Origin of the sequence: Rosettibacter firmus, from assembly GCF_036860695.1 — a bacterium.
Lineage (GTDB): Bacteria > Bacteroidota > Ignavibacteria > Ignavibacteriales > Melioribacteraceae > Rosettibacter > Rosettibacter firmus.
In genome coordinates this window covers 1-57,671 of the sequence record NZ_JAYKGJ010000001.1, presented here as the reverse complement: position 1 = coordinate 57,671, position 57,671 = coordinate 1, and the positions used below count along the sequence as shown (strand labels likewise).

Genomic DNA, 57,671 nt, shown 5'->3' with positions numbered 1-57,671 from the left:
TCAATTAGCTTTCAAAAAAGAAGTAGAAAAAAATATTCAGTTGGGAAAAAGACCTGAGTGGTTGAAAGTTCGTTTACCGAGCGGGAAAAATTATAAAGATGTTTATGAATTGATGCGTAAATCAAAATTGAATACAGTTTGTGAAGAAGCAAAATGTCCAAATATAGCTGAATGCTGGAATAGAAGAACAGCAACTTTTATGATATTAGGTGATACATGTACAAGAAGTTGTGGATTTTGCAATGTTAAATTAGGAATTCCAAATAAAGTGGATTTAGATGAACCTCGAAGAGTAGCAGAATCTGTTGAAGTATTAAAATTAAATCATGTTGTTATTACTTCAGTTAATCGAGATGAATTATATGATGGTGGAGCTTCAATTTTTTCTGAAACAGTTAGATTAATTCGCCAAAAAATGCCTGAGACAACAATTGAATTATTAATTCCTGATTTTAAAGGTGAAGAGCATGCATTTAACATAATTATGCAAAACAAACCTGACATTCTTAATCATAATCTTGAAACTGTAAAAAGATTATATCATGTAGTAAGACCTCAAGCAAAATACGAAAGAAGTTTGAACGTAATTAAATGGTTTAAAGAAAAAGGACTTAAAACTAAAAGTGGAATTATGGTTGGAATTGGAGAAACAAAAGAAGAAGTAATAGAACTTTTACATGATTTGTATAATCATGGATGTGATATAGTTACGATTGGACAATATTTACAACCTACTAAAAATCACCTGCCTGTACATCGTTATGTTACATTAGAAGAATTTCAATTTTATAAGGAATATGGTTTAAAATTAGGATTTAAAGCTATAGAATCTTCACCTCTTGTAAGAAGTTCATATCATGCAGATAAACATGCTTCGTTATAAACAAACCAGTATATTTGATTCTCAATCAAAAAAAATTATTTCTCACTTATGAAAAATAAAATCAGATAATTATTTACTAAACATTAAGTTTAAAATTCATCCCTTTGTTTTTGAATAATAATTATTATTTTTGTTATGAATAATTAAACTAAAGTTCATTTTATTCTGGCACGTAGTTTTTATTCTGTTTAGCTCTTTTATGGTAAATTAAAATGAATCTAATTTTTGTTGAAATATTACTAATAAATTTTTATTAGAAGAAGAAAGGTTATAGTCAAACTATAACCTTTTTTTATTTTAAATAATTTTGAGGTGTTTATGGCAAAAGTTAAAGGCGATATCATAATTGATATCGAAAAATGTAAAGGCTGTGAGTTATGCGTTGTTGCATGTCCTCAAAATACTCTTGGGCTATCAAAAAAACTTAATTTAAAAGGTTATCATTATGTAGTTAAAGTAGAGGATAATTGTACTGGTTGTGTAAACTGTGCACTGGTTTGTCCAGAAGGTATAATTACAGTTTATCGCAAAACTGATAAAAAGAAAGAACAAATAGCAACAATTTCAAATGTATCAAGTGATATAACAGTTATGGTGCGGTCATGAAAAAAGAAATAACTTTAATGAAAGGGAATGAAGCTCTTGCCGAAGCAGTTATAAGAGCTGGTTGTGATGGATATTTTGGTTATCCAATAACTCCACAATCAGAAATATTGGAATATTTAGCAAGAGAAGCTTATGCAAGAACAGGTATGGTTGTTTTACAAGCAGAAAGTGAAGTTGCTGCAATTAATATGGTTTATGGTGCTGCATGCACAGGTAAAAAAGTTATGACTTCATCATCTTCTCCAGGAATAAGTTTAATGCAGGAAGGAATATCTTATATTGCATGTGCAGAACTTCCATGTTTAATTGTTAATGTTGTTAGAGGTGGACCTGGATTGGGAACCATTCAACCTTCACAGGGAGATTATTTTCAAGCTGTTAAAGGAGGTGGACATGGTGATTATAAATTAATTGTACTGGCACCATCTACAGTTCAGGAAATGGCAGATTTTGTCCCTCTAAGTTTTGATCTTGCATTTAAATATCGAAATCCAGTTATGATTCTTACAGATGGTGCATTGGGACAAATGATGGAAAAAGTAGAATTATTCGAACCTATACCTCGTAAAACTGAAATTGAACCATGGGCAACAGTTGGAAAACCTTTAGATAGAGAACATAATATTATTACGTCTCTTCATATTGAACCAGATAAAATGGAAGAAATTAATTTACATTTACAGGAAAAATATAAACAAATTGAAAAAAATGAAGTTCGATATGAAATTCTAAATTGTGAAGATGCAGAAATTGTACTTGTTGCATTTGGACTTGTTGCAAGAATTTGTTCAAAGGCTGCAGAATTAGCACGTCAAAAGGGAATTAAAGTGGGAGTATTTAGACCAATAACTTTATTCCCATTTCCATATCAACAATTGAATAATATAGCTGATAAAGTAAAAAATTTCTTAGTTGTAGAAATGAATGCTGGTCAGATGCTGGAAGATGTTCGTCTTGCAGTAAATGGAAAAATTCCAGTTGAATTTTATGGTAGAATGGGTGGAATTGTCCCTTCACCAGAAGAAATTCTTCAAAAATTAGAAGATATTTTAGTAGGAGAAAAATTATGAGTAATCAAATTTTAACTGCCGAAGAAAAACAAAGTGAGCATAAAGAAGAAGAAAATATTTGTTTGAAAGAATACCTTGTTTATGAGAGACCTAAAACTTTAATTGATATTCCAATGCACTATTGTCCAGGTTGTGGACATGGTGTAGCTCATAAGTTAATTGCAGAAGTTATTGACGAATTAGGTATTCAGGATAAAACAATTGGTGTGGCTCCAGTAGGATGTGCTGTTTTTGCTTATAACTATCTTGATATTGACATGGTTGAAGCAGCTCATGGAAGAGCTACAGCAGTTGCAACTGGAATTAAAAGAATGCTCCCAGATAAATATGTATTTACTTATCAAGGTGATGGTGATTTAGCAGCAATTGGAACAGGTGAAACAATTCACACTTGTAATAGAGGCGAAAATATTTTAGTTATTTTTATTAACAATGGTATTTATGGAATGACTGGTGGTCAAATGGCTCCTACTACTTTGATTGGCATGAAATCTACTACAACTCCTTTTGGTAGAGATGTATCTGTGATGGGAAATCCTCTTAAAATAACTGAATTAGTTGCACAATTACCGGGAGTCTATTATTGTACACGAGTTGCTGTAAATACTCCAAATAATGTTCGTCGTGCTAAAAAAGCTATACTGAATGGCTTTAAATATCTTGAGCATAAAAAAGGTTTGTGCTTCATCGAAATTGTTTCTAATTGCCCTTCGAACTGGAAAATGACACCTGTAGAATCCAATAAATGGCTTGAAGAAAATATGCTTCCTTTCTATCCATTAGGAGATTTAAAAGTCCCTAATCTTTCTAAAACAGAATAAGAGGAAATTATGACTGAAGAAATTATTATTGCTGGATTTGGTGGACAGGGAGTTTTATCGCTTGGTCAGATATTATGTTATGGTGGTGTAATCGAAGGTAAAGAAGTAAGCTGGATGCCTTCATATGGTCCAGAAATGCGCGGAGGAACTGCAAATTGTATAACAATAATTAGCGATTCAAAAATTAGTTCACCAATTATAAGTAAATGTGATACATTAATTGCACTTAACCAACCTTCACTCGATAAATTTCAATCCGCAGTTAAACCTAATGGTTTAATTATTTATGAATCCAGTACAATATTAAATCCACCAACTCGAGTAGATGTAGAAATATTACCTATTGAAGCAGCTAACGAAGCAGCCAAACTTAAAAATACTCGAGTTATGAATATGATTATTCTTGGAGCTTATCTTAAAAAGAAGCCAGTCATATCAATTGAAACTGCATTTGAAGCACTTAAAAAAGTTTTACCAGAAAGATATCATCATCTATTACCACTAAACAAAGAAGCTCTAATGAAAGGTTGTGAATTAGCAGAGAAACTTCATGTAAACTCTTAAACTTATGAATTTTTTTATGTTTATTTCTGAAGGATTATCTCTATACGCACTTGACTTTTTATTAAATGATTTGATATGGGTTTTATTAAATTCAATAATAATTATAACATAAATGTTATTTACTATATTGGAAATCATTAACATCTTTGATAACTTTGTATATTAATTTATGATAAATAAGGGAAAAAAATGGCATCTAATGAAGGTGTAATTGTTCAAGTAATTGGACCCGTCGTTGATATCGACTTTCAAGACGGTTACTTACCAAATATTTATAATGCTATCAAAATTCCAAGAGTTAATTTAGAAGGAAAAGAAGAAGAATTAGTAGTTGAAGTTCAACAACACTTAGGAGAAAATCGTGTTAGAACTGTGGCTATGGATACAACCGATGGTTTAGTTCGTGGTATGAAAGCTTATGACACAGGTGGACCAATTACTGTTCCTGTAGGTCCCGAAACTTTAGGAAGATTAATAAATGTAATTGGGGAAGGTATTGATGGACTTGGTGAAATAAAAGCAAAGAAAAGATATGCAATTCATCGTCATGCTCCCAAATTCAATAATCTTTCTACAAAACAAGAAATGTTTGAAACCGGCATAAAAGTTATAGATTTATTAGAACCATATACAAAAGGTGGGAAAACAGGTTTATTCGGTGGAGCAGGCGTTGGTAAAACAGTTATTATTCAAGAATTGATTCATAATATTGCTAAACAACATGGAGGTTATTCAGTTTTTGCTGGTGTAGGTGAAAGAACCAGAGAAGGAAATGATCTCTGGCTTGAAATGAAAGAATCCGGAGTTTTATCTAAAACAGCATTAGTGTTTGGGCAAATGAATGAACCTCCTGGTGCTCGTTTGAGAGTGGGTTTAACTGGATTGACTATTGCTGAATATTTCAGAGATGAAGAGGGAAGAGATGTGTTATTATTTATAGATAATATCTTCCGTTTTACTCAGGCTGGTTCAGAAGTTTCTGCTTTATTAGGAAGAATGCCATCAGCTGTAGGATATCAACCAAACCTTGCAACTGAAATGGGTGAATTGCAGGAAAGAATTACTTCAACAGATAAAGGTTCTATTACATCAGTTCAGGCTATTTATGTTCCTGCTGATGATTTAACAGACCCTGCCCCAGCAACTGCATTCTCACATCTTGATGCTACAACAGTTTTAAGTCGTCAGATTTCGGAATTGGGAATTTATCCTGCTGTTGATCCACTTGATTCAACTTCAAGAATTTTACAACCTGATATTGTTGGATGGGAACATTATAATGTTGCTAAACAGGTTAAAGAAATATTACAGGCTTATAAAGATTTACAGGATATTATTAATATTTTAGGTATGGATGAACTTTCAGAAGAAGATAAAATTATTGTTAGAAGAGCCAGAAGAATTCAGAGATTTTTAAGTCAACCATTCCATGTTGCTGAACAATTTACTGGAATTCCTGGTAAATATGTTAAACTTGAAGATACAATTAGAAGCTTTAAAGAAATTCTTGAAGGTAAACATGATGATTTGCCAGAACAGGCATTTATGTATGTAGGAACAATTGAAGAAGCAGTAGAAAAAGCTAAAAGATTACAGAAATGAAAAAAGAACTTAATTTAGAAATAATTACACCTTCTAAAATTGCATATAGTGGTAAAGTTAAATCAGTAACTGTTCCAGGTACACTTGGAAATTTTCAGATATTATTTAATCATGCACCATTGCTCAGTACATTTGAAATAGGAAGAATTAAAGTAGTGGATATTAATGATAATATTACTGAGTTTACAACAGGAGGCGGTAGTGTTGAGGTGCTTAAAAACAAAATATTGATATTAGCAGACAGTATTGAGAGAAGAGAAGAAATAGATGTAGAAAGAGCAAGAAGGTCACTATCCCGTGCAAAAGAAAGATTATCTTCAAAAGATAGAGATAAGATTGATATTAGAAGGGCAGAGTTATCAATGCAAAGAGCAGTAAATAGATTAAAATTTGTTGGAGCAGAATTTTAATTTCATCAATCTATTTTGAACTGTGCGGTTGCAGCTTGTAACTCGTGTGCCATTTCTAATAAATTAGAAGCTACTTTACCTAATTCTTCAGCTTCAGTTTTAGCATTAATTGTTTTATTGGCAATTTCATTTATCATATTTGCATTTAATTGACTTATAGCTGAAATATTGTTTATCATCTCAACTGTGTGTTTTACACTGTGACTGCACTCTTCTGTAGCACTCATATTTTGTTGAATGACTGATGAAATTTTATCTGACGATTCGAGCAAACTCTTCATTATTTCAGAAATTGTATTATTTGCTTTTACCATACTTTCTATTTGTTTATTCATATTAAAGTAAGAATCAAGAAGTTTTTTAATTGATATTCCAGATTCGTTTGCTAAACTTGTTCCATAATCAACATTATTAACAATAGTTTTTATTGAATTACTAGCATTGGAAATATTTTGTTGTACTTTAGAAATAATGTTTGAAGTTTGTTTAGTAGCATCAGCAGATTTTTCTGCTAAAATTCTAACTTCGTCGGCAACTACTGCAAAACCACGACCGTGTTCTCCTGCACGTGCTGCTTCTATCGCTGCATTTAATGCCAGCAGGTTAGTTTGATCTGCTATTGATTCTATGGTTTGAATTATTTCTTCTATTTGTCTTGATTGTTTTAACATCTCTTCTATAGTTGTTGCAAAATCCTGAATAGTCTTTTCGATTACTTTCATCTGTTCAACAGTTTTCATTACAGAATTTTCACCTTGTTTTGCAACATTAATCGATTCTTCAGATGATTTTACAATTGAAGAAACAATTGAATTAGCTAAATCAATTGCTTTTGCTATTTCATTTACTGATACTGATACATGTTCTGAAGCTAACTTTTGTTCATGTGAATCCTGAGCAATATTATTAATTGTTACTGAAATTTGTTCTATGTTAGAATTGGCAGTATTCACAGATGTTGCTTCTTCATTTAAACTATTAACCATGTTTTGAATAGATTCAACATTATTATTTGTAATGTCAATTGTATTTTTTGCAACTTTTGAAAGGTTATTGCTAAATTCGGTTAACTTAATAGTTCTTTCTGATAGAGTTTTTAATAATCCGCGAAGACTTATTGGTTCACTATTGAAAGTTGCAACAGGAATACCTGTTTCAACAGCTTTATTTATGTATGAGACTAAATTTTTATCATAAATCCCGGTACATATAGCATCGTATTTTTGATTAATGCAATCTTCTATTGCTGTACCATAAATTTCTGCACTAACATTAAATTTATCTTTTGTATGAGAACCTGGTGGTATAATCCAATCTACTTGAGCATTGTATCTTCTTAAAATGTTTGATGCAGTTTCTACGCCTTTTTTAAAGGAAACCCAGAAATCTGAACCTTCTCTTCCAAGAACTGCAATCTTAATTAATCTATTTGATTTCTTTTCTGGTTTTGGTCTTTTTAAAATTTTCTCTTCATTTTCAATAGTTCCTTTATCAGGATGCCAGTATTTATGGAAATTTTCTTTTGTAATTAGTTGAAGTTCTGTTAACAATCGAGGATTAGGTGGCTCCCAGTTAGCTACTATATGATTAAATAAATGAATAACTGGATTATAACCCTGTGCAAATTCATCCTGTGATAAAGTAGCATAAATTTCTCCGCTTGAAATTAGCTGCATTGTTCTATTACTCATATCGTGACAAACAATTTTTAATTTATCCTTCAATTTCAGTTCTTTTATTGTTTTTGAAAAACCACCACCATCGTGTGTAATATAAATACCTGATAAATCTGGATACTTATTTAACAACCATTTAGTTTTTTCTAAATATAATTCTGGATTATTGTAACCTTCTACAATATCTACTACTGAAATTTGTGGAGCATTTTCTTTTAAATAATTTTGAAAACCTTTTCTTCTCAATTCCTGTCCAATAACTCCCAATCTTTCAATTATGATTGCTACTTTTCCTTTTCCTTTCAATGCTTCTGCCATTGCTTCGCCGCATTTTTTTCCTTCCAGATAGGAATCTGCACCAACATAGAAAAGCCTTTTGCAGGGTACATCTGTTGCCGTATTAAATTCCTTGCTGGCTTCATAAAGATTAGAAGCTATTGAATTTAGATCATCTATTATTTCTTTTACTTCACCAATTGCAAAAGTCTTAAGTGATGAATTTGAATTCACATGAATTTCGGCTGTTAAATTTCCATGGGATAATTCAGTAAGAGCAGTGGATAAATATGCTGCATCATTTTCTGCTATTTTTTTTATGAAAGATTTAACTTTATTTAGTGGTCTTTCAATTCCTATATAATATTGTAATGAAAAAATTAAGGATATTATTAAACTAATAATTATACTCCAGCCAAAGATTGAATTATTAAAAATATTATTTCCTGAGGCATAATTATTGTTCTTTAATATGAAATAGGTAACAAATGTAATAGAAATAGACAGTAATATTAATATTGGGGAAATGAATACTAATTTTTTAAGTATTTTATTTTTCATTTAAGTAGCTCGTCATAATTTAATAAGATTTTTTAGATTTCTACATATTAATTATCGTATTAAAAATTATTTAGTTTAATCATTTTGAGGTAAGTTATTATCAAGAATGAATTATAAAGCAGCCACATTCAATTTAAAAAAACATGAATGTAATTTTTAGGGAGAATGAAACTTAATTTCTTATTTTATCGTAGATAATTTGAGCACCTTTTAATATTTGTTTAATTTTGTAAGTATTGAATATAATTTTAAGGTAAATATGGATAATAAAAATAATATTAACGACAAGCCTGTAGATAAAAAGCCCAAAAATTTCATTTATGAAATCATTGATGAAGACATAAAAAATAATAGATGGGGTGGTAGAGTTCATACAAGATTTCCTCCTGAACCAAATGGTTATCTTCATATTGGCCATGCAAAAGCGATTTGTCTTAATTATGGAATTGCTAAATATTATGGTGGTAAGTTTAATCTTAGATTTGATGATACCAATCCAGAAAAAGAAGATACTGAATATGTTAATTCAATTATTGAAGATGTAAAATGGCTTGGGGCAGATTTTGAAGATAGATTATTTTTTGCATCAGATTATTTTGAACAAATGTATCAATGGGCAATTGAATTAATTAAAAAAGGGAAAGCATATGTTTGCGATTTAAGTGCAGAAGAAATAAGAGCTACAAGAGGAACATTAACTGAACCAGGCATTGAAAGCCCATATCGTAATCGAAGTATAGAAGAAAATTTAGATTTATTTGAAAGAATGAGAAAGGGAGAATTTCCGGATGGTTCTAAAACATTAAGAGCCAAAATTGATATGTCATCTCCAAACCTGAATATGAGAGATCCAGTAATGTATCGAATTATTCACCAGAGACATCATCGACAGGGTGATAAATGGTGTATTTATCCAACTTATGATTGGGCTCATGGTCTCGAAGATTCAATTGAAGGAATAACTCATTCTATTTGCACACTCGAGTTCGAAAATCATAGACCACTTTATGATTGGTTTTTAGACGAACTTGGAATTTATCATCCTCAGCAAATTGAATTTGCTCGATTAAACCTAAGTTATACTGTAATGAGTAAAAGAAAATTACTCGAACTCGTTCAAAAAGGGATAGTAGATGGCTGGGATGATCCAAGAATGCCAACTATATCTGGACTTCGAAGAAGAGGATATACTCCTGAAGCAATCTGGAAATTTACTGAAATGATTGGAGTTGCCAAGAGAGATGCATTAACCGATGTAAGTTTGCTTGAATATGCTATAAGAGAAGATTTAAATAAAACAGCACAAAGAGCTATGGCAGTTTTAAATCCTCTTAAGGTAGTTATTACAAATTATAATGGAGAAGAACTTTTAGATGCTATAAATAATCCAGAAAATCCTGATGCTGGTACAAGAAAAATTCCTTTCTCAAACGAAATATATATTGAATCAACTGACTTTATGGAAAATCCACCTAAAGGTTATCATCGTTTAATGCCTGGTGGTGAAGTTAGATTAAGATATGCATATATAATTAAGTGTGAAGAAGTAATTAAAAATGAAAAAGGTGAAATTGTGGAATTACGATGCACTTATGATCCTGAAACAAAAAGTGGAACAGGAACAAGTAACAAAAAGGTGAAAGGTGTAATTCACTGGGTTTCTGCAAAACATTGCTTCGATGCCGAAGTTCGTCTTTACGATCGTTTATTTAATGTTGAAAATCCTGGTGAACTGGATAATTGGCTGGATTATATTAATCCAAATTCTCTTGAAATAATTCCAAATGCAAAGCTTGAACCATTTTTACAGAATGCAAAACCATTGGATAAATTTCAATTCGAGAGATTAGGCTATTTTTGTGTCGATCCAAAATATTCTAAAGATGGAAAATTAGTATTTAATAGAACAGTAACGTTGAAGGATACATGGGCAAAAATTGCTGCAAAGTCTTCAAGTTAACTATATAATTTGAAAATTTTATCTCAAGAATGACAATCAGTAACTATTTTGCACTTTATGAATTCTTTAATGTGTAAAATATTTTATTATTAATTTAAATTTAAGCCAGACTTTGAATTGCATTTTTAATTCTAATGATTACTTCTTCTTTTCCAAGAATATAAAGCAAATCGAATATACCTGGTCCAGCACTTGTTCCAGATAGAGCAAGTCTTAATGGATGTATTAACTTACCTTTGTTAATCTGCAATTTTTCAGCAACAGAATTTAATGCATTTTCATAATCTTCTTTTGTGGGATTATTAAGCTTTTCAAATGTTTCAATTAGTAATTTAAGATGTTCTGTTGTTTCTGGCTTCCAGTTCTTCTGGATTGCTTTTTCTTCGTAACTGGTTGGTCTTTCGAAGAAATAATAACTTTTTGTAATTATTTCATGAACAAAATCAATTCGTTCTTGCATTGCAGATATAACAAGTTTTAAGTACTCATCCGAAAAGTTATTTGATGCATACTTTGATTTTTTCAGTTCATCTTTTAATAATGGTAATAATTCATCAACAGTTTTCTTTCTAATATGCTCTCCATTTAACCAGATTAATTTATTTAAGTCAAAAACTGCTCCCGATTTATTTACACCTTCGAGTGAGAACTTTTCTATTAATTCATTCAAATAATAAAATTCTCTATCGTCGCCAGCATTCCAGCCAAGAAGAGCAACAAAGTTTATTAAAGCTTCTTTTAGATAACCTTTAGCTCTGTATTCTTCAACTGCAACATCTCCCTGACGTTTGCTTAATTTTGATCTATCTGGATTAAGCAAAAGGGGAAGATGAGCAAATTGTGGTTTTTCCCATCCAAAATAATCATATAGCAAAACATGTTTTGGAGTTGATGATAACCATTCTTCACCTCGAATTACATGAGAAATTTTCATAAGATGATCGTCAACAACATTTGCAAGATGATAAGTGGGATATCCATCACTTTTAATAAGTATCTGATCATCAATAATGTTTGTGTCAAATTCAACATCTCCTCTAATTATATCATAAAATCTTACGGTTTGATTTGCTGGAACATTTAATCGAATTACATATGGTTCACCATTTTCAATTTTATTTTGAACTTCTTGTGGTGAAAGTTTTAAGCAATGTTTATCGTATTTTATTTGTGGAACTTTTAGTCTTGATTGTTCTTCTCTTAATGCTGCTAATCTTTCTGGTGAACAAAAGCAATAATAAGCATGACCTTTTTTTATAAGTTCTTCAGCATGTTGTTTATAAATATCTAATCTTTGAGATTGCATGTATGGTCCATAATCTCCACCAATATCTGGTCCTTCATCATAATCGAGTCCACACCATTTTAAAGAAGCTATCAAATTTTCTACTGCTCCTTCTACATAACGACTTCTATCTGTATCTTCTATTCTTAAAATAAATTTTCCATTATTTTTTCTTGCAAATAAATAATTATAAAGTGCTGTTCTAAGTCCACCTACATGTAAGTAGCCAGTTGGACTTGGTGCAAATCTAACTCGAATGTTTTCCAAAATAACTCCTTAATTTTTACTACGAAATATAAAAAAGTATATTATCCAATTCTTGATTAGCTATTTAATATTTGAGAAGTTTATCAAAAGTAATCGATTTGTGTTTTATTCTTCTTCAATTAACCAGTAATCTGCTTTATCGTCAGTTATACCTTCTATGAATCTTGATGGTTTAGAGTAAGTTGTTCCATTATATCTATCGAAAATATTCATTGGATAACAGACATATAAATTTTGTTTAGCTCTTGTTGCAGCCACATACATTAATCTTCTTTCTTCTTCCAGAGTTTCTAATTTTTCAAAAGATTGGCTTGAAGGAAAAAATCCATCGATAGCATGAATAATGAAAACTGTGTGCCATTCTAAACCTTTAGCCGAGTGAATAGTTGATAAGGTTACGAATTCTTTTTCTTTATCTGTAGCTTCAACATCGATAACAGTATCCTGTGGTGGTTCTAATGCCATATCTGCTAAGAAACTATCAAGACTACGATAGTTTTCTGCGATGTTTATGAAAATGTCGAGATCTTTTTTCCTTTTATTCCAATCATCATATTTATCGATGAATAAAGGTTCATAATATTTTAATGCTAATTCTGCTTTATCTGCTGGTAATTGATTTTTTGTATGAATTTCGTGAAGTAAGGAAAAAAGATTATAAATTTTATCGCTATACTTTTTACTTATTGTACTCTCTGGTTCTTTTTTAATTGATAACTTTTCTTTTGCAATTTCATCCATAATTTGTTGTGCTTTCTTTGGTCCTATCCCTTCATGAAGTAGTAACACACGATACCAGCTAACAAAGTCTAATGGATTGGCAGCAATTCTAAGGAATGAAAGTAAATCTTTTACATGTGCTGCTTCTATGAATTTCATTCCACCAAATTTAACATAGGGAATATTTGCTTTGTTGAGTTCAATTTCTAAATCAAAAGAATGAAATGATGATCTAAAAAGTACAGCTATTTCTTTTAATGGTATTCCTTCTTCACGTAATTCTAAGATTTTTTCAACAATAAATCTTGATTGCATATTTTCATTAGCAGCACTTACAATCCCAGGAAGTTCTCCACCGACTTTTCTACTGTAAAGATGTTTAGGATATTTTTCTATAGCGTTTTCAATAATGTAATTAGCAAAGTTTAGAATTTCTTGTGTACTTCTATAATTTTCTTCCAGCTTAATAATTTTTACATTTTTAAATAACTTTGGAAATTCCATAATGTTCTTAAAATCTGCACCTCTAAAAGCATATATTGATTGAGAATCATCACCTACTACCATTATGTTTTGATTAATTTGTCCTAATCCCTGAATTATTTGTGCCTGCAATTTATTTGTATCCTGATACTCATCTACCATTACAAATTTTATTGTATTTAAAAATGATTTTGCTGCTGGACTTAAATCAAATAAAAAGTTACGCAAATAAACTAATAGGTCATCATAATCCAATAGATGATTTTGCCTTTTGTATGATTCATAAATTTTTTTTATTTCTAAAAATTTATCTGTGTATTCAATAAAGTGTGGATATTCTTCCTGAATTATTTCTTCTATAGGACGTGTGGTATTAACACTCAGACTCAGAACTTTGAAAATTGTTTGTTTATTGGGAAATCTTTTTTTGTGCTGAGATAAGTTTAATTGTCCACGAATCAGATTTATAACATCTTCACTATCGGTCTGATCAAGAATAGTAAAACCACTATCTAATCCAACTGCTTTTGCATATTTACGAAGTGTAAGATTTGCAAATGAATGAAAAGTGCCTCCATTTATTTTTGAGCATCTATTATCAAGAAGTATAGCTGCTCTATCCATCATTTCTTTTGCTGCTTTACGAGTAAATGTTAAAAGGAGAATAGATGATGGATCATATCCCATTTCTGTTAATCTGGCTACACGATAAACAAGCGTTCTTGTTTTACCACTACCAGCACCAGCAATTACAAGATAATTCCCTTCAGTTGAGCATACAGCTTCATATTGAGATGCATTTAATGCTTCTCTGTAATTTATTTTAAATCTTGATTCGTCAAATTCTGGTTTGTGCTGAATTTGATCTACTTTTTTAATAACGAATTTTTTTGTCATTATTTACGGAGTGAAATTGGTTTATTCAAAATTTCTGAGACAATAAATAATTCTTTTAGTGTTGTTGGATTTTTTAATTTGATTTTGATTTCATTTAATCTATTGTTGATGAATCTTTCTTGTTCATAAGCTTTAATATTTTGTATCTCAACTCTTTTTACTGGAGCAATTTCATAAGATGGAGTTTTGTCATAATCAATTACAGGGATATTTTTTTCAATAGTTCTTTTTTCTAATGCTTCTTTTTGTTTTATCTTTTCTTCGAATTCTTTTTCTGGATTCCAGCTTGTAGTACTTTCAAGAGAAATATATTCTTCATTTTTATTTTGAGAATATTGATCTTCTGGTTCGGGAAGTTTTAAACCAAATAAATCTTCAATTGATATAGACGTATCATATTTTGAAGATGATCTTTTTGTATTAGAAGTTGATGGAAAATCTTGATATTCTTTTTCATCTGGAATATTAGTTCTTCTTTTTTGCTGCTTTTTACCTGCAATAATCATATTAAGAATAGAATAGATGACAAAAAATGTTATTATTAATTCAATTATATTATCCATCATTGATTATCTTTTTTCTTTTCTTCTGGTTTTGCAATAGCACTTCTCATTTCTGTATCTGCCTGAATATTTTTAAGATGATAGTAATCCATCACACCAAGATTACCATTACGAAATGCTTCGGCAATTGCTTTAGGGATTTCAGCTTCTGCTTCAACTACCTTAGCACGCATTCGAGCTACTTCGGCATTCATTTCCTGTTCTAATGCTACAGCTGCAGCTCTTCTTTCTTCAGCTTTTGCACGAGCAACCTTTAAATCTGCTTCTGCCTGATCAGCCTGTAAAATTGCACCAATATTAGTTCCTACATCAACATCTGCAATATCAATTGAAAGAATTTCAAATGCTGTTCCTGCATCAAGTCCTTTTGAAAGTACAACTTTAGAAATGCTATCTGGATTTTCAAGTACATCCTTATGAGAATTACTTGAGCCTATAGTTGATACAATTCCTTCTCCAACTCTTGCAAGTATAGTTGCTTCACCAGCACCTCCAACTAATCTTTCGAGATTAGTTCTAACTGTAATTCTTGCGATTGCTTTTAACTGAATTCCATCTTTAGCAACAGCAGAGACCATTGGGGTTTCTATTACTTTTGGATTGACAGACATTTTTACAGCTTCTAAAACATCTCTACCAGCAAGGTCAATTGCAGCTGCTTTTTCAAATCCTAAATCTAAATTTGCTTTGTTTGCCGAGATTAATGCATTTACAACATTTGTTACATTTCCACCAGCTAAGTAATGAGCTTCAAGAAGAGAAATATTTAAATCAATACCAGCTTTAGTTGCAGAAATTAAGTTACGAACTATTACTTGTGGCGAAACTTTTCGCAATCGCATTCCAATTAAATCTCTGAATATCCTTACTTTTACACCAGAAAAATATGCTGTGATAAATAATCCAATTGGCACAAAATATAAAAACAGAAATAAAAAAATTATTCCAGCAATTATTATTAAAATTGAAATGCCAGTAAGTGCTTCCATTTTAACTCCATTTTATAAACTTGTTACCAAAATATTAATTAATTATGACATTTACTAAAAATTGTAGGTTAATTTTTTTAGTTATATAATTTAGTTAGTATAACCTTTTGAATTGTAAAATAGATCTGGAAAGAAAAAATTGTTACAATATAGATTTTAAATAAAATCCTTTGACTTACTGAATGAAACAAAGTTATAATTTCCTGAACGAAAAATATACTAAATCTTCATTACCTTGATATGTGAGTTTTCTCTGTTTATATTTAAGAAACTAATTATATAGATTTTCTGTTTAATTGAAAGAATTTGAAAAAGGATGAAAAATGGAAGGCAATTTCTCAGAAAGAGTACAAGAAGTTATTAGATTGAGCAGAGAAGAAGCTCTTCGCTTAGGTCACGATTATATTGGAACAGAACATCTTCTCTTGGGTATTATCCGAGAAGGTCAGGGAATAGCAGTCAAGATTCTAAGAAATCTTGATGTAGACCTTGTTAAATTAAAAAAGGCAATTGAAGATACAGTAAGAACTTCGGGTGGAACTTTAACAATAGGAAATATTCCATTAACAAAACAGGCAGAAAAAGTACTTAAAATTACTCAAATTGAATCAAAGATTTATAAATCCGATGTTATTGGAACAGAACATATATTATTATCAATTCTAAGAGATGAAGATAATATTGCCACACAAATACTTCATCAATTCAATGTAACTTATGATAATGTTAGAGCTGAATTGAATAACATATTACAGAGTAGAGAATCCAGCAAATTTAGTTCATCACCTCAACCATTTACAGCAAAAAAAGTGGAAAAAACCAAGACTCCTGTGCTTGATAATTTTGGCAGGGATTTAACAAAATTAGCTCTTGAAGGAAAGTTAGATCCAGTAATTGGTCGAGAAAAAGAAATTGAAAGAGTAGCTCAGGTTTTAAGTAGAAGGAAGAAAAATAATCCTGTTTTGATTGGAGAACCAGGTGTTGGTAAAACAGCAATTGCAGAAGGTTTAGCACTAAAAATAGTTCAAAGAAAAGTACCAAGAATTCTTCAAGATAAAAGAGTTGTTACATTAGATTTAGCAGGTTTAGTAGCAGGTACAAAATATCGTGGTCAATTCGAAGAGAGAATGAAAGCATTAATGAATGAACTGGAAAAAGCAGATGATGTTATTTTATTCATAGATGAATTACACACAATTGTTGGAGCTGGCGGTGCATCTGGTTCTTTAGATGCATCTAATATGTTCAAACCTGCATTAGCTCGTGGTGATATTCAATGCATTGGAGCTACAACACTTGATGAATATCGTAAATATATCGAAACTGATGGTGCTTTAGATAGAAGATTTCAAAAAGTAATGATTGATCCTCCAAGTCCAGAAGAAACAATTAAAATACTTGAGAATATAAAATTTAAGTACGAAGAACATCATCATGTTCGCTATACAAAAGAAGCAATAGAAGCTGCAGTTCGATTAAGCGAAAGATATATAACTGATAGATACTTACCAGATAAAGCTATCGATGTTATTGATGAAGCTGGAGCTCGTGTGCATATGGGTAATTTTACTGTATCAGAAGAAATACTGAAACTTGAAGAAGAAATTGAGAAAATAAAACAACTAAAATTGCAGGTAGTAAAGCAACAGGATTATGAAGAAGCTGCTCGTTTACGTGATAGAGAACGACAATTACAATCTGATCTCGAAATAGCTAAACGTGAATGGGAAGCTAAAACTCAAGACTTGGTTTATGATGTAACCGAAGATGATATTGCTACAGTTGTATCGATGATGACTGGTATTCCTGTTACTCGTGTAGTTCAGGCTGAATCTGAAAAATTAATGAAGATGGAAGAAGCTTTAAAACAAAGAATAGTTGGTCAGGATGAAGCAGTAAGTAAACTTTGCAAAGCTATTCGTCGTGCTCGTGCTGGACTCAAAAGAGCAAATAAACCAATTGGTACATTCATATTTTTGGGACCAACAGGTGTTGGTAAAACTGAACTGGCAAAAGAATTAGCAAGATATTTATTCGATAGCGAAGATGCATTGATACGTATTGATATGAGTGAATATATGGAAAAATTTGCTGTCTCTCGTCTTGTTGGTGCTCCTCCAGGTTATGTTGGTTATGATGAAGGTGGTCAATTAACAGAAAGAGTTCGTCGTAAACCTTATTCTGTCGTTTTGTTTGATGAGATTGAAAAAGCTCATCCAGATGTATTTAATATCTTACTGCAAGTTCTTGATGATGGAATTTTAACAGATAGCCTTGGTAGACGTGTCGATTTCAAAAATACTATTATAATTATGACATCCAATGTTGGTACAAAAGATATTAAAACTACAGGTGGTTTTGGTTTTGGCACAGCTTCAGAAACGGATCAATATACAAGTCTGAAAAATACAGTTGAAGATGCAATGCGTCGACTTTTCAATCCTGAGTTCTTAAATAGAATTGATGAAGCAATTGTATTCCGTAATCTTGATAAAGAAGATATTAAGAAGATTATTAATATTGAAATGAAAGACCTTATTAAGAATCTTAGTGAAAATAAAATGAGTATTGAATTACATAAATCTGCTATTGAATTCTTGACCGAGAAAGGTTTCGATCCAAAGTTTGGGGCAAGACCTCTTAAACGTGCAATTCAAAAATATGTTGAAGATCCACTTGCTGAAGAATTATTGCTCGGTCATTTTAAAGAAGGAGATAAAATTATAGTTAAACACAAAAAGAACTCTGATGAGTTATATTTTGTACCTGAAAAAGCTGCTGAACCAGAAGAACAGGATAGCTAATAAAAGAAAATATTATGAAATTATTAAATAAAGATGAATTATCAGAAAAATTAAATGAGCTGAAAGATTGGCAATTAGTTGATAATAAGCTTGTGAAAGAATTGAAATTAAAAAATTTCTCTGATGCTATTGCATTTATAGTAAAAGTAGGTATCGAAGCAGAAAAATTAGATCATCATCCTGATATAAATCTTTATGGCTGGAACAATGTTAAAATCTTTTTATCAACTCACGATGCAGGTGGAATTACTGAAAAAGATATTAATCTTGCTCATAAAATAAATCAACTATAAAATGATAGAAAACCAGATTCTTGAAATTTTTCTAAAAACAAATGCCCTTTTAAATGGGCATTTTTTGTTAACTTCAGGTAGACATAGTAATCAATATTTTCAATGTGCACTTGTTCTTCAATATCCTGAATATAATGAATTTATATGTTCACTTATTGCAAATCACTTTCGAAGTTTTAATATCGATGTTGTAATTTCACCAGCTATTGGTGGTATTGTTGTGGGACAGGAAGTTGCAAGACAACTCAATAAAAAATCTATATTTGCTGAAAGAGAAGACAAGTCTTTATCTTTAAGAAGAGGGTTTCAAATTGAAGAAGGGAAGAGATATTTAATTTGTGAGGATGTAGTTACTACAGGTGGTTCAGTTTTTGAAGTTATGGAAATAGTAAGAAATAATGGTGGTATTGTTGCTGGGGTTGGATATATTGTAGATAGAAGTAATAATAAAGTTAATTTTGGTGTACCACAATTTAGTACTTTACAACTTGATGTTGTTTCATATCTTCCTGAAGAATGTCCTCTTTGTAAAGAAAATAAAATTCCACTTATTAAACCAGGTTCAAGAAAAATCAATCCCTAAAAATTTGTTGGTACATTATGAAAAAAATATTTCTCTTTATTTTATTCTATACATCAATAATATTTAGTCAAATTAATTATGATGAATTTTTTACAGAAGAAGCAATAAGATTTGATTTTTTCCATACTGGAAATAAAGATACAGAAATAATCTCTTTCGATAAAATTATAAAAGAACAATTGTGGGCTGGTTCAAAAAAAAATTTGATTGATACTTTTTATTATGGAAATTATATGCTTGAGGTTTATGATGAAGAAACAAATAAATTAATTTATTCAAGAGGCTTTTCTACACTTTTTCAGGAATGGCAAACAACAGAAGAAGCAAAAAATACTTGGAGAACATTTCCTGGTTCTGTAATAATACCATTCCCAAAGAAAAATGTTAGACTGGAAATTCATCGAAGAAATAAAAGAAATATTTTCGAGAAAAAATTTGAATATACCATAAATCCTGCCAGTTATTTTATTATTCAAGAAAAGAAAAAACCTTATAATAGCTTTAAAGTGTATTACTCAGGAGAACCAGCAAAAAAATTAGATATTGTTTTTATTCCAGAAGGTTATACATTAAATGAAATGGAAAAATTTAAGAATGATTGTAAAAGATTTGTAGATTACTTATTTGAATACTCTCCATTTTCTGAAAATAAAAATAAAATAAATATATGGGGTGTAGAAGCTCCTTCACCTCAAAGTGGGGTTGATATTCCAGGAAAAGGTATTTGGGTTCAAACAATTTTGAATTCCAGTTTTTATACATTTGATAGTGAAAGATATTTAATGACAACCGATTTATTTGCTGTAAGAGATATTGCTGCGAATGCACCATATGAACAAATTTTTATTTTAGTAAATACATCTAAATATGGTGGCGGTGGAATTTATAATTTTTATAACATTACTGCATCAGATAATGAGCATTCTAAACAAATTTTCATACATGAATTTGGACATGGTCTTGCAGGTTTAGGTGATGAATATGGAAATGATAACACATATCAAGAATTCTATCCTCTTGATGTTGAACCATGGGAACCAAATTTAACTACACTTGTGAATTTTAATTCTAAGTGGAAAAATCTAATTCAACCTGACACACCAATACCTACACCTCCAGAAGAAAAATACAAAAATAAAATTGGTGTCTTTGAAGGTGGGGGCTATGTTTCAAAAGGTGTTTATAGACCTTCCTTAAATAGTATTATGAATTCTTTTTCGTCTAATGAATTTAATGAAGTATGTAAAAGAGTTTTGCAAAATATTATAAACTTTTATTCTGAATGATATGGATCAAAAAAGATTATTCAAAACATTGGATACAATAGCATCAGGAAGTTTTAATGATGATACTGAATTATTGAAATATGTTATTGAACAAATTGTAAGCAAAGAACAATTTAATGTATCTGGTGGAAGAATATGGAAATTAGAACCTTCAATTCAAGCATATAAATTGTTATTTCAAACAGGAAAAGTTCAAAAAATTCCTAAAGATTATAAGTTATACATAAAAGATTATATAATATTCGATAAAATTACGTCTGTAAGAACAATTTTAGCAGATGAAACAGATGCTACATTAATCTCGAAAGGAATATTTCGTTATTCAGCTTCAGGAGTAGGGAAAAAGATTAATGTTAATGGTAAAAAATATTATGAATATTTAATTGCAATTAATAGCGATAAAATTGGAGATGATCTTCGTTATACTCTAAATATTATTGCAACTGTTTTAACATCTAAACTTAGAGAACGTTATTTAACTTTATCAAGAAAAAATTTAATTGAAAACATTGATAAAGCAAAAGAGCTTCAAAGAAGTATTTTACCAGAACATGAGTATAAATTTCATTTTTATGATATTTTTGGAGTTACAATTCCTGCAGAAAATGTAGCAGGAGATTTTTATGATTATCTTAAAATTGGTGATGATGAAGAACGACTTGGAATTGTTGTTGGTGATGCTGCATCAAAAGGTTTAGCTGCTGCAGCCGAAGCTATGTATATTTCAGGTGCAATAAGAATGGCAAGCAATTTTCAAATAAAAATATCTCCTATGATGTTCAGATTAAATCAACTTGTAAATAAAATATTTAGCGATGATAAGTTTGTCTCTCTATTCTATGGTGAATTATCTACAGATAAAAAAGGTTTATTTCTTTATGCTAATGCTGGTCAAAATCCACCAATATTTTATAGCAAAAAGAAAAACTCTTTTACTTATCTTTATCCAACAGGTCCATTATTAGGACCAGCACCTAATTCTAAATATGAAACCGATAGTATTAACTTTGCTGAAGGTGATATTTTAGTTGTTTATTCTGATGGCATTGTAGAATCTGCAAATGATAAATATGAATTCTATGACGAAAAAAGATTAGAAAAAATTATTAGAAAAACTTCTAATCTTTCTCCCAGAGAGATTGTTTATTCAATACTTGATGATGTTTCAAAATTTAGTACATCAGATAGCCGTTATCAAGATGACAAAACTTTAGTAGTTATTAAAAGGAATGAATAATGGATATTGTAGAAAAAATTTTTAATGCTGGTGTAGTAGGAGCTGGAGGAGCAGGATTTCCTACTCACATAAAAGCAAAATCGAAAGTAGAATTTTTGTTGGTTAATGGTGCTGAATGTGAACCATTAATTCATAAAGATTATGAATTAATGGTGAATTTTGCTCCTCAAATTTTAGCTGGTGTAGATATTATGTTAAAGCAAACTTCGGCTACCAAATCTTTCTTTGGTGTTAAAGCAAAAAATGTGAAAGCAATCGAATCAATTCAAAAAAATATTTCCAATAGTAAAATTGAAATTCATACTCTTGGTGACTTTTATCCTGCTGGTGATGAGTACGAATTGGTTTATGCAACAACTAAAAGATTAATTCCTCCACATGGTTTACCATTAGATGTTGGTTGTGTAGTTAATAATGTTGAAACATTTTTTAATATTAATAATGCAATAAATGATATTCCTGTTACCGAAAAAATAGTTTGTGTAACAGGTGCAGTGAAAAATCCATCCACTTTTTTTGTCCCAATTGGGACTTCATTTAAAGATTTAATCGAATTTGTAGGTGGTACAACAATACAGGATTTTGGAATCTTTGTAAGTGGTATTCTGATGGGTAAACTTACTTTCGATGTAAATGATGTTGTAACTAAAACTACTGCTGGCTTAATAATTTTACCTAAAGACCATTATTTAATTAAGAGAATGATAAGACCAATACATGATATGAATCGTATTGGTAAATCTGCCTGCGATCAATGTAGTTATTGCACTGAATTTTGTCCAAGATATTTGCTGGGTTATGATGTGCAACCTCATAAAGTAATGCGTTCTTTAGCATTTACAACAACAGGAAAAGAAGTATGGAATCAATATGCTGCTTTATGCTGTTCGTGTGGTTTATGCAGTTTGTATTCATGTCCAGAAGATTTGTATCCAAGAGAAGCATGCGATCAGGGGAAAGTATTTATGAAGCAAGAAAAATTAAGATATGAACAGAAAAAACCTCCAAAAGTTCATCCTATGAAAGAAGGAAGAAGAGTTCCAACAAGTTTATTAATAAAAAAATTAGATTTAATAGATTATGATGTTCATTCTCCTTTTATAAAAGAAGTTCCAAAACCTAAACAGGTTAAAATTTTATTGAAACAGCATGCAGGAGCTCCTGCAAAGTCAATAGTAAATGTTGGAGATTTTGTTAACAAAGGCGATTTAATTGCAATTGTTGAAAAAGACCAATTAGGAGCTAACATTCATGCTTCAATTACTGGTAATATTACTGAAATGAACAATGATTATATAATAATTTCTTCACAATCTTAATAAATAATTTAGAGAAAGGTGACTATTATGGAAATGAATTCTCTTGGTTTAGTAGAATTAACAAGCATTGCTGCAGGTATGCAAGCTGCAGATATTATGTTGAAAACTTCTCATGTTGAATTGATATTGTCCAGAAGTATTTGTTCTGGTAAATATATGGTAATGATTGGTGGAGAAGTAGCAGAAGTGCAATCGGCTGTAGATAGTGCGATTAATCAAATTGATTTTGCTATTGTTGATTCATTTGTAATACCAAATGTTCATAAAGATATTTTTCCTGCTTTATCTGGACATACTCAGGTTGATATGCTCGAAGCTCTTGGAATTCTGGAAGCATTTTCTGTAGCTTCACTTATTGAAGGTGCAGATGCAGCTATTAAAACTGCTAATGTAAAAATTATTGAAATACGACTTGCTATGGCTTTGGGCGGAAAAGCTTTCTGCACTTTAACTGGCGAAGTTGCTGCTGTAAGAAGTGCTGTAGAAGCTGGTGCAAAAGTAATTTCAGATAGAGGATTACTTGTTAATAAAGTTGTTATACCTCAACCAAGACCAGAATTATTGAGCGAATTAATTTAATTTATTCGAATTCTTTTGGGACACAACAAATAAAAACAAAATTTTTGTTGCTCGACTTATTTTTGTATTGATGAATTTCATTTGGTAAAACTAATACAAAATCCCCTTCATTAAGCGGGATTTCATCTTGATTCTCATTTATTAAAATTCCTTCACCTTCAATTATATAATTTAATTGTTCATAATTATGTTTATGATATGGAGTATATCCATTGGGCTCTATTGTAAATACTCTCATAGAAAAATTTGGAGTACCATCTGCTTTTGAAATTGGTATTTGTTTGTAAGCATTAAAAGCTCCATCCATCATCACTTTTTTTGATTCAACATTTTTGATGTTTATTACTTTCATATTTGTTCCTTTATTTATAGTTGTAAATTCATTTTATAATAAATATAACATTTATTTAATTTACATTTTATTAAAAATAAAATCAGGAACTATTTTATGTTAAACCTTTCTCAAAAATATGGAGAGTGGGCATTAGTTACAGGAGCATCATCAGGTATTGGAGAAGAATTTGCCAAACAACTGGCAAAATTGGGAATGAAATTAATATTGGTAGCAAGAAGGAAATATAGACTTGAAGCTTTATCAGATTATTTAAAAAAAGAATATAATACAGAATCAATTATTGCTAATGTAGATTTATCTAAAGAAAATTTCCTTGATGAATTGTTTAAATGCACGAATGGTAAAGAAATAGGAATTCTGATTAATAATGCAGGTTTTGGTTCTACAGGAGAATTTATTAGTTGTAATACTGATAAGGAAATTGAGATGATTAAAGTAAATTGCATTGCACCAACTCTATTAACACATTATTATCTTCCTGAGATGATTAAGAGAAAAAAAGGTGCAATAATTTTTTTAGGAAGTACTGTAGCATTTCAACCAACACCAATGATGACTACATATTCTGCAACAAAAGCTTTTAATCTTTTTATGGGAGAAGCATTATGGTGGGAATTAAAAAAGTACAACATTGATGTACTTGCACTTAATCCTGGTGGTACTAATACAGAATTTCAAAGAATTGCTAAGATTGGTGTTGGACCTTTGCCTCGAGAAGCAAGTGATGTGGTTAAAACTGCTTTAAGAGCACTTGGCAAAAAACCTTCTGTAGTTGATGGATTAAAAAATAAATTAATTACAATATTTATAAAAGTAATCCCGAGAAGAATTGCTGTTACTTTAGCAGGGGAAATTGCATATTCTCTTTATATTAGAAGTTATAAAAGTTAGATAAAATCTTTTTCAAGTGCTTTCAGACTATTCCTGTAAAATATAAAAGCAATAGCGATAGATAAAAATGTTATTATAATTAATGAATAAATTATATGTGTGTAATTAAAATTCTTGCTTAAGTTTAGACTTAAGAAATATTCAACAAAGTAATTCAATATTAGTAAAATTATCATAAGTAAAACAATTACATTTATAAGAAAGGAGAGAGAAGCACCTCTTGACGAAGCTAATCTTATTGGATTCTTTTCTCTGAAATTTACAAATATTCCTCCCATCCCATAATTAATTAATAAAATTATTATTGATGTAAAGAGAGTTATTAATGATGATATTAATAAAATTTCAGTTCCAAATCTAAAATTGCATAATAGATTTAAGAATAAAGCTGTAAGTAAAATTACTATACCAGCTGGAAATAATTTATTGAGTGCTAATTTATTCATATTAACAGGAGCAGATTTTATTTTCCAGAATGAAAGTCCTTCTAAGCTTATGAGGGGGAAAACAAATCGCAAAGATAGAGTTGATATTAATAAGAAGTTAAAAATCATAATAGATAAATAAATTATTGTCTGGAGCAGATAATTTCCAAAACCTGTATACTGAATTCTACTGATACTGATTGCAAATGTTATAATTAAAAAAAAGATAACACCAAAATGAATAATTTGACTTGGCTCACGTATAAAAAGTATTATTTCTTTTTTTAGAATTGATTCTGTAACAGGATGCAATATTGATTTTTTTGTAAAGGTAAATACATTGTTCTGTAGTTTGTATAAAATTGATTTCTCTTTTTTGAATTTAATTGAACTGAATAATGTATCGTAGTATAAATGTTTGCCTAAAATTATGGCAATAGAAAAAAGTACAATAGAGAAAATTATTTGATAAATAAAAAGTGAAATAGATTTGTAAAAATTATTTTTAACAAGCCAGTAGGCAGATTCCGATAACCAGTGATTTGGTAAATATTTAAGTAAAGGTGGTATTATTTCTTCGAAAAATATATCACGATTTTCAAAAGGATAATATTTCATAATTGAATTTACAAGTTTAACTGGTGATTGAATTTCGAAGAAAGAATAAACTAAAATGAGATATAGAATTATAGCAGATAAAATTATTTTACGAAGACTATATTTTGTAGCAAGTTTTAATATCAATAAGAGTATAATAACACCAAGACATCCCGCAGAAAAAATATATGGAATAAAATTAAACAGGAAAAAGATTAGCATTGAGCTGATACTCATCTTGAAATAAATTGAGTAGCCAAGTAATACAGAAATCAAAATTAAAATTAATGTAGAAGAACTATAAAAGAAGTTATCAAGAAATTTTATGAGGAATATTTTTAGTGGCTCTATGGGACGAGTAATTAAGAAGCTTAATTCATTTGATTTGTAAAGTGTTGAATAAGAAACAATTATATTACCAACATTAACAGATACAAAAAAAATAAACATTAGCATTGAAATAAATTCGTGAAGCAAAAAGAGACCGATTCTGATTTTTATTAATAAAAACCATATTAAAAATTTAGTAAAAAGAAAAGTGCCTATACTGAAGCCAATATAAACAAGACTGCTTCCAAAATTTTTAATAATTTCACTAAAATTTAATTTTCTGTCAAATCGTAAGAAAAGTAATAGTTTATATTTTAGTAAGTGAATTAATTGTTTCATTAATCATTTGTGAGTTCAATGAATAACTCTTCGAAATTATTATTTTTTTCTTGAATTAATTTATTTAGTGATTGAATGGTATCATTAAAAATTATTTTACCTTTATGAATAATACCTACAGAGGTGCATATTTCTTCTACAATATTCAGACTGTGAGTGGACATAAAAATTGTTTTCCCATTTCTTACTTGTTCAACAAAAAATTTTTTTACAATGTAAGCTGTTGGTGGATCTAATCCAATCATTGGTTCGTCAATAACAATTAATTCAGGATCGTGAAGGAAAGCAGAAGCAATAACAATTCTTTGTTTCATTCCCTGTGAGTATTCTTCAGTTCTTTTATCTATCCAGTTACCAATTTTTAATGTGTCAATCAATTCATCAATTTTATTTCTGATCTTGTCTTTATTTAGTTTGTAGAGTCCACCACTGAAATATAAATATTCTCTTCCAGAGAGTTTATCGTATAAGTATGGTTGATCTGGTATATAGCCTATTTTCATTTTTGATATTACAGGATTTTTCCACACATCGATTCCATCTACAAAAATATTTCCTGCTGATGGAGTAAGTAAGCCAACAATCATTTTAATGGTTGTTGTTTTACCAGCACCATTTGGACCAAGAAAACCAAAAAGTTCACCTCTGGGAATATTGAGATTAATAGAATTAACAGCAGTAAGAGAATCAAAGTTTTTTGTTAGATTTTTAATTGTTAGCATGGTTACATTTCAATCAACATAACATCTTCGAGTGTGATTGTTTTTAGATCTTCATCTGTAGGATTTATAATCGAAGAAATTCTTTGTTCTTGTTTGGTAATTGCAGAATATAAAATACTTTTGGCCATAAAAGCATTTCTGAAGTTTTCATCTCTTTTTTCGTAAAGTTGTGTAAAAATTTCAAGAAGCATTTGCAAAGCTCCTTCATCGAGTTCATATCCGTGACTATTAGCAATCAAATATGATATAGAAAGTAGCTGTCGGGGATTGTAATCATCAAACTCAATTATATTTGAAAAATTCTTAATTATATCTGGATATGATTTCATAAACTTATTCATCTTAGAAGTAATTCCTGATAGTATAACAATGAACTTAGTTTTATATTCACTCATTCTTCTTAGAATAGTGGAAATTGCTTCGTATCCAAAATCGTCATTACTTTGGATCAATTCATATGCTTCATCAATGAATAATATTCCGCCCAGTGCTTCACGAATTATTTGATCTGTGTTACTTGCAGTTTTACCCTGATAATTTACAACTAAATCAGTACGGTTTACTTTTATTAAGTGACCTTTTTCTAAGATTCCAAGTTCCTTTAATATTTTGCTTAGAATTTTTGCAACTGTTGTTTTACCAGTTCCATCATTTCCTATAAATATTGAATGGAGATTTTTTTCTATTACATGCAAACCACGTTCTTTTTTAAGTTGAATAATTTTAGAACCACTTATTAATTGATATATTTTTTCTTTAACCTTTTCTAAGCCAACCAAAGAATTTAATTCATCCATATATTCCTGCAATTTTAATGGATCTCCTTTCACCTGATATTCAGAAGCACTGCTGCTTTTTCCTATTACTTCGATTATATCCTGTTTAATGATGGTACTTAGAGTCTCTTCTGTTCTTTTATCAGGTGGCAAGTCTGCGATACGGAGCATCAATTTTTGTTTTAGTAATTCATAAATATTTCTTACTACTCTTGCATTACCAAATTTTTTATCTCTTGTTTTGTAAAGATTATTAAAATAGTTTTTGAGCAAAGTTTCAGCTTCTTCGGTTAATTTCTTTTTATCTTTTAAAAGGTTTCTTTTAATAATTTCAAACATTTCTTCTGGTGTATAATCTTCAAAGTAAATTGATTTGGTAAATCTTGATTCCAATCCAGGATTAGATGCAATAAATTTTTTCATCTCATCTGTGTAACCTGCTGCAATTACAATAAATTTACCACGATCATCTTCCATTCTTTTGAGCAATATGTCAATTGCTTCTCTGCCGAAATCAGTTCCATGAGTTTCTGGTTTGGTTAAAGAATAGGCTTCGTCAATAAATAAAGTTCCACCTATTGCTTTATCAATTATATTAGTAGTTTTTTCTGCTGTTTGTCCAACATATCCTGCAACCAATCCCTGTCTATCTGTTTCAACGAGATGTCCTTTAGATAAAACTCCAAGAGCAGAAAAGATTTTACTAAAAATTCTTGCTACGGTAGTTTTTCCAGTACCAGGATTGCCCAGAAACAAGTAGTGATTTGCTATTTTATCTCTTAAGTCTTCACCTTGCTCCGCAAAAAATCTTGCAAGTTTTACAAGATCGTTAATTTCCTTTTTAACAGATTTTAAACCAACGAGATTATTAAGTTCGTTAAGAGCTTCCTGCAGTGCTTCTTCGTTAATAGGAAGTTTGAAATCTTTTCCTTTATCTTTTCTTAGTATTGGTAGGATATCATCAATAGTTATTGTGTTTAATTTATCTTTTGTTCTTTCGTGTTCAGGTAATGTAAGAACTCGTTTACTTAAATTTATTTTAGCTTCTTCAAAGATTTTTCTTATTAATCGAGCATTACCAAAACTTTTATCTCTATTTCTATAAAGGTTAATGAATTCTTTATGTAAAAATTCCAGAGCATCATTTGTAATATTATATTCTTCCTTTTTAAGATACTGATTTAATATTTGAACTAATTCATCTGGTGTATAATCTTCAAAGATGAAAGTATGAGTAAATCTTGATTTTAAACCTGGATTTGATTCAAGGAAAGCATTCATTTCATCAGTATATCCTGCAGCAATTACAACAAATTCACCTTTACGATCTTCCATTCTTTTAAGAAGGATATCTATGGCTTCCTGTCCAAAGTCCTGTGATGAACTTCCTTTTTTTACAAGAGTATATGCTTCGTCAATAAATAGTACACCGCCCATTGCATCATTTATTACTTTTTCTGTTTTTTGTGCAGTTTCACCAATATATTGTCCAACTAATCCTGCTCTATCAACTTCAACAACATGACCTGATGGTAATATGCCCATTGCTTTAAATATGCTTCCTAATAATCTTGCTATAGTTGTTTTACCTGAACCAGGATTACCAAGAAATACAGCATTGATAGCAATTTTTTCTTCTGTCTTTAAACCAAATTTTTTTCGTTCTTTTATAAATTCGAGGTAAGAAATAAAATCTCTTATAGCTTGTTTAATATTATTTAATCCTATAAATGAATCCAGTTCAGCTAATAGTTCGTCAATATTTTTTTCAGATGCTGGAATTACAGGTGTTGATGTTTGTGTTTCTTTAGTTTTTGTTTTTGGTTCTGGAGGTGTAAATTCTTCTTCGTTAAGGCGTGTATCATCAATTCCAAAATATTTTTCACCAACTTTGAAATTGTTAATATATACTTCTACCTTTGCTTGACCTTTTTTCCAGAAACCAGATTTATCTGAGCCCATATTTTGAGTGAATATAATCGAATCCCAATCTTTAGGTATGTTTAGTTTAAATTCGTTTCTGCCAATTTCAAAATCATTTATATACCATACTAAACTGCAATCATAAGAACGATTTTCTTTCTGGTAAAATGGATTATTAAAAATTACTTCTGCACCAAGCCAATTGATATTTTGATCTATCTGCTTATAAAAACTACGTTCACCTGTTTTAATTTCTTTATCTGAATCAAATATTTTAATGGATATTATTTCTACATAATCATTTGGATATGCAATGGATTTAAATTTATATTGCACTTTCTCTTCAATATTGGATAAATCTGGTAACTCGAATGAGTATTCATGTTTTATTTTTATGCTTTGTAATGGTTCTTCCTGACTCTCTTCTTCTACAGTTAAATATTTTTTGAGTGAATTATAGATGAAATTAAATTTTTGATTTTTGTTGAACTTGCTTTTTAATGATTCTGCCTTTTTCAGTGCAGGACGATATTGAAATAAATGGAACATCGATTCAAGCTCAATTAACTCAGCTTCTTCTTTTATTTTTTCAGAAATGTTTAATGATAATAAAATTCTTGATGTAAGTAACGAAAACCAATATTCTTTTGATTTAATAGCATCAATAGCATCATTTAATATTTCTTTTATTCGATTGGATGTGAACTCAAATTCTTTACTTGTATATTGTTTTGCTTTTTGAATAAGTATATTAAGTTTATTTACTGCCTGATTATTTTCATTTTCTAATAGAGATTCTAACTTTAATACGTTTAATGCATTATCGAATTTATTCAAACCAGCATAAGAACGAGCAAGTGTGAGATAAGTCCAGCTCAATAATTCTTTTTCACTTTTAATTGATTTTTCAATATCTGCAATAGCACCTTCAAATATACTTAAACGCGAAAGGAGGTAAGCTCTGAAAAATCTGGTATGGGATGATTCACCTTTTAATTCAACAGCAAGGTTTGCAAATTCAAGTGCTTTAGAGGGATTTCCATTTTCAAGATATGCCCAAGCCAGACATATTGCTGCTTCGCTATCGTCTGGACGATATTGATAAACTTTTTCTGCAGTAGAAAGTGCTAATCTATATCTGCCATTCCAGAGATGTTCATAAGCTTCTGCTTGAAGATTATTTAATTCTTCATTTGTCATCTTTATTGAAAAATTTTTATTTCATAATAGAAAATAAAAAAAGAAATGAGTTTTTACTATAATCTTTATAAACTGTTGTAATTATTTATATAACTTTTTTTATTAAGTATCGTCTAATTTATCAGAAATTGGAGGTTAGTATGAAGAACAGAATGTTATCATTGATATTAATATTTACTTTGGTTATTAGTGGTTGTGGATGTGTAATCTGGGGCATTAGGGGAAATGGTAAATTAAAAACAGAAGTGAGAGATATAAAAGATTTTAAGAACTTAGAAATTAGTGGGGCATATAAAGTTAATGTTAAGCATGGAGATGAAAGCTCAATTAAAATATCTGCAGAAGAAAATTTGTTACCATACATTAAAACACAGATTCGTGATAATAAATTAAAGATATATAACGAAAAAAATCTTTCACCAAGAAGAGGGATATTAATTGAAATTTACACAAAAGAACTAAAAGAATTAAACAGTTCTGGTGCAAGTATGATAAAAGTATCGGATATAAAAACTGATAAGTTTGATGTTGAATTAAGTGGTGCAGGAAATATTGAATTAAATGGAAATTGTGAAATATTAATTGCAAGAATTTCTGGAGCTGGTAATTTAGAAGCAAAGGATTTAAAAGCATATGATGTATATGTTTCAGTAAGTGGAGCAGGGAATGCAGAAGTTTATGCAAAAAATTATCTTAATGCTTCTGTATCTGGTATTGGTTCAATTAAATATTATGGAAATCCAAAAGAAACAAAAACAAATGTTTCTGGTGTAGGATCGATTACTCGTAAATAAATTTATTCAATACTCCTTAGCTTGAAAGGCAGAGTTGAAATTTTGAACTCTGCCTTTTTTGTTAATATATTAGATAGCAAAATTTTAAGGAGTAACTATGATTGAAAGTAATCCATTGGTAAGTATAATTATGGGGAGCGATTCAGATCTTCCAGTAATGAAAAAAGCTGCTGATGTTCTGGAGGAATTTAAGATTAAATATGAAATGAGAATTCTTTCTGCACATAGAGTTCCTAATCATGTAAGAGAGTATGTTACAGGTTTGTCAGAGCGAGGAATTAAAATTATTATAGCTGGAGCTGGTTTGGCTGCACATCTGCCTGGTGTAGTTGCATCTTATACTTATCTTCCTGTTATTGGAGTACCATTAAAAAGTGGGGCACTTAATGGTTTTGATTCTTTACTTTCTATTGTTCAAATGCCAGGAGGAGTACCTGTTGCTACAGTTGCAATTGATGGAGCTAAAAATGCTGGCTTACTTGCAGTTCAAATACTTTCTATTAATGATAATAATCTTGCAAGTAAGCTTAAAGAATATAAAATAAGAATGGAAGAAGAAGTTCTAAAAAAAGATTCAGAACTAAATAAAGAAAGTTGATAGAAAAATTATATAAAGTTTATGTATTCGTATAATATTTTATTTTTTCAATAAATTCTTTACTATCAATTGGTTTAGGTATATAGTCTGTAGCACCAACTTCAAGACATTTTTCTTTATCACCTTTCATAGCAAAAGCGGTAAGAGCAATAATAGGTACGTCTTTATATTCAGGTAATTGTCGTATCTTTTCTGTTGCTTCGAAACCATTCATAATTGGCATTTGCATATCCATCAGTATCAAATCAAATTTTTCTTGTTTTGCCATCCTTACAGCATCTTCTCCATTTTCAACAACAACGATATCTTCAAAATTATTTTTCTTTAATAATCTGGTTACTATAATTTGTGAGTGTTTATAATCTTCTGCTAATAATATTTTTTTAACTCCTTTTTTAGAAAGAACTTCCTGTGCAGGTGGTGGAACTTCATAACGATTAATCATTACATTGATTACATCAGCAAGGTCTTCAATATTTGTGGAACGTTTTTCTAATAGTTCATCAAACAATCCTTCAATTTTACTGAGGTCTTCTTTATAATTTTCTTTTCCAGTATAAATAATTATTGGTAGATGTGTAAAACGTTTTTCTGATTTAATCATTTTTATTAATTCAAATCCATTTGGATAAGGCATATCTAAATCGATAATTGCTAAGTCAATATCTTTATCTTTAATTAAATCCATAACATTTGCCGAAACATTTTCTGCTAATGCATTAAAGCCAGCACTCTCAATAGCTTGTTTAATTAAGTTCAGAGTAGGAACATCATCATCTACACAAAGTATTGTTGAATTTTTTCTTAATTTATAATTTGTTAAAACTTCTACGAGATAATTATAATTGATTGGCTTAACAAAATATTCTACTGCTCCCATCAAGAAAGCTTTTTGTTGTTCTGGTTCAATAGAACAAACAATAACGGGTACATTTTTAGTATTTGGATGTTCGTGAATTTTTTTGAGAAGTTCCAATCCATTTGTACTCGTAATTTCGATATCCAGAATTATTGCTAACAAATGTTCATTGTTTATAATATCAAATACCTGTTCTTCTGTACTAACAATTGAAGGTACGTAACCCCATTTATTAAGATAATTGCTAAGAAGCTTTGATGTTGCATAATCGTCTTCTATTACAAGAACTTTATTCTTATTTGTAGAAGATTGTGGTAGTTTTGATATTGTAGATTCTAATTCTGACATCTTAGCTCCATTTATTGTAAAGTTAAAAGTTATTCCTTTTTGTTTATTATTTTTAACAGTAATATTTCCACCAAGAAAATTAATATATTTTTGAACTAATGTTAAGCTTAAATTTGTCAGATTTGAATTCTTAAATTCATCTATATGTTGAAGTTTATATGGTTCAAAGAAATTGTTTAATATATCTTCTGATAAGTTCTTCCCTTCATTTGATATATAAAATTCTAAGCCATATGTACGAGGTAATACCTTAATATGTATTTTACCTTCTTCTGCTAAAATAGTAGCAACATAAATTAATGTACTTAAAATATATTTGAGTTTTTGTTCATCTTTTTTTACTGGTTGTTTAATGTCTACAATTTCTAATTCGTAATTTAAATTTTTGTTTACCTTACTCTTAAATAGATTTATAATATCATTTAAAAAGTTATATAGGTTTATCTCCTGAGCATTAATTTGCAAATTATTGGATTCATATTTAGATAGTTCATTCAAATCGTTAATATTTAATAAAATACTCTGGACATTTTTCTTTATTGATGTTAATAATTCTTGATTAATTTCTTTACTCGATGAAAGGGCAGTATATGAATTAATTATTGTATTGGCATTAAGTTTTAATTCCTGTGTAATGCGGGTAACTATATTAGGGAAATAATTTATTGAATCAGGTTGACGATTAAACCAGTATTGAATGAATAATCCTATAAGACGTAAAGTATTTTCAATTATATTTTTTTTCTGTTTTTCTAATTCTGTTTTATAAGCAATTTTGATTATAAGCTTTATGGTATCAGATATTTTGACGTAAATACAGGATTCAGGGAATTTATTATTTGTAATTTTTGCATTACACTCTAATTTTGTATTTATTGTGTATTGATTGTCTTCTGTAATATTATTGCAATCATTACAATAAAAATTATTATTCTTTAAGAATTCTTTGCTTATGTTATTCGGTTTACCTAATAATTTTAGAGTTTTATTATCGTTTAATCTAAAAATTACAGCAGCCTCGAGATTAAATTCTTTGACTAAAAAGTTGCAAACTTCATCAAGGAAAAATTTATCTCTTCTTTTGGCAAACTCTGCTAATTCAAAAAGTCGTAATACTATTTCATTAAGTTCATTATACATACATTTTTTCTTAAAATTAATTTAAAGATATAAAAATTGATTTATAGTTAAAACTACGTTCTTCTTAATATTCATTTTTATAGAACATTATTGATCCTTGCACTATACAATCCTTTATAAATTATCGAGAAAATAATTAGTAATTTTAGTAAAAAGATGAAGAGCATCTTTGCCAGTAACACCATGTTCGTGTCCAATGTATGGGAAATAATCCAGAGGTTTGTTTAATTGTGTTGCTTTTTGAACAAAAGATAATGTATGTTGCCATACAACAACAGGATCAGATGTTCCATGAACTAAAAGAAGTTTACCATTTAAATTCTGGACATAATTTAATAACGAAGCTTCCTTATAACCATCAGGATTATTTTGAGGTGTATCCATATATCTTTCTGTATACATAACTTCGTAGAATTTCCAATCAATTACAGCTCCACCACCAACACCAACTTTAAATGTATTATTAGTTCTTAACATTAAAGATGTAGTCATAAATCCACCATAACTCCAGCCAAATACACCAAATCTTGTTGTATCAATATATGGAAGTGATTTTAAGTAGTTAATGCCTGCCATTTGATCTTTAATTTCAATAGTTCCTAATCTTCTGAAAGTTGCTTGTTCAAATTCAAGACCTCTATTTGCCGAACCACGATTATCAAGAGTAAATATTATATAACCTTTTTGAGCCATCATGTAAAACCATAAAAAATATCTTCCATATCCAAAAGAATTTGTTACTTCCTGTGCATGAGGACCACCATATACATACACTATTACTGGATATTTTTTTGTTTCATCAAAATCTGGAGGTAAAATCATTCTGCAGTAAAGATCGATACCATCATTTTTAATACTGAAAATTTTTGTGCTTCCAATTTTATAATCTTTCAAAGGATTTTCTGATGTTAGAAGATTTTTTATTACTTCTCCTTTGTGGTTTAATAAATTAATTTGACGAGGTGTATTTAAATTTGAGTATGAATCAATAAAAAATTTATGATTATAATTTGCTTTTATGTTATGAATACCCTGTTCGTTTGTAATTCTTTCTATTCTACCATTTTCAAGATTTACTTTATAAACATGCCTGTCAAGAGGACTTTCTTTTGTAGCCGTAATTAAAATGGTTTTTCCTTTATCATCAAAGCCGATAAAGTTTGTTACTTCCCAGTTTCCATTAGTTACCTGTCTTAATAAATTCCCATCAGTATCATATAAGTAAAGATGATTAAATCCATTTCTTTCAGAGAACCATAAAAATTTTGTGTTAGAATTTGGTAGGAATATTAAGGGATTTTCTGGTTCAACATATTTATCATTTTTTTCTTCAAATAAGATTTTTACTAATTCACCAGAAGTAACATCATATTTTTTTAATTGAAGATGATTTTGGTCTCTATTTAAATGTGCTATGTAAAAATATTTTTCATCAGGAGACCATGTTAAGCAAGTTAAATATTGATCTAATGGTTCACCTGAATTTAGATAAATTGTTTTTCCTGAATTAAGATTATAAATTCCCACAGTTACATGGTGACTATTTTGGCCAGCCATTGGATATTTTATGTTTTTTATTTTTGCAGGGGTATATGAAATATCAATTATGGGATAATCTGTCACCATAGTTTGATCCATTCTGTAAAAAGCGATGTAGTTTGATTTTGGAGACCAGAAAATTCCATTTTGAATCCCAAATTCATTTCTATGAACTGCCTGACCACATACAATATTTGTATCTGTTTCAAAAGTAACTTGAATTGGTTTTGAAGGTTCAAGTGAAATAAAGAGATTGTTTGCTTTAGTATATGCTACATATTTTGAATTAGGGGCAATTGTTTTATTGTCTGCGTTTTCTTCTGTGGAATTCGTTAATGTTAATTTTTTTGTAATGCAGTTGTAAGTAAATAAATTATTTTCAATCCAGAAATAAAAAGAATCCTTATTTGACCAGTTGATAGTAGGGAAGTGAGATACTTCGTTGAAGTTTTGTGATTTTAATAGTTTATTTAGTTCTGTAAGTTTTAAAATAGTATCGGGATTATTGCTTTTGATTCCAAATTTAATAAGTGCAGCATTATTATTTGGATTATCTACATATGCATAATTATCAGTAAAAGGTATCCAGCTTAATTGTTGTAGATTGGAAGGTAACAATTTTGTGTAAGAATTAATTACAACATCTTCAATAGTCAATAATTTGTTTTGGGGATAGATAAATGGTAAATAAAAGAATAAAAACAAAAAAATAAACTTTATTCTCTTCATAAAATCCTCTGTAGTTTTAATTAAGTATTGAAATTTAAAAAAGAAAAGGGGGTATAAGCCCCCTTTATAAATGTAAATTTTATATTATAAAAAGTATTTTTAAAATGACTCATTAATTATGCTGATTTTTTATCCTTTTCATTTGTAGGTGAAGAACGATGAGTTAAAATATTGTCGATTAAATTATATTCTTTTGCTTCTTCTGCAGTAAGGAAATAATCTCTATCACAGTCTTTAGCAATTTGTTCATAAGGTTTTCCAGTATGTTCAGAAAGTATTTTATAAATTGTATCACGAGTTTTAATCATTTCTCGAGCATGAATTTCAATATCGGTTGTTTGACCTTGTAAGCCTCCAACCCAAGGTTGGTGAATTAATATTTTTGAGTGGGGGAGTGCAGAGCGTTTACCTTCTTCACCACCTGCTAAAAGAACTGCTGCCATACTTGCTGCGAGTCCCACACATATTGTTGAAACTTTAGAACGTATATATCTCATCGTATCATAAATTGCCAATCCAGCAGAAACACTACCTCCAGGAGAATTTATGTAAAGATAAATATCCTTATCAGGATCTTCAGCTTCGAGGAAGAGTAATTGAGCAATTACAAGACTTGCAACATGATCGTCGATTGCTGTTCCAAGGAATATAATTCTTTCACGAAGCAATCTCGAGAAAATATCCATTCCTCGTTCGCCACGGCCAGTCTGCTCAATTACATAAGGAACAAGTTGATTATATATTTCATATTTTTTTTGATATAAAGGAAATTCAGAATTATTATGTTTCATTTTTATTTTCCCTTTTCTCTTTTAAATATTCTTCTGCATCTACTTCTTTTATTTTAGTATTTTCTTTTAAGAAGTTGATTACTTTATTTTCAAGCAATGTATAAATTTTATTTGTGTCTTTATAGTATTTTACAAGCTTTTCAACGCTAATCCCTATTTTTTCTGATTCTTCTTTAGCAAGTTTTTCAAGATCTGAATCATCGACAGTAATATTTTCTGCTTTTGCAATGTTTTCAAGAATAATTTGCCATTTTGCATTCCATTCAGCTTTTGGTTTGTAATATTCAGATACAATCTGCTCATCAATTCTTTGTCTTAATCTCTTGGCATTTTCTTTCTCATATTCAACAAATCTTTTGTGAAGTGATTCAACAAAACTTGGAGGTGGATTAAAATCGTTGTTCTTTACGACTTCATTTAATAGATTATTTGTAAAAATATCTTCAGATTGTTCGTTATAATATTCGGTAATATTTTTTCTTATCAAGTTTTTCCATTCTTCTAAATTCGAGGCTTTATTATTGGTAATCTTCTTAATAATCTCTTCATTGGGTTCGGGGATTACTTTTTTCTCGATTTTTATAATTTCAGCTTCATAATGATATTCTTCTCTATGAAGTTCTTCTCCATGATGATGTTCATCAACAAAATGGAATGGAAATTTTTCACCAACTTTTTTCCCGATAGCATTTTCTACAATTTGTTGATTTACTCTTTCATCTTTTAAGTCTATTACAATATTTTCCGTTCGTTGTCCAATTATTGGTAATCCAGACTCATCAACTCTCTGTAAGTTGACAGTTATTCGATAATTATTATTTTCTACTGATTCAGCTTCTTCGAAACTTGCATTTGAGTTTAGTAAAAATTCAATTTCTTTTTCTACTTCTTCATCATTGACTTTAAAAATTGGTTTTTCGATTTCAAGATTTTTATAATTTTTTAATTCTATTTTTGGAGTTATTTCATATTTTATTTTAAAGAAAAGTTTATCACCTTTGACATAATTAATATCAGTAAGAATGGGAACACTTATAGGTTGAATGTTTTCTTTTTCAATAATTTCCCAGAATTTTTTATTAGCGATTTTCTCACTTGCTTCATGTTCTATTGCTTCGCCATAAAATTTTTTGATTAACGAAATAGGTGCTTTACCTTTTCGAAAACCATCAATAGTTATATTTTTTCTTTCTTCTTCATATGCCTTTTCAATATCAGGCAATATTTCCTCATAAGTTAAGTTTACTTCGAGTTCTTGAATCGAATCTTCGAGTTGATTTACTTTATATTCCAATGATACCTCTTTAGTTTATTTAATTATTTCTCGTGCGAGAGGGGGGACTCGAACCCCCACACCTTTTGGGTACTAGATCCTAAGTCTAGCGCGTCTGCCAATTCCGCCACTCTCGCATTGGCTTGCAAAATTATGCAAAACTTAAGAAATATCAAAAAGTTAAATTTGCTTTCTTTAATTAAGTTTTTTCATTTTATATTTATGATTCAAGTTATTTTATTGATTTATAGAAGAATAAGATTTATATGAAAAAAATTATAATTACTTGCTTTTTAGTAATATTGAGTAAATCTTTTGCTCAAAATGGTATAGTAAAAGGCTATTATCCAGATGGTAATCTATATTATGAAATTTCATATGTTAATGACATACTCGATGGAACTTCATATTGGTATTTCCCTAATGGTAACTTAATGATGATTAAAGAATTCAGTAAAGGTAAACTTCATGGTCTGGTTCGTGAGTTTTATGAAAGTGGATTAATTAAAGAAGAATATTTTGTAAAAGATGGTATTAAAGATGGCACTCATCGGATCTATTATGATAACGGAGCTTTGAAAGAAATAAATATATACGAAAATGGAATTCTTATCTCTTCAAAACTTTTTGATTATGACTCTACCTACGTAGCACCTCCAGAATTGTATTTAGCTGGCAACAGACAACAGGAATTGCTTAAAAAGAAAAAGCAGGATTTAATTTGTGATGTTGATATTTGTCCAATACCACTTGGGGGAATGAAAATTATTCAGGATAATTTAATTTATCCAGAACATGCTTTAATGTATGGACTCGAAGGAACTGTAATTTTAATAGCCACAATTGATGAAAAGGGAGATGTTGTTGAAACTGAAATCATAAAAGGTTTGGGATTGGGTTGCAACGAAGCTGCTGAAGAAGCAGTGAAAAAAACAAAATTTATTCCTGGTCAAAAAGATGGCAAAGTAGTTCGTTCAAGAGTTACACTTAATGTTGAATTTAAGATTTTTGATAAGTCTTTAGTATTGAATAACGGAACTTTTGATAATAATAAGACAACTCAAGAAAATAATGTTAATAATGAAAATAAAAAACAAAATATTATAACAAGTCAATCTCCGGAAAACATCAGAACAAAAACAGAAATAATTTGTGATTTTGAAGAATGTCCTTATCCTGTTGGTGGTTTAAGAAGCATAAATGATCATTTAAGAATTCCTTTTATAGCAAAAAGATTAAAGTTGAAGGGTGAAATTATTATTGAAACATTTATTGACAAATTTGGTATTGTACGGGATACGAAAGTTTTGCAGGGAATTGGATATGGATGTGATGAAGCAGTTGAATCTGCATTAATGGAAACTAAATTTAATCCTGCAAGATCAGGTGGTAAAGATGTAGATGCAAAAGTTAAAATCATTTTTCCTTTTGATTATAATGATTGATAAGACTATTAATGATTTCATAAAATTCTTTTTCAATAGATTTACCTTTGTCTTTTGCATACCACTTATGTAATAATTCAAGGAATTCTTTTTTAGATTTTCCTTCTGCTTTTGCTTTATTAATTAATTCCTGTGCCTCTTTTGGTCTTGGTCCCCACTGAAATAACTCTTTACCATCATAATCGAAAGCAATCAATTTGGGAATGCTTCTTGTCCCATTTGTTAAATACATATCCATTATATCAAGGTTTTTATCTCTTTCAATAATAATTAAATTTATTTTTTCATTACACTCAGCAATCTTTGAAATATATGGTACTATCTGTGCTGAATCTCCACACCAGTGTTCAGTAATAATAAGCCAGTATTGCTCTGATATATATTTAATTAATCTCATTAATTCTTCATTTACTTTATAAGTTTTTTCAATTCGTGTTGAACGCTGGTAATTTAATTTATATAGTTCAGCGGGATATCCATTAATTTCCTTCAGATTATTCTTCTCAATAAGTTCAATCTTATTTTTTAATGAATTAAAATATTCATTATAATTTATCCCATTGATTAGTTTATTCTTTAAGAAAAATTCTACTGCCATAACTACTTTATTTTACTGTATTCAAAAATAAAATTTATGTCTTTTTAATTAAACTTATGAATAAATAACATTGTAAAAAATAAAAAAATTCAATGATTATTAATGGTATAGTTATTGAGATTATAAAATTAAAATCTGGAGGTTGTGATGAACAGAAAAATCGTTTATCTATTATTTTTAATTAGTTTAATTACAACAATCAATGCCAAACAACCATTTCGAGAACATACATATAAAATTTTTTATGCTCCATTAAAGCCATACGGTGAGTGGATTGAAATAGAAAGAGATGTAATTGTGTGGCGACCCATAAGAATTCAGATTGGCTGGAAACCGTATTTAATAGGAAGATGGTGCTGGACTAAATATGGTTGGTATTGGGATTCGTTCGAGCCATTTGGCTGGGCAGTATATCATTATGGTAGATGGTATTATGATGATTATTATGGCTGGATCTGGATACCAGATGATGAATGGGGACCAGCCTGGGTTGAATGGCGTTATGATGATTTTTACATAGGTTGGGCTCCGCTTCCACCTTATGCACATTTTAGGATTGATATTGGTATTCACTTTACAATTAACTGGCATTCACATTATCATTACTGGAATTTTGTAAGATATGAACATTTTCATAATCATAGTATTCATCATTATGTAATCAGTTCAAATGTAATTCCTAAAATTTTTAATAGAACAAAATATCGTAGTGATTATTACTATAGAGATGGAAGAATTATTAATGAAGGAATTGAACCTCGCCAGATTGAGAAAAGAATAAATAAGAGAATTCGTGAATATGAAATTCGTGATATAGACAGTTACAAAACTTTTGAAATCCAGAGAAGAAGGGATGAAAATAAAATTGTTATTTATAGAGTAAATGAACAAGATTATAGAAATCTGGATAGAATAAAAGATTTTGAATTGAGAAGACCAGAAAGAAAAAGTTCTCTTCGGAGAGATGATTTAATTTTCCCGGAAAGGGAAATTAAAAGAAGAGGTGATGATTCATATAGAAGAGAAGAGAATGAAAATATAAAAGGGAACCAATACAATAATGATATTATAAGAAATGGAGTAGAAAGAGAAAATTCTCGTTCTTTTGATCGCAGGGGTAATGAGAATGATAAACGAAATACATATGAAAAATTTAAAATCGATAATGATAAATCTGTTAGAAGATTAAATCCAAAAAGAGAATATAAAGAAACTGAAAGAAGAAATGATGGGAGAAAAAGATAATGCTTAAAAAAGAGACCTCATATTTATGAGGTCTCTTTTTACTATCTAACTTTAATTTTCTTTTCCATTATTAATTTTGCTAATTCTCCAGTCCCATTTTTAGCAAGTGTTCTTAAGGCACTGGTTGTCAATTTCACAGTCACAAATCTATTGAGTTCTTTAACCCAGATTCTTTTCTTTTGAAGATTTGGGAGAAATCTTCTTTTGGTTTTATTATGTGCATGTGAAATATTGTGACCACTTACAGGACCAACCCCTGTTATTTGACATCTTCGAGCCATTATATTCCCATTTATAATTTTTTTGCAGGCAAACATAATAAAAATATACTAAATAAAAAAACTTAGATATTAAAATTATTCACGTTTTCCAAGTTCATGATCTAACATAAATAAACTTCCAGCTTGATCACCAATTAACTTGAGAGTTTCAACAATTTTTTGAACTGATGATACTTCTTCGATTTGTTCTTTAACAAACCATTGTAGAAAATTGTTGGTTGCATGATCATTTTCTTTTATAGCTAAATTCACAAGGTCATTAATTCTTTTTGTAATATATTGTTCATGTTTTAATGCTTCTTCAAATATCTCGAGATGAGATTGCCATTCATTTTTTGGTTTTTCAATTTTTTCGAGTGTAACTTTTTTACCCACTTCATTTATATATCCAAAAAACTTCATTGCATGACCATATTCTTCTTCTGATTGTTTTTTCATCCATTTAGCAAAACCAAACCAATTTTTTGATTCAAAGTATGCAGCCATAGATAAATATAAGTAAGATGAGAATAATTCTGCATTTAGTTGTTCATTTAATGCTTTTTCCATATTATTTGATATCATATATACTCCTTTTTATTTTTTGTTGAATGATTAATTATACAAATAATTTTAAAACCAAACAAAATTTAATTTTTTTAGTTCATTTATTTTGATTTATGGTAAAGATATTTAAAGTTTTATTCCGAACCTTTATTGTATTTAATTTGTGGGTAATATTTCTTCTTCTTTTTTTTAGAGTTGTTAATCCTGCTTCTACTGCATTTATCTATACAAATACTACTGATAATTTTAAATCACTTATCGATAACGATGTAAAGTATAAACCAATCTCTATCAATAAAGTCTCTTTGTATGTACCATTAGCTGTTATAGCTTCGGAAGACCAGAGATTTTTTGAACATTTTGGTTTTGACTTTGAACAGATTGAAAAAGCTATAAAAGAAAATGAACATAGAAAAAGAATTCGAGGTGCAAGTACAATTACAATGCAGGTTGCAAAGAATTTATTTTTATTCCCATCAAAAATATTCTTTAGAAAAGCACTCGAAGCATATTATACAGTTCTTATAGAATGTTTATGGTCAAAGAAAAGAATAATCGAAGTTTATTTAAATTCAGCAGAAATGGGAAAAAATATTTATGGAATATATGAAGCATCAAAGATTTATTATAAGAAAGCTCCAATTAAATTAAGCAAATTAGAATCTGCAACAATAGCTGCAGTTTTACCAAACCCTAAAAAGAGAAATCCTTTAAAGCCAAGCAGTTATTTATTACATAGAAGAATTAAAATAATGGAACAAATGGATTTAATTGGTGGAAGATTGTACATTAAAAAAATGTTGTAATGATTTTTATTTATTCAAACTAAATTCCATGCACTTATTCAGGACTGTATCCATAGTTGAACCTTCAAGGATGGGGGTACTATATTTTAGTGTAATATCATCCCAATCATAATTATATGAAAAACTTTTAATCACATTTTCTTTTTTGTCATAATATATTATCTGGAGAATACTATATCTTTTAAGATTTTTATTTATTAGATAATAAGTTTTTGTTTTAAAAATTTCTCTATCGATGTTTTCAATTATTAAAGGAGGAGAATTTAATTCTAAAACCCACACATATAATTCATCATTCGATATCAGTATGTTAGAAGTATCAATAAATGTTTTGTTATTAATTATTAGCCACTTAGAATTATTTTCTTGTGAGAAAGAAGTTTCTGTGATAGATAAAAAGAGAAAAAGAAAAAGTAAATTTATTATAACTGAAGGAAATTTGTTTTTCATTATTAAATAAAAATTATGTTAATGCGGAGAGGGGGGGATTCGAACCCCCGTGGCGCTAAAGTGCACCAAACGGTTTTCGAGACCGCCGCATTCAACCACTCTGCCACCTCTCCAGTAAAATTAAAACAAAGAAAAAAGAGTTTACATTTTCGAGACTACACATTTCCACAGGAGGATATACAACCACTCGTCAACTTTTCCAATAAAATCAGAACAAAGAATATAAATTTTCACTGCTGAATTTCTACTTGAGATGAACGAGCATTTACACTGTAATATTCCTGTTGCATTCAAAAATCACAGAACAAAATTAGAAAAAAACACTTACAATTACATATATTAAATAACACTTTTTTGTAATTGACTTTTGAATTTTTATAAAATTTTTTTTAGTAAATAGTAATATTTCTATATTTGTAGTGTTATTTTTTCTGATAAGAGTTCATTTTTAATAGGAGAGATGCAGGAGTGGTTGAACTGGCACGCCTGGAGAGCGTGTGTGGCGCTAAAGCGCCACCGTGGGTTCGAATCCCACTCTCTCCGCAACTTATAATAATTTATTATGTGTAAAAAAGGAATTATGTTAATTAGTTTAATTTATATTGGAGGATTTTTATTGGAATAGAAATATTTTTTGTATAATTTAGTAATCGATAAAGTATACGATATAATTTATTTTACTTACATTAATAAAAGAGGTCGTTATGACATCTTCAGAAAATGTTCATTCGAAATCTAAAGTTGGTAAATACCGCTGGGTAATTTTAGCACTTGTCTTTTTTGCCACGACTGTTAATTATTTAGACCGTCAAGTAATTAGTCTATTAAAGGATGATTATCTTGAGCCTCAGTTTAACTGGAGTGAAACTGATTATGCAAACATTGTTGTGGCTTTTCAATTGTGTTATGCACTTGGAATGCTTGTAGTGGGTTGGTTTATTGATAAGGTTGGGACAAAACTTGGTTATGCTATTTCGTTAGCTGTTTGGAGTCTTGCAGCAATTGGTCATGCATTTGCAAAAAGTACACTTGGATTTATGGCAGCACGTGGATTATTAGGATTAAGTGAAGCAGGTAATTTTCCAGCTGCAATTAAAACAGTAGCAGAATGGTTCCCCAAAAAAGAAAGAGCTTTAGCTACTGGAATTTTTAATTCAGGTACAAATGTAGGTGCAATATTGGCACCACTATCAGTTCCTTTTATTGCAGCTGCATGGGGCTGGCAAGAAGCATTTATTATTACGGGAGCTATTGGTTTAATCTGGTTGATTTTCTGGTTTGCGGTGTACGAAATTCCTTCAAAACATAAGAAGTTAAGTAAAGAAGAATTTGAATATATTCATAGTGATAAAGATGAAAGAGCTGAAAATGAAAATAAAGAAAAAGTAAGTTGGTTTAAATTGTTAACTTATCGACAAACATGGGCTTTCGTAATTGGTAAATTTATGACTGATCCTGTATGGTGGTTCTATTTATTCTGGTTACCTTCATTTTTAAATAAACAATATGGTATGACTAAAACTGATCTGGCATTACCAATTGCTGTTGTTTATACTTTAACTACAGTTGGTAGCATTTTTGGAGGTTGGTTATCAGGTTATTTTATTGGAAAAGGTTGGCCAGTTTATAAAGCAAGAAGAACAGCTATGCTTATTTTTGCATTATTAGTATTGCCAGTTGTTTTCGCTCAGGCTTTAGGTACTTATAGCTACTGGTATGCTGTTTTAATTATTGGACTTGCAGCTGCCTCCCATCAAGCCTGGTCTGCAAATATTTTTACAACTACTTCTGATATGTTTCCCAAAAAAGCAGTTGCATCTGTTACTGGAATAGGCGGAATGGCTGGAGCTATTGGAGGAATTTTAATTGCAAGAGTTGCTGGTGCTTTGTTAGATCATTTCAAAGCTCTGGGAAATATTGAAACAGGTTATTATGTAATGTTCATTATTTGTGGTACTGCTTATTTAGGTGCATGGGTAATTTTCAATTTACTTGCACCTCAAATGAAAAAAGTTGAATTATAAAAATCATTTTAATGATTATAGATTTTTTACATTAAAGAACAGTTAAAGGACAAGTTTTATGAGCAATATATTTATTCATGAAAATTTTTTGTTAACAAACAAAACCGCTCAAATTCTTTATCATGAACATGCATCTAAAATGCCAATTATTGATTATCATTGTCATCTTCCCGTAAATGAAATTGCTGAGAATATAAAATTTAAAAATATCACGCACGTCTGGTTATACGGTGATCATTATAAATGGCGTGCGATGAGAACTAATGGGGTTAATGAAAAATTTATTACAGGAAATGCATCTGATAAAGAAAAGTTTTTTAAATGGGCAGAAACAGTTCCATATACTATCAAAAATCCATTATACCACTGGACACATATGGAACTGAAAAAACCTTTTGGTATTTCAGATAAATTACTGAATCCTGAAACTGCTGAAGAAATATGGAATCGCTGCAATGAATTATTACAACAGGATGATTTTTCAACGCAGGGACTAATTAAACAATGGAATGTAGAAGTTATCTGCACAACAGATGATCCTGTTGATTCACTTGAATATCATAAAAAAATTAAAGAGAAACCATTTGGCACTAAAGTTATTCCTGCTTTTCGTCCAGATAAAGCAATGGCAGTGGAAAACATTGATGAGTTTCATAAATATTTGAAGAAAGTTGAAGAAGCTTCGAATATTTCTATAAATAACTTTAATGATTTTATTACGGCTATCAGAAAACGTCATGATTATTTTCATGAAAATGATTGCAGACTTTCTGACCATGGAATTGAAACAGCTTATGCAGAAGATTATACAGAAAATGAAATCAAATTAATTTTTGAAAAAATATTAGCTAAAAAAGAATTAACTCAAATTGAAATTCTCAAATTCAAATCTGCAATGATGTATGAATTCGGAATTATGGATCACGAAAAAGGCTGGGTTCAACAATTGCACATCGGGGCATTGAGAAATAATAATTCAAGAATGTTTAAAACATTAGGTCCAGATACAGGTTGGGATTCTATTGGAGACTTTGAAATTGCAAGACCACTTGCTAAATTTTTAGATAGACTTGATAGCCAGAATAAATTAACAAAAACAATTATTTATAACCTTAATCCCGCTGATAATGAATTAATAGCAACTATGATTGGTAATTTTCAGGATGGTTCTGTTCCTGGTAAATTACAATATGGAAGTGCATGGTGGTTTTTAGATCAAAAAAGTGGAATTGAAAAACAAATTGATGCTCTTTCAAATATGAGTTTATTAAGTAGATTCATTGGTATGTTAACAGATTCAAGAAGCTTTTTATCATACTCACGACATGATTATTTTAGAAGAATTCTTTGCAATATTTTGGGAGAAGAAATAGAGAAGGGTTTAATACCTAACGATATTAAATTAGTTGGTAAAATAGTTGAAGACATCTCTTATAACAATGCAAGAAATTATTTTGATTTCTGGAATTAATTAAAAAGAGGAAATAACATGGAACTGCAAACATTAATTGACGAAGTAAACAATAATACTATAGTGAACAATAATCTTGTTGATGTTCAAATTAATAACTCAATAAAAATAAAAGTATATCCATATTCTGTAAATAAATTTGAAGATACATATTTCTTTTTAGGTAAAGAGAATAATGAAAAATTTTTATTTGTTGTTTACACAAATGATTCTCACTCAAAAAATTTTGTTGGTGAAGTAATTGATGCTGGTAATAATATTTCATTAAAAAAGTGTCAGCTAACCACAAACAATCGATTGGAATTACAAAAATTATTTGATTTTACTATTGCAAAACCATTGGGCTTGTGTAATTCATTTGGTTGTGGTGATAGATTAGGACTTGCAAATGCTGGACACATAAGAGCAATAAGAAACAGTGGGTTCAAACCAATTTTAGCTCAACAATCAATAAGAGAATTGACACGCACACAAAGAACTCCACAAGAAGTTATGGATGCTGCAGTTTGGGCTGTTTTTCAGGAAGGTTATAAAGATGGTTTTGGTTCAGATGCAGATCATCTTAAAACTTTTCAGGATATAGATTTAATGCTAAATGCTGGCTTTACTATGTATACTTTTGATCCGAGTGAACATGTTGACAATCAAGCAGACCATTATAATGAAAATGAATTACTCGAAAAAGTAAAAACAATTAATTGGGATGAGCTGAATGATAATTATGATGAAGCTGAAAAAAGATATGTTCAAAAGAAATTTAATATTTCAGAAAAATTATCAATAGAAGTTTCAAAAGAAAATTTTCTTAGAGCATATGCAAAATATGGGAGAGCAATTATTCATATTAAAAAAATGTATGATTACCTGAGTACTAAAGCTGAACAAGGAAAATTTGAAGTCGAAGTTTCAGTTGACGAAACCGAATCTGTTACATCGCCATTCGAACACTTTTTCTTTGCTAATGAATTGAATAGATTGGGAGTGAAATTTATTAGTCTTGCTCCAAGATTTATTGGCGATTTTGAAAAGGGAATTGATTATAAAGGTGATTTGAATTTATTTAAAACAGAATATGAAAAACATCTGGCTATAACAAAGTATTTTGGTAGTTATAAAATAAGTTTACATTCAGGTAGCGATAAGTTTTCTGCCTACAGAGTTATAGGTTCATTGAAAGATGCATATACTCATGTTAAAACAGCAGGAACAAGTTATCTTGAAGCTTTAAAAGTTGTAGCAGCAAAACAACCAGATTTATTTAGAGAAATTTTAGATTTTAGTAAAGGACTTTATGAAACAGAAAAAAGAAGTTATCATGTTTCGGCAGACATTAATAGAGTTAAACCTGCTAAAGAATATTCCGATGCTGAGTTAGTTGATTTGTTTAATTCAAATGATGTTCGTCAAGTATTACATGTAACTTTCGGAAAAGTATTGACAGAAAAAAATTCTTCAGGTGAGTTTTTATTTAAAGATAAAATTATCAAATGTTTGAAAGAGAATGAAGATACTCATTATGAATTTATTATAAATCATTTCAAAAAACATCTGGAGCCATTTAAATAATGAACAGAAAAGAAATTGTAGATGAAATATTAAATCGAAAAGCAGTTGCGGTTCTAAGAATTAAAGAACCGGAAAAATTAAGAAAAGTAATCGAAGCATTAGCTGAAGGTGGAATTACAATAGCAGAAATTACAATGACTGTCCCTAATGCCATTCAACTAATTGAAAAAATGAGTTATGAACTCGATAAAAATATCATAATAGGAGTTGGTTCTGTACTTAATGTACAAACAGCTGAAGATGCAATAAAAGCTGGTGCAAAATATGTCGTAAGTCCAATTTTCAAAAAAGAAATAATTGAAAAAGCTCATCAATATGATATTCCTGCAATGCCGGGATGTTTTACTCCAACAGAAATTCAAACTGCATACGAATCGGAAGCAGATATAATAAAAGTTTTTCCAGCTGATGTTTTAGGTATGGCATTTTTCAAAGGTATATTAGCTCCGATGCCGCACTTAAAATTAATGCCAACAGGTGGTGTTACTCTTACTAATGCAGGTGAGTGGTTAAAAGCTGGTGCATGTGCAGTTGGAATTGGTTCTGCATTGCTCGATAAAGAAGCAATTCAAAATGAGAAATATGAAAAACTTACAGAAAATGCTAAAATTGTAATGAATAGTATTAAAAGTGTTTTAAATAAATAAAGGAGTAATTATGAAATACTTTATGGATGATATTAAAGGGAAAGTGTGTGTAATTACGGGAGGAAGTGGTATTCTTGGTAGAGCTTTGGCTATGGGACTTGCAGATGCTGGAGCTAAGGTTGTAATAATTGGTACTAAAAAAGAAAAAGCTGAAAGTGTTGCCAGTAATTTAAATGAAATGTATCCTGAATCTACTATTGGCTTAGCTGCAAATGTACTCGATAGAGAAGCTTTGCTTAATGCAAAAAAAGAAATTAATGACAAATTTGGTTTAATAGATGTTCTCGTTAATTGTGCAGGAGGAAATAATCCAACTGCTACTACTTCAAAAGAAATTTTAACAAATGATGATATTAATGACTTATCAAAAAGTTTTTTTGGTTTAGAACTTGATGGCTTTCGAAGTGTATTTGATTTGAATTTTATGGGAACAGTTTTACCTACAATGATTTTTGCCAAAGATATGATTGGTCGTGGAGGTGTAATTGTAAATATTTCATCAATGAGTTCATATAGACCAATTACGAGAGTTGTGGCTTACTCAGCTGCAAAAGCTGCGGTTAATAATTTAACTGAATGGCTGGCTGTTCATCTTGCTAAATTAAATATTAGAGTAAATGCAATTGCACCTGGATTTTTCTTAACAGAACAAAATAGATTTTTGCTTATTGATAAAGATACAAATCAACTTACTGAAAGAGGTAAAAAAATTATTGCTAATACTCCAATGGGTCGTTTTGGTGAACCAGAAGAGTTAATTGGTATACTGCTTTATTTAGTTTCCGATATTTCAAAATTTGTCACAGGTGTTGTAATTCCAGTTGACGGTGGATTTAATGCATTTGCTGGTGTTTAATAGTTCAACGTTATAATTATTATTCATAACAAAATACATTAAACTTCTTATTAAAAAATCATAGGGGAATTTATAAATGAAGTATGGTCTTCAAATTAATCAGAATGCTTCTTTAGATTTAGTTTCACTTGGAGCACTTGTGCATCGTCTTGATCCTGGCATCATTCCTTTTAGAAAAGCAACAGAATGTAAAATTCATGTTAGTGGTGGTGAGTATAACGTAGCTGCAAATTTATCTGATTGTTTTAGACTTAATACTGGAATTGTTACTGCAATTGTTAAATATCCAATTGGTGATTTAATTGCCGAAAGAGTAAGAGCTATGGGTGTGAAACTCTTTGCTAAGGAGTTTCAACATAATGGAGTAAATGGACCTAATATGGCTACTGTTTATAGTGATAGAGGATATGGTTCTCGTGCACCTGTAGTTTTTTATAATCGTAGTAACGAAGCTGCAGCTTTATTAAAACCAGGTGATATTGATTGGAATTCAATTTTTTCGAATGGTGTTAAATGGTTTCATAGTGGAGGAATTTTTGCATCACTTTCAGAAACAACCGGTAAATTAATAATTGAAGGAATGAAAGCTGCAAAATCTGCAGGAGCTGTTACAAGTTTTGATCTAAATTTTAGAGCAAAATTGTGGAATATATGGGGTGGAGAAAAAAAGGCTGTCGAAGTGATTAACCAAATTGTTGAACATGTTGATGTTCTTGTTGGAAATGAAGAAGATTTACAAAAAGGTCTGGGAATTCCTGGTCCAGATGTTACTGCTAAATCTAAACTTGATCCTTCTGTTTTTGTTGCTATGATTGATGATGTAGTTAAAAAATTTCCTAATGTTAAAGTTGTTGCTACAACCTTACGCGAAGTGCATTCTACTAATCGACATAGCTGGAGTGCTGTTGCCTGGATTAATGGTAAAGTATATCAAGCTCCTACTGCAGAACTTGATGTATATGATAGAGTTGGTGGTGGTGATGGTTTTGCAGCTGGATTTTTCTATGGAATATTGACTGATGAAGATCCCGAAGAAGCCGTTAAACTCGGTTGGGCACACGGTGCTTTACTTACTACTTATCCAGGTGATACAACAATGGCTACTCTGGAAGAAGTTAGAGCTTTTGCTAAAGGTGGCTCTGCAAGAATTCAAAGATAAGTGAATAGAACACAGATGACACAGATTGGACAGATGACCACAAGATTATTATCAGTGAGAATCGTGTCTCATCAGTGTCATCGGTGTTCAAAAATAATTTAAGGATTGCACACAGATGACACAGATTAGACAGATGACCACAAGATTATTATCAGTGAGAATCGTGTCTCATCAGTGTCATCGGTGTTCAAAAAAATAATTTAATGATTGCACACAGATGACACAGATTAGACAGATGACCACAAGATTATTATCAGTGAGAATCGTGTCTCATCAGTGTCATCTGTGTTCTATTGTTAAGAGGAATATATGATTTACTATGCTAATGGATCTCCAGATAAATCTTTTAGTGTAACAGAAATAAAAGAAGCTCTATTTTCAGTTTTTGATAAAATTGGAAATCGAAAAAAAGTTTTAGTTATTCCTCCAGATTTTACGAGATTTCATTCTAAAGCTGGAGATTTAACGCGTTATACATATGAATATTTTAAAGAAAAACTTACAGATATTTTACCTGCTCTTGGAACACATGCACCAATGAGTGATTATGAAATTGAAATTATGTTTGGAAACATTCCAAAAAATTTATTCCGTGTTCATAGATGGAGAGAAGATCTGGTTACACTTGGCGAAGTTCCTTCAGATTTTGTTTATGAAGTTTCAGAAGGAAAAGTAAATTACTCATGGCCTGCACAGGTAAATAAACTTCTTGTTAATGGAAAATATGATTTAATTTTATCTATCGGTCAGGTTGTCCCTCACGAAGTAATTGGAATGGCAAATTATAATAAGAATATTTTTGTTGGAACAGGTGGTTCAGAAGGAATTAATAAAAGCCATTTTTTAGGTGCAGTCTACGGTATGGAAAGAATAATGGGAAGAGCTGATAATCCTGTTAGAAAAGTAATGAATTATGCGTCAGATAATTTCGCAAAAGATTTACCAATAATTTATATACTTACTGTAATTGGAAAAGATGAAAATAATGAACTGGTCTTAAAAGGATTATATATTGGTGATGATTTTGAATGCTTCAAACTCGCAGCCGATCTTTCACTCAAAGTTAATTTTGAAATGCTGGATGAACCTCTTAAAAAAGTTGTTGTTTATCTTGATCCTCATGAATTTAAAAGTACCTGGCTTGGTAATAAAAGTATTTATAGAACTCGAATGGCAATTGCTGATGGAGGAGAATTAATTGTACTTGCCCCTGGTCTTAAAGAATTTGGAGAAGATAAAGAAATAGATAGATTAATTAGAAAATATGGCTACAAAACAACACCAGAAATTTTGCAATATGTTCAAGAAAATGATGAACTTAAAAACAACTTAAGTGCAGCTGCACATCTAATCCATGGTTCATCAGAAAATAGATTTACAATCACTTATTGTCCTGGCTATCTTTCAAAAGAAGAGATTGAAAGTGTTAATTTCAACTACGCCGACTTGAATGAAATTTTGAAAAAATATAATCCAGAAAAATTAAAAGATGGATTTAATGAAGTTGATGGAGAAATTATTTTTTACATATCTAATCCTGCATTAGGATTATGGGCTTATAAAGGAAAATTTATTAATTAAAATAAATGGAGTAAAAAAATGAGCAAAGCAGATATTGGATTAATTGGACTTGCTGTTATGGGAGAGAATTTAGTATTAAATATGGAAAGTCACGGATTTACTGTTGCTGTATATAATCGAACTGTTGAAAAAGTCGATAATTTTGTTAATGGAAGAGGTAAAGGAAAAAATATTATTGGAACACATTCACTTGAAGAACTGGTTGCTAATTTAAAAAAGCCACGTAAAGTAATGTTAATGGTTAAAGCAGGCAAACCAGTAGATGACTTTATTGAACTATTAATTCCACTTCTTGAACCTGGAGATGTAATAATTGATGGTGGTAATTCACATTTCCCTGATACAATTAGAAGGACTAAATATGTTGAAGAAAAAGGTTTGCTTTATATTGGAACTGGAGTTTCAGGTGGCGAAGAAGGTGCTTTAAGAGGACCATCAATTATGCCTGGTGGTTCACCAAAAGCATGGGAACTTGTTAAACCAATATTTCAAGCTATTGCTGCTAAAGTATCTGATGGAACACCATGCTGCGATTGGGTTGGTGAAAATGGTGCTGGACATTTTGTTAAAATGGTTCATAATGGTATTGAATATGGTGATATGCAACTTATTTGCGAAACATATCAAATTATGAAAGATCTCCTTGGATTAAGTTACGAAGAGATGCATAACATCTTTAAAGAATGGAATGAAGGTGAACTTGAAAGTTATTTAATTGAAATTACACGAGATATTCTTGCTTATAAAGATGATGATGGGCAGCCCCTCGTTGAAAAAATTCTTGATGCAGCAGGCCAAAAAGGAACTGGTAAATGGACAGTTATAGCATCGTTAGACTCTGGAATTCCACTGACATTAATTGGCGAAGCAGTTTATGCAAGATCTCTATCTGCACTGAAAGCCGAAAGAGTTTATGCTTCTACAATATTGCATGGTCCAACTCCAAAATTTGATGGAGATAAAAAACAATTTATAGAAGATTTAAGAAAAGCACTTTATGCATCAAAAATTGTTTCGTATGCACAGGGATTTATGTTAATGCGTCAAGCAGCAAAAGATTATGGCTGGAATTTAAATTATGGTGGCATAGCTTTAATGTGGCGCGGAGGATGTATTATTCGTTCTGCATTCTTGGGTAAAATAAAAGAAGCTTTTGATAATAATCCTGAATTACCAAATCTTTTACTTGATCCATTCTTCAAAGAGAAAATATTATCTTCTCAAGAATCATGGCGTAGAGTTGTATCAACTGCAATTACAAATGGAATCTGGATACCAGCTTTATCAACAGCATTGAATTTCTTTGATGGATATCGTAATGGAAGATTGCCTGCTAATTTATTACAGGCTCAGAGAGATTATTTCGGAGCTCATACATACGAAAGAGTTGATAGGCCACGTGGAGAATTCTTCCATACTAACTGGACAGGTAGAGGAGGTACAACATCTTCAACTACTTATAATGTTTAATTTATGTTTGTTAGGTTCAGACTGTTTTATAATTTTATTAGATTTGCATGATTAAACTACTAATTACTAGGAGAAATGAGAATGACTAATACTGACTTAAAGAAATTAGCAGCGAACACAATCAGAATTATTGCTGCTGAAGGTGTACAGAAAGCTAACTCCGGTCATCCAGGTATGCCAATGGGAATGGCAGATGTTGCTATGATCTTATGGACAGAATTTTTAAAACATAATCCTGATGATCCTAAATGGTATAATCGCGATCGATTTGTTCTTTCAGCAGGTCATGGTTCAATGTTAATTTATACTATGTTACATCTTAGTGGCTATGATGTTACACTTGATGATTTAAAATCATTCCGTCAGTGGGGAAGTAGAACTGCTGGTCATCCTGAGTATGGTTTGTTGCCAGGAATTGAAACTACTACAGGTCCATTAGGTCAGGGATTTGGTAATGGTATAGGAATGGCTATTGCTTCTAAAATGATTGCAGCAAGATTTAATGATGAAAATAATCAATTGTTTGGTAATCATTATATTTATGCTATAGTTAGCGATGGCGATTTGATGGAAGGAATTTCACACGAAGCAGCTTCAATTGCAGGTCATTTGAAATTAGGAAATATAATTTATTTTTACGATGATAATCATATCACAATCGAAGGTAAAACTGAAATTACTTTTTCAGAAGATATTCAAAAAAGATTTGAAGCTTATGGCTGGCAGGTCTTAAGAGCCGATGCATATAATCACGAAGAAATTCGTAAAGCAATTATTGAAGCACAAAATGAAAAAGAAAAACCATCTTTAATTATTACTCGATCTCATATTGGTTATGGAAGCCCAAATAAAGTTGATACAGCAGAAGTTCATGGTGCCCCACTTGGTCCAGAAGAATTGATTGAAACCAAGAAAAATCTTAACTGGCCACTGGATAAAGAATTTTATATTCCAGAAGAAGTTAAAAAGCTTTTCGATGATAGAAAGAAAGAATTAAAAAAATTATATGAAGAATGGAATCATAAATTTAATGAATGGAAAAAATCAAATCCCGATAAAGCAGAACTTTTTGATAAATACATAAATAACTGGTTACCAGAAAACTTAGAAGAAGAATTATTAGCCGCAGCTCCAAAAGAACCTAATGCAACTCGCTCGCTATCAAGTAAAGTAATTCAAAAAATTGCTCAAATAGTTCCGAACTTTGTTGGAGGTTCTGCTGATTTAGCACCATCAACCAACACTTATATGAAAGATTTTGCTTCGATAGCTCCTGGCAAATTTGATGGAAGAAATTTTCATTTTGGAATTCGTGAACATGCTATGGGTGCAATAATTAATGGTATTGCACTTTATGGAGGCTTTAGACCGTTTGGTGCTACATTTTTTGTTTTTTCTGATTATATGCGACCAACAATTAGATTGGCAGCATTAATGGAAATTCCTGTTATTTATGTTTTTACACACGATTCAATATTTGTTGGTGAAGATGGACCAACTCATCAACCTGTCGAACATCTTCCGGTTTTAAGAGCAATTCCAAATGTTACTGTTCTTAGACCAGCAGATGGTATCGAAACAGCTATGTCATGGGCATATGCATTAAGACATAAAGAAGGACCGGTTGCTTTAATTCTAACTCGTCAGAAAATAGATGCTTTTGAAAGAGAGTCAGATTTTAAACCAGAAGATGTATTAAAGGGTGCTTATATTGTTTCAAAAGAAAATGGAAAACTTGATTTGGTTATTGCTGCAAGTGGTTCTGAAGTCCCTGTTGCAGTAGAAGCAAAAAAAATATTAGCTGATAAATTATCTATCAGAGTTGTTTCAATACCATCAAAAGAAATTTTTGAAAAGCAATCAGAAGATTATAAAAAATCTTTGTTCCCTGATAATGTGCCTGTTGTTATAATTGAAGCTGCAAGCATGCAGGGTTGGGGCGATACATTTAGACAGAAGTTATTAAAAATAGGTATGGAAAGATTTGGTGCTTCAGCTCCTTATAAAGTACTGGCTGAAAAATTTGGATTTACAGGTAAACAGGTTGCAGAAAAAATAATAAATTGGTTGTGAGAATAGCACACAGATGACACTGATGAGACACGATGTTCACTGATGAACAATCTTGTGGTCATCTGTCCAATCTGTGTCATCTGTGTTCAA

At 30.1% G+C, this 57,671-nt stretch carries 47 protein-coding genes and 3 tRNA genes (1 of these 50 running past the window's edge); 31 read left to right on the top strand and 19 right to left on the bottom strand.

The window, feature by feature from the left end:
* From lipA to atpC, 7 genes are all read left to right on the top strand, one after another.
* A protein-coding gene (lipA, locus tag VJY38_RS00250) for a lipoyl synthase (protein ID WP_353678658.1) crosses the window boundary here: on the top strand, positions 1–883 show its 3' portion. 17 nt of this gene lie to the left of the window's left edge; the window shows 883 of its 900 coding nt (coding positions 18–900); its start codon lies off the left edge, out of view; it ends in the stop codon at positions 881–883.
* A gap of 318 nt (positions 884–1,201) precedes the next feature.
* On the top strand, positions 1,202–1,489 hold the full coding sequence (locus VJY38_RS00245) for a 4Fe-4S dicluster domain-containing protein (protein ID WP_353678657.1): 288 nt from the start codon (positions 1,202–1,204) through the stop codon (positions 1,487–1,489).
* Entirely contained in the window at positions 1,486–2,559 is a 1,074-nt protein-coding gene (locus tag VJY38_RS00240) for a 3-methyl-2-oxobutanoate dehydrogenase subunit VorB (RefSeq protein WP_353678656.1), read from the top strand. The genes VJY38_RS00245 and VJY38_RS00240 overlap by 4 nt, the downstream gene beginning before the upstream one ends.
* Positions 2,556–3,380 carry a thiamine pyrophosphate-dependent enzyme gene (locus VJY38_RS00235; protein WP_353678655.1) on the top strand — a complete coding sequence of 275 codons (825 nt, stop codon included), beginning with the start codon at positions 2,556–2,558 and terminating at the stop codon, positions 3,378–3,380. Before VJY38_RS00240 ends, VJY38_RS00235 begins: the two co-directional genes overlap by 4 nt.
* A 9-nt stretch (positions 3,381–3,389) precedes the next feature.
* Positions 3,390–3,944: a 2-oxoacid:ferredoxin oxidoreductase subunit gamma family protein gene (locus tag VJY38_RS00230; protein ID WP_353678654.1), complete on the top strand. Its 555-nt coding sequence runs from the start codon at positions 3,390–3,392 to the stop codon at positions 3,942–3,944.
* 189 nt (positions 3,945–4,133) lie between these two features.
* On the top strand, positions 4,134–5,546 hold the full coding sequence (atpD, locus tag VJY38_RS00225) for a F0F1 ATP synthase subunit beta (protein ID WP_353678653.1): 1,413 nt from the start codon (positions 4,134–4,136) through the stop codon (positions 5,544–5,546).
* Positions 5,543–5,956 carry an ATP synthase F1 subunit epsilon gene (gene atpC, locus VJY38_RS00220; RefSeq protein WP_353678652.1) on the top strand — a complete coding sequence of 138 codons (414 nt, stop codon included), beginning with the start codon at positions 5,543–5,545 and terminating at the stop codon, positions 5,954–5,956. The genes atpD and atpC overlap by 4 nt, the downstream gene beginning before the upstream one ends.
* Positions 5,957–5,961: 5 nt before the next feature.
* Here the strand turns inward: atpC and VJY38_RS00215 are convergent, their stop codons facing one another.
* Entirely contained in the window at positions 5,962–8,469 is a 2,508-nt protein-coding gene (locus VJY38_RS00215) for a methyl-accepting chemotaxis protein (protein ID WP_353678651.1), read from the bottom strand.
* A 259-nt stretch (positions 8,470–8,728) separates the two neighbouring features.
* Between VJY38_RS00215 and VJY38_RS00210 the strand changes: the two genes are divergently transcribed.
* On the top strand, positions 8,729–10,429 hold the full coding sequence (locus VJY38_RS00210; RefSeq protein ID WP_353678650.1) for a glutamine--tRNA ligase/YqeY domain fusion protein: 1,701 nt from the start codon (positions 8,729–8,731) through the stop codon (positions 10,427–10,429).
* Between the two features lie 100 nt (positions 10,430–10,529).
* Here VJY38_RS00210 and gltX read toward each other — a convergent pair whose 3' ends face one another.
* The 4 genes from gltX to floA all read right to left on the bottom strand — a co-directional run bounded on the left by gltX (position 10,530) and on the right by floA (position 15,633).
* A complete protein-coding gene (gene gltX, locus VJY38_RS00205) occupies positions 10,530–11,981 on the bottom strand; it encodes a glutamate--tRNA ligase (protein WP_353678649.1) in 1,452 nt (483 codons plus the stop codon).
* Positions 11,982–12,086: 105 nt separating this feature from the next.
* A complete protein-coding gene (locus VJY38_RS00200; RefSeq protein WP_353678648.1) occupies positions 12,087–14,081 on the bottom strand; it encodes an ATP-dependent helicase in 1,995 nt (664 codons plus the stop codon).
* Positions 14,081–14,647, bottom strand: coding sequence for a hypothetical protein (locus VJY38_RS00195; RefSeq protein ID WP_353678647.1), 567 nt, complete (start codon positions 14,645–14,647; stop codon positions 14,081–14,083). The genes VJY38_RS00200 and VJY38_RS00195 overlap by 1 nt, the downstream gene beginning before the upstream one ends.
* The gene (gene floA / locus VJY38_RS00190) at positions 14,644–15,633 is read right to left on the bottom strand and encodes a flotillin-like protein FloA (protein WP_353678646.1); all 990 of its coding nucleotides are present in this window, start codon (positions 15,631–15,633) and stop codon (positions 14,644–14,646) included. Before floA ends, VJY38_RS00195 begins: the two co-directional genes overlap by 4 nt.
* Positions 15,634–15,956: 323 nt before the next feature.
* Between floA and VJY38_RS00185 the strand changes: the two genes are divergently transcribed.
* Genes VJY38_RS00185 through VJY38_RS00155 form a run of 7 tightly spaced genes read left to right on the top strand, consistent with a single transcriptional unit; the run spans position 15,957 to position 23,734 of the window.
* Positions 15,957–18,437: an ATP-dependent Clp protease ATP-binding subunit gene (locus VJY38_RS00185; RefSeq protein WP_353678645.1), complete on the top strand. Its 2,481-nt coding sequence runs from the start codon at positions 15,957–15,959 to the stop codon at positions 18,435–18,437.
* 14 nt (positions 18,438–18,451) lie between these two features.
* Positions 18,452–18,730 (top strand): 4a-hydroxytetrahydrobiopterin dehydratase, encoded by a 279-nt coding sequence (locus VJY38_RS00180; RefSeq protein WP_353678644.1) that lies wholly within the window; start codon positions 18,452–18,454, stop codon positions 18,728–18,730.
* 1 nt (position 18,731) lies between these two features.
* On the top strand, positions 18,732–19,313 hold the full coding sequence (gene pyrE / locus VJY38_RS00175; RefSeq protein ID WP_353678643.1) for an orotate phosphoribosyltransferase: 582 nt from the start codon (positions 18,732–18,734) through the stop codon (positions 19,311–19,313).
* Positions 19,314–19,330: 17 nt separating this feature from the next.
* Positions 19,331–20,599, top strand: coding sequence for a M64 family metallopeptidase (locus tag VJY38_RS00170; protein WP_353678642.1), 1,269 nt, complete (start codon positions 19,331–19,333; stop codon positions 20,597–20,599).
* Between the two features lies 1 nt (position 20,600).
* Positions 20,601–21,836: a PP2C family protein-serine/threonine phosphatase gene (locus VJY38_RS00165; protein WP_353678641.1), complete on the top strand. Its 1,236-nt coding sequence runs from the start codon at positions 20,601–20,603 to the stop codon at positions 21,834–21,836.
* Positions 21,836–23,155, top strand: coding sequence for a 4Fe-4S dicluster domain-containing protein (locus tag VJY38_RS00160; protein ID WP_353678640.1), 1,320 nt, complete (start codon positions 21,836–21,838; stop codon positions 23,153–23,155). The genes VJY38_RS00165 and VJY38_RS00160 overlap by 1 nt, the downstream gene beginning before the upstream one ends.
* Positions 23,156–23,182: 27 nt before the next feature.
* The gene (locus tag VJY38_RS00155) at positions 23,183–23,734 is read left to right on the top strand and encodes a BMC domain-containing protein (protein WP_353678639.1); all 552 of its coding nucleotides are present in this window, start codon (positions 23,183–23,185) and stop codon (positions 23,732–23,734) included.
* A 1-nt stretch (position 23,735) separates the two neighbouring features.
* Here VJY38_RS00155 and VJY38_RS00150 read toward each other — a convergent pair whose 3' ends face one another.
* On the bottom strand, positions 23,736–24,086 hold the full coding sequence (locus tag VJY38_RS00150; RefSeq protein ID WP_353678638.1) for a cupin domain-containing protein: 351 nt from the start codon (positions 24,084–24,086) through the stop codon (positions 23,736–23,738).
* A gap of 96 nt (positions 24,087–24,182) precedes the next feature.
* Between VJY38_RS00150 and VJY38_RS00145 the strand changes: the two genes are divergently transcribed.
* On the top strand, positions 24,183–24,980 hold the full coding sequence (locus VJY38_RS00145) for an SDR family NAD(P)-dependent oxidoreductase (RefSeq protein WP_353678637.1): 798 nt from the start codon (positions 24,183–24,185) through the stop codon (positions 24,978–24,980).
* On the opposite strand, the gene VJY38_RS00140 is transcribed toward VJY38_RS00145, so the two are convergent.
* From VJY38_RS00140 to VJY38_RS00130, 3 genes are read right to left on the bottom strand one after another with little or no spacing between them, the layout of a single operon-like run.
* Complete coding sequence (locus VJY38_RS00140; protein WP_353678636.1) at positions 24,977–26,671, bottom strand: putative ABC transporter permease subunit; 1,695 nt, start codon at positions 26,669–26,671, stop codon at positions 24,977–24,979. The genes VJY38_RS00145 and VJY38_RS00140 overlap by 4 nt on opposite strands.
* Positions 26,671–27,393, bottom strand: coding sequence for an ABC transporter ATP-binding protein (locus VJY38_RS00135; RefSeq protein ID WP_353678635.1), 723 nt, complete (start codon positions 27,391–27,393; stop codon positions 26,671–26,673). The genes VJY38_RS00140 and VJY38_RS00135 overlap by 1 nt, the downstream gene beginning before the upstream one ends.
* A 2-nt stretch (positions 27,394–27,395) precedes the next feature.
* On the bottom strand, positions 27,396–31,292 hold the full coding sequence (locus VJY38_RS00130) for an AAA family ATPase (protein ID WP_353678634.1): 3,897 nt from the start codon (positions 31,290–31,292) through the stop codon (positions 27,396–27,398).
* A 140-nt stretch (positions 31,293–31,432) separates the two neighbouring features.
* Between VJY38_RS00130 and VJY38_RS00125 the strand changes: the two genes are divergently transcribed.
* Together VJY38_RS00125 and purE are read left to right on the top strand one after the other, a co-directional pair.
* Entirely contained in the window at positions 31,433–32,086 is a 654-nt protein-coding gene (locus tag VJY38_RS00125; RefSeq protein WP_353678633.1) for a head GIN domain-containing protein, read from the top strand.
* Between the two features lie 97 nt (positions 32,087–32,183).
* On the top strand, positions 32,184–32,684 hold the full coding sequence (gene purE / locus VJY38_RS00120) for a 5-(carboxyamino)imidazole ribonucleotide mutase (protein ID WP_353678632.1): 501 nt from the start codon (positions 32,184–32,186) through the stop codon (positions 32,682–32,684).
* 19 nt (positions 32,685–32,703) lie between these two features.
* On the opposite strand, the gene VJY38_RS00115 is transcribed toward purE, so the two are convergent.
* From VJY38_RS00115 to VJY38_RS00095, 5 genes are all read right to left on the bottom strand, one after another.
* Entirely contained in the window at positions 32,704–35,031 is a 2,328-nt protein-coding gene (locus VJY38_RS00115; RefSeq protein WP_353678631.1) for a response regulator, read from the bottom strand.
* Positions 35,032–35,145: 114 nt separating this feature from the next.
* Entirely contained in the window at positions 35,146–37,299 is a 2,154-nt protein-coding gene (locus VJY38_RS00110; protein ID WP_353678630.1) for a S9 family peptidase, read from the bottom strand.
* Between the two features lie 116 nt (positions 37,300–37,415).
* Positions 37,416–38,090: an ATP-dependent Clp endopeptidase proteolytic subunit ClpP gene (gene clpP / locus VJY38_RS00105; protein WP_353678629.1), complete on the bottom strand. Its 675-nt coding sequence runs from the start codon at positions 38,088–38,090 to the stop codon at positions 37,416–37,418.
* Positions 38,080–39,384 (bottom strand): trigger factor, encoded by a 1,305-nt coding sequence (tig, locus tag VJY38_RS00100; protein WP_353678628.1) that lies wholly within the window; start codon positions 39,382–39,384, stop codon positions 38,080–38,082. The genes clpP and tig overlap by 11 nt, the downstream gene beginning before the upstream one ends.
* Positions 39,385–39,417: 33 nt before the next feature.
* Positions 39,418–39,500: transfer RNA gene (locus VJY38_RS00095), tRNA-Leu, on the bottom strand.
* Positions 39,501–39,629: 129 nt separating this feature from the next.
* On the opposite strand from VJY38_RS00095, the gene VJY38_RS00090 reads away from it, so the two are divergent.
* The gene (locus VJY38_RS00090) at positions 39,630–40,808 is read left to right on the top strand and encodes a TonB family protein (protein WP_353678627.1); all 1,179 of its coding nucleotides are present in this window, start codon (positions 39,630–39,632) and stop codon (positions 40,806–40,808) included.
* Here VJY38_RS00090 and VJY38_RS00085 read toward each other — a convergent pair.
* On the bottom strand, positions 40,780–41,406 hold the full coding sequence (locus tag VJY38_RS00085) for a thioredoxin family protein (RefSeq protein ID WP_353678626.1): 627 nt from the start codon (positions 41,404–41,406) through the stop codon (positions 40,780–40,782). The two genes, VJY38_RS00090 and VJY38_RS00085, sit on opposite strands and share 29 nt — an antisense overlap.
* A 147-nt stretch (positions 41,407–41,553) precedes the next feature.
* Between VJY38_RS00085 and VJY38_RS00080 the strand changes: the two genes are divergently transcribed.
* Positions 41,554–42,651: a DUF6600 domain-containing protein gene (locus VJY38_RS00080; protein ID WP_353678625.1), complete on the top strand. Its 1,098-nt coding sequence runs from the start codon at positions 41,554–41,556 to the stop codon at positions 42,649–42,651.
* A 41-nt stretch (positions 42,652–42,692) separates the two neighbouring features.
* Here VJY38_RS00080 and rpmB read toward each other — a convergent pair whose 3' ends face one another.
* Together rpmB and VJY38_RS00070 are read right to left on the bottom strand one after the other, a co-directional pair.
* Positions 42,693–42,932 (bottom strand): 50S ribosomal protein L28, encoded by a 240-nt coding sequence (gene rpmB, locus VJY38_RS00075; RefSeq protein ID WP_353678624.1) that lies wholly within the window; start codon positions 42,930–42,932, stop codon positions 42,693–42,695.
* Between the two features lie 75 nt (positions 42,933–43,007).
* Positions 43,008–43,496 carry a ferritin gene (locus VJY38_RS00070; protein WP_353678623.1) on the bottom strand — a complete coding sequence of 163 codons (489 nt, stop codon included), beginning with the start codon at positions 43,494–43,496 and terminating at the stop codon, positions 43,008–43,010.
* Between the two features lie 95 nt (positions 43,497–43,591).
* Here VJY38_RS00070 and mtgA point away from each other — a divergent pair, with 95 nt between their 5' ends.
* Positions 43,592–44,284, top strand: coding sequence for a monofunctional biosynthetic peptidoglycan transglycosylase (mtgA, locus tag VJY38_RS00065; RefSeq protein ID WP_353678622.1), 693 nt, complete (start codon positions 43,592–43,594; stop codon positions 44,282–44,284).
* Positions 44,285–44,290: 6 nt separating this feature from the next.
* On the opposite strand, the gene VJY38_RS00060 is transcribed toward mtgA, so the two are convergent.
* Positions 44,291–44,734: a hypothetical protein gene (locus VJY38_RS00060; RefSeq protein WP_353678621.1), complete on the bottom strand. Its 444-nt coding sequence runs from the start codon at positions 44,732–44,734 to the stop codon at positions 44,291–44,293.
* A gap of 24 nt (positions 44,735–44,758) precedes the next feature.
* Positions 44,759–44,847, bottom strand: a tRNA-Ser gene (locus tag VJY38_RS00055).
* A gap of 341 nt (positions 44,848–45,188) precedes the next feature.
* Here VJY38_RS00055 and VJY38_RS00050 point away from each other — a divergent pair.
* The 10 genes from VJY38_RS00050 (at position 45,189) to tkt (ending at position 57,581) form a co-directional block, all read left to right on the top strand.
* Positions 45,189–45,277 (top strand) — tRNA-Ser (locus tag VJY38_RS00050).
* Positions 45,278–45,438: 161 nt separating this feature from the next.
* Complete coding sequence (locus VJY38_RS00045) at positions 45,439–46,758, top strand: MFS transporter (RefSeq protein WP_353678620.1); 1,320 nt, start codon at positions 45,439–45,441, stop codon at positions 46,756–46,758.
* A gap of 58 nt (positions 46,759–46,816) precedes the next feature.
* Complete coding sequence (gene uxaC, locus VJY38_RS00040) at positions 46,817–48,229, top strand: glucuronate isomerase (protein ID WP_353678619.1); 1,413 nt, start codon at positions 46,817–46,819, stop codon at positions 48,227–48,229.
* An 18-nt stretch (positions 48,230–48,247) separates the two neighbouring features.
* Positions 48,248–49,795: a tagaturonate epimerase family protein gene (locus VJY38_RS00035; protein WP_353678618.1), complete on the top strand. Its 1,548-nt coding sequence runs from the start codon at positions 48,248–48,250 to the stop codon at positions 49,793–49,795.
* Positions 49,795–50,442, top strand: coding sequence for a bifunctional 4-hydroxy-2-oxoglutarate aldolase/2-dehydro-3-deoxy-phosphogluconate aldolase (locus tag VJY38_RS00030; RefSeq protein ID WP_353678617.1), 648 nt, complete (start codon positions 49,795–49,797; stop codon positions 50,440–50,442). The genes VJY38_RS00035 and VJY38_RS00030 overlap by 1 nt, the downstream gene beginning before the upstream one ends.
* A gap of 10 nt (positions 50,443–50,452) precedes the next feature.
* The gene (locus tag VJY38_RS00025; RefSeq protein WP_353678616.1) at positions 50,453–51,298 is read left to right on the top strand and encodes an SDR family oxidoreductase; all 846 of its coding nucleotides are present in this window, start codon (positions 50,453–50,455) and stop codon (positions 51,296–51,298) included.
* Between the two features lie 76 nt (positions 51,299–51,374).
* Positions 51,375–52,457, top strand: a complete 1,083-nt coding sequence (locus tag VJY38_RS00020; RefSeq protein ID WP_353678615.1) for a PfkB family carbohydrate kinase — start codon at positions 51,375–51,377, stop codon at positions 52,455–52,457.
* A 309-nt stretch (positions 52,458–52,766) separates the two neighbouring features.
* Positions 52,767–54,038 (top strand): nickel-dependent putative hexonate epimerase, encoded by a 1,272-nt coding sequence (locus tag VJY38_RS00015; protein WP_353678614.1) that lies wholly within the window; start codon positions 52,767–52,769, stop codon positions 54,036–54,038.
* A gap of 18 nt (positions 54,039–54,056) precedes the next feature.
* On the top strand, positions 54,057–55,508 hold the full coding sequence (gene gnd / locus VJY38_RS00010; protein ID WP_353678613.1) for a decarboxylating NADP(+)-dependent phosphogluconate dehydrogenase: 1,452 nt from the start codon (positions 54,057–54,059) through the stop codon (positions 55,506–55,508).
* Positions 55,509–55,589: 81 nt separating this feature from the next.
* Entirely contained in the window at positions 55,590–57,581 is a 1,992-nt protein-coding gene (gene tkt / locus VJY38_RS00005; protein WP_353678612.1) for a transketolase, read from the top strand.
* Positions 57,582–57,671: the final 90 nt, after the last annotated feature.

What these genes read in the sequence shown, in the direction of transcription:
- VJY38_RS00130 (WP_353678634.1), bottom strand. Translation starts at nt 31,292, where the DNA reads ATGACAAATGAAGAATTAAATAATCTTCAAGCAGAAGCTTATGAACAT.
- VJY38_RS00150 (WP_353678638.1), bottom strand. Translation starts at nt 24,086, where the DNA reads ATGAAAGTAATAAACATCAAAAATGTTGAATCAAAAAAAGTGATGATG.
- VJY38_RS00200 (WP_353678648.1), bottom strand. Translation starts at nt 14,081, where the DNA reads ATGACAAAAAAATTCGTTATTAAAAAAGTAGATCAAATTCAGCACAAA.
- VJY38_RS00035 (WP_353678618.1), top strand. Translation starts at nt 48,248, where the DNA reads ATGGAACTGCAAACATTAATTGACGAAGTAAACAATAATACTATAGTG.
- VJY38_RS00170 (WP_353678642.1), top strand. Translation starts at nt 19,331, where the DNA reads ATGAAAAAAATATTTCTCTTTATTTTATTCTATACATCAATAATATTT.
- VJY38_RS00145 (WP_353678637.1), top strand. Translation starts at nt 24,183, where the DNA reads ATGTTAAACCTTTCTCAAAAATATGGAGAGTGGGCATTAGTTACAGGA.
- VJY38_RS00115 (WP_353678631.1), bottom strand. Translation starts at nt 35,031, where the DNA reads ATGTATAATGAACTTAATGAAATAGTATTACGACTTTTTGAATTAGCA.
- VJY38_RS00245 (WP_353678657.1), top strand. Translation starts at nt 1,202, where the DNA reads ATGGCAAAAGTTAAAGGCGATATCATAATTGATATCGAAAAATGTAAA.
- VJY38_RS00030 (WP_353678617.1), top strand. Translation starts at nt 49,795, where the DNA reads ATGAACAGAAAAGAAATTGTAGATGAAATATTAAATCGAAAAGCAGTT.
- atpD (WP_353678653.1), top strand. Translation starts at nt 4,134, where the DNA reads ATGGCATCTAATGAAGGTGTAATTGTTCAAGTAATTGGACCCGTCGTT.
- VJY38_RS00135 (WP_353678635.1), bottom strand. Translation starts at nt 27,393, where the DNA reads ATGCTAACAATTAAAAATCTAACAAAAAACTTTGATTCTCTTACTGCT.
- atpC (WP_353678652.1), top strand. Translation starts at nt 5,543, where the DNA reads ATGAAAAAAGAACTTAATTTAGAAATAATTACACCTTCTAAAATTGCA.
- tkt (WP_353678612.1), top strand. Translation starts at nt 55,590, where the DNA reads ATGACTAATACTGACTTAAAGAAATTAGCAGCGAACACAATCAGAATT.
- VJY38_RS00025 (WP_353678616.1), top strand. Translation starts at nt 50,453, where the DNA reads ATGAAATACTTTATGGATGATATTAAAGGGAAAGTGTGTGTAATTACG.
- clpP (WP_353678629.1), bottom strand. Translation starts at nt 38,090, where the DNA reads ATGAAACATAATAATTCTGAATTTCCTTTATATCAAAAAAAATATGAA.
- gnd (WP_353678613.1), top strand. Translation starts at nt 54,057, where the DNA reads ATGAGCAAAGCAGATATTGGATTAATTGGACTTGCTGTTATGGGAGAG.
- VJY38_RS00180 (WP_353678644.1), top strand. Translation starts at nt 18,452, where the DNA reads ATGAAATTATTAAATAAAGATGAATTATCAGAAAAATTAAATGAGCTG.
- VJY38_RS00080 (WP_353678625.1), top strand. Translation starts at nt 41,554, where the DNA reads ATGAACAGAAAAATCGTTTATCTATTATTTTTAATTAGTTTAATTACA.
- mtgA (WP_353678622.1), top strand. Translation starts at nt 43,592, where the DNA reads ATGGTAAAGATATTTAAAGTTTTATTCCGAACCTTTATTGTATTTAAT.
- VJY38_RS00020 (WP_353678615.1), top strand. Translation starts at nt 51,375, where the DNA reads ATGAAGTATGGTCTTCAAATTAATCAGAATGCTTCTTTAGATTTAGTT.
- VJY38_RS00110 (WP_353678630.1), bottom strand. Translation starts at nt 37,299, where the DNA reads ATGAAGAGAATAAAGTTTATTTTTTTGTTTTTATTCTTTTATTTACCA.
- VJY38_RS00195 (WP_353678647.1), bottom strand. Translation starts at nt 14,647, where the DNA reads ATGATGGATAATATAATTGAATTAATAATAACATTTTTTGTCATCTAT.
- VJY38_RS00240 (WP_353678656.1), top strand. Translation starts at nt 1,486, where the DNA reads ATGAAAAAAGAAATAACTTTAATGAAAGGGAATGAAGCTCTTGCCGAA.
- VJY38_RS00160 (WP_353678640.1), top strand. Translation starts at nt 21,836, where the DNA reads ATGGATATTGTAGAAAAAATTTTTAATGCTGGTGTAGTAGGAGCTGGA.
- VJY38_RS00090 (WP_353678627.1), top strand. Translation starts at nt 39,630, where the DNA reads ATGAAAAAAATTATAATTACTTGCTTTTTAGTAATATTGAGTAAATCT.
- VJY38_RS00015 (WP_353678614.1), top strand. Translation starts at nt 52,767, where the DNA reads ATGATTTACTATGCTAATGGATCTCCAGATAAATCTTTTAGTGTAACA.
- VJY38_RS00155 (WP_353678639.1), top strand. Translation starts at nt 23,183, where the DNA reads ATGGAAATGAATTCTCTTGGTTTAGTAGAATTAACAAGCATTGCTGCA.
- VJY38_RS00060 (WP_353678621.1), bottom strand. Translation starts at nt 44,734, where the DNA reads ATGAAAAACAAATTTCCTTCAGTTATAATAAATTTACTTTTTCTTTTT.
- rpmB (WP_353678624.1), bottom strand. Translation starts at nt 42,932, where the DNA reads ATGGCTCGAAGATGTCAAATAACAGGGGTTGGTCCTGTAAGTGGTCAC.
- uxaC (WP_353678619.1), top strand. Translation starts at nt 46,817, where the DNA reads ATGAGCAATATATTTATTCATGAAAATTTTTTGTTAACAAACAAAACC.
- VJY38_RS00070 (WP_353678623.1), bottom strand. Translation starts at nt 43,496, where the DNA reads ATGATATCAAATAATATGGAAAAAGCATTAAATGAACAACTAAATGCA.
- VJY38_RS00165 (WP_353678641.1), top strand. Translation starts at nt 20,601, where the DNA reads ATGGATCAAAAAAGATTATTCAAAACATTGGATACAATAGCATCAGGA.
- VJY38_RS00085 (WP_353678626.1), bottom strand. Translation starts at nt 41,406, where the DNA reads ATGGCAGTAGAATTTTTCTTAAAGAATAAACTAATCAATGGGATAAAT.
- purE (WP_353678632.1), top strand. Translation starts at nt 32,184, where the DNA reads ATGATTGAAAGTAATCCATTGGTAAGTATAATTATGGGGAGCGATTCA.
- VJY38_RS00185 (WP_353678645.1), top strand. Translation starts at nt 15,957, where the DNA reads ATGGAAGGCAATTTCTCAGAAAGAGTACAAGAAGTTATTAGATTGAGC.
- VJY38_RS00140 (WP_353678636.1), bottom strand. Translation starts at nt 26,671, where the DNA reads ATGAAACAATTAATTCACTTACTAAAATATAAACTATTACTTTTCTTA.
- VJY38_RS00215 (WP_353678651.1), bottom strand. Translation starts at nt 8,469, where the DNA reads ATGAAAAATAAAATACTTAAAAAATTAGTATTCATTTCCCCAATATTA.
- VJY38_RS00230 (WP_353678654.1), top strand. Translation starts at nt 3,390, where the DNA reads ATGACTGAAGAAATTATTATTGCTGGATTTGGTGGACAGGGAGTTTTA.
- VJY38_RS00235 (WP_353678655.1), top strand. Translation starts at nt 2,556, where the DNA reads ATGAGTAATCAAATTTTAACTGCCGAAGAAAAACAAAGTGAGCATAAA.
- pyrE (WP_353678643.1), top strand. Translation starts at nt 18,732, where the DNA reads ATGATAGAAAACCAGATTCTTGAAATTTTTCTAAAAACAAATGCCCTT.
- floA (WP_353678646.1), bottom strand. Translation starts at nt 15,633, where the DNA reads ATGGAAGCACTTACTGGCATTTCAATTTTAATAATAATTGCTGGAATA.
- VJY38_RS00045 (WP_353678620.1), top strand. Translation starts at nt 45,439, where the DNA reads ATGACATCTTCAGAAAATGTTCATTCGAAATCTAAAGTTGGTAAATAC.
- VJY38_RS00210 (WP_353678650.1), top strand. Translation starts at nt 8,729, where the DNA reads ATGGATAATAAAAATAATATTAACGACAAGCCTGTAGATAAAAAGCCC.
- VJY38_RS00125 (WP_353678633.1), top strand. Translation starts at nt 31,433, where the DNA reads ATGAAGAACAGAATGTTATCATTGATATTAATATTTACTTTGGTTATT.